The 51295-nt window shown below is 71.4% G+C and carries 37 protein-coding genes and 1 pseudogene; 30 read left to right on the top strand and 8 right to left on the bottom strand.

Going from position 1 to position 51295, the window contains the following annotated elements:
• From O145_RS10280 to O145_RS10210, 15 genes are all read left to right on the top strand, one after another.
• A partial coding sequence (locus tag O145_RS10280; RefSeq protein WP_043562690.1) for a response regulator occupies positions 1-758 on the top strand: 758 nt, incomplete at its 5' end.
• Positions 759-1255: 497 nt separating this feature from the next.
• The gene (locus tag O145_RS10275; protein ID WP_043562675.1) at positions 1256-3817 is read left to right on the top strand and encodes an ATP-dependent Clp protease ATP-binding subunit; all 2562 of its coding nucleotides are present in this window, start codon (positions 1256-1258) and stop codon (positions 3815-3817) included.
• A 575-nt stretch (positions 3818-4392) separates the two neighbouring features.
• On the top strand, positions 4393-6090 hold the full coding sequence (locus O145_RS10270; RefSeq protein WP_084682534.1) for an AMP-binding protein: 1698 nt from the start codon (positions 4393-4395) through the stop codon (positions 6088-6090).
• Positions 6062-6760, top strand: coding sequence for an ABC transporter ATP-binding protein (locus tag O145_RS10265; RefSeq protein ID WP_043562671.1), 699 nt, complete (start codon positions 6062-6064; stop codon positions 6758-6760). Before O145_RS10270 ends, O145_RS10265 begins: the two co-directional genes overlap by 29 nt.
• The gene (locus O145_RS10260; RefSeq protein ID WP_169740342.1) at positions 6757-9024 is read left to right on the top strand and encodes an ABC transporter permease; all 2268 of its coding nucleotides are present in this window, start codon (positions 6757-6759) and stop codon (positions 9022-9024) included. The genes O145_RS10265 and O145_RS10260 overlap by 4 nt, the downstream gene beginning before the upstream one ends.
• Before the next feature lie 631 nt (positions 9025-9655).
• Positions 9656-11068, top strand: a complete 1413-nt coding sequence (locus tag O145_RS10255; protein ID WP_043562669.1) for an MFS transporter — start codon at positions 9656-9658, stop codon at positions 11066-11068.
• Between the two features lie 28 nt (positions 11069-11096).
• Positions 11097-11552 (top strand): universal stress protein, encoded by a 456-nt coding sequence (locus O145_RS10250; protein ID WP_043562667.1) that lies wholly within the window; start codon positions 11097-11099, stop codon positions 11550-11552.
• 306 nt (positions 11553-11858) lie between these two features.
• Positions 11859-13724: an MFS transporter gene (locus tag O145_RS10245; protein WP_229118493.1), complete on the top strand. Its 1866-nt coding sequence runs from the start codon at positions 11859-11861 to the stop codon at positions 13722-13724.
• A gap of 206 nt (positions 13725-13930) precedes the next feature.
• Positions 13931-16636: a pyruvate, phosphate dikinase gene (gene ppdK, locus O145_RS10240; protein ID WP_043562666.1), complete on the top strand. Its 2706-nt coding sequence runs from the start codon at positions 13931-13933 to the stop codon at positions 16634-16636.
• A 210-nt stretch (positions 16637-16846) separates the two neighbouring features.
• Positions 16847-17815, top strand: a complete 969-nt coding sequence (locus O145_RS10235; RefSeq protein WP_043562664.1) for an AAA family ATPase — start codon at positions 16847-16849, stop codon at positions 17813-17815.
• A 4-nt stretch (positions 17816-17819) separates the two neighbouring features.
• On the top strand, positions 17820-19097 hold the full coding sequence (locus O145_RS16560; RefSeq protein WP_156966713.1) for a DUF58 domain-containing protein: 1278 nt from the start codon (positions 17820-17822) through the stop codon (positions 19095-19097).
• Positions 19094-21589, top strand: coding sequence for a transglutaminase-like domain-containing protein (locus O145_RS10225; RefSeq protein ID WP_043562662.1), 2496 nt, complete (start codon positions 19094-19096; stop codon positions 21587-21589). Before O145_RS16560 ends, O145_RS10225 begins: the two co-directional genes overlap by 4 nt.
• Positions 21590-21662: 73 nt before the next feature.
• Entirely contained in the window at positions 21663-22940 is a 1278-nt protein-coding gene (locus O145_RS10220) for a restriction system modified-DNA reader domain-containing protein (protein WP_043562661.1), read from the top strand.
• Positions 22941-23045: 105 nt separating this feature from the next.
• A complete protein-coding gene (locus O145_RS10215; RefSeq protein ID WP_043562659.1) occupies positions 23046-25562 on the top strand; it encodes a bifunctional lysylphosphatidylglycerol flippase/synthetase MprF in 2517 nt (838 codons plus the stop codon).
• Positions 25555-26940 (top strand): alpha/beta hydrolase, encoded by a 1386-nt coding sequence (locus O145_RS10210; protein ID WP_043562658.1) that lies wholly within the window; start codon positions 25555-25557, stop codon positions 26938-26940. The genes O145_RS10215 and O145_RS10210 overlap by 8 nt, the downstream gene beginning before the upstream one ends.
• A gap of 56 nt (positions 26941-26996) precedes the next feature.
• Here the strand turns inward: O145_RS10210 and O145_RS10205 are convergent, their stop codons facing one another.
• From O145_RS10205 to O145_RS18190, 3 genes are all read right to left on the bottom strand, one after another.
• Positions 26997-28055 (bottom strand): alpha/beta hydrolase, encoded by a 1059-nt coding sequence (locus O145_RS10205; RefSeq protein WP_043562656.1) that lies wholly within the window; start codon positions 28053-28055, stop codon positions 26997-26999.
• Positions 28052-29248: a homoserine O-acetyltransferase MetX gene (metX, locus tag O145_RS10200; protein ID WP_411265957.1), complete on the bottom strand. Its 1197-nt coding sequence runs from the start codon at positions 29246-29248 to the stop codon at positions 28052-28054. The genes O145_RS10205 and metX overlap by 4 nt, the downstream gene beginning before the upstream one ends.
• Before the next feature lie 1254 nt (positions 29249-30502).
• On the bottom strand, positions 30503-30652 hold the full coding sequence (locus O145_RS18190; protein WP_156966712.1) for a hypothetical protein: 150 nt from the start codon (positions 30650-30652) through the stop codon (positions 30503-30505).
• 658 nt (positions 30653-31310) lie between these two features.
• Here O145_RS18190 and O145_RS10185 point away from each other — a divergent pair.
• A complete protein-coding gene (locus O145_RS10185; protein ID WP_169740341.1) occupies positions 31311-31664 on the top strand; it encodes a magnetosome magnetite crystal formation protein family in 354 nt (117 codons plus the stop codon).
• Positions 31665-31774: 110 nt separating this feature from the next.
• On the opposite strand, the gene O145_RS10180 is transcribed toward O145_RS10185, so the two are convergent.
• Positions 31775-33121, bottom strand: coding sequence for an O-acetylhomoserine aminocarboxypropyltransferase/cysteine synthase family protein (locus O145_RS10180; protein WP_043562647.1), 1347 nt, complete (start codon positions 33119-33121; stop codon positions 31775-31777).
• 267 nt (positions 33122-33388) lie between these two features.
• Here O145_RS10180 and O145_RS10175 point away from each other — a divergent pair, with 267 nt between their 5' ends.
• A complete protein-coding gene (locus O145_RS10175) occupies positions 33389-34963 on the top strand; it encodes a C40 family peptidase (RefSeq protein ID WP_043562645.1) in 1575 nt (524 codons plus the stop codon).
• A 90-nt stretch (positions 34964-35053) separates the two neighbouring features.
• Here O145_RS10175 and O145_RS10170 read toward each other — a convergent pair whose 3' ends face one another.
• Positions 35054-35554, bottom strand: a complete 501-nt coding sequence (locus O145_RS10170) for an inorganic diphosphatase (protein WP_043562643.1) — start codon at positions 35552-35554, stop codon at positions 35054-35056.
• A 185-nt stretch (positions 35555-35739) separates the two neighbouring features.
• On the opposite strand from O145_RS10170, the gene dacB reads away from it, so the two are divergent.
• The 4 genes from dacB (at position 35740) to O145_RS10145 (ending at position 41236) form a co-directional block, all read left to right on the top strand.
• A complete protein-coding gene (gene dacB, locus O145_RS10165) occupies positions 35740-37137 on the top strand; it encodes a D-alanyl-D-alanine carboxypeptidase/D-alanyl-D-alanine endopeptidase (protein WP_043562641.1) in 1398 nt (465 codons plus the stop codon).
• A gap of 46 nt (positions 37138-37183) precedes the next feature.
• Positions 37184-38386 (top strand): zinc-dependent metalloprotease, encoded by a 1203-nt coding sequence (locus O145_RS10160; protein WP_043562639.1) that lies wholly within the window; start codon positions 37184-37186, stop codon positions 38384-38386.
• An 82-nt stretch (positions 38387-38468) separates the two neighbouring features.
• Complete coding sequence (gene hpt, locus O145_RS10155; protein WP_043562637.1) at positions 38469-39023, top strand: hypoxanthine phosphoribosyltransferase; 555 nt, start codon at positions 38469-38471, stop codon at positions 39021-39023.
• A 1544-nt stretch (positions 39024-40567) separates the two neighbouring features.
• Positions 40568-41236, top strand: a complete 669-nt coding sequence (locus O145_RS10145; protein WP_043562633.1) for an AIM24 family protein — start codon at positions 40568-40570, stop codon at positions 41234-41236.
• A gap of 26 nt (positions 41237-41262) precedes the next feature.
• Here O145_RS10145 and cas6 read toward each other — a convergent pair whose 3' ends face one another.
• Positions 41263-41565 (bottom strand): CRISPR system precrRNA processing endoribonuclease RAMP protein Cas6, encoded by a 303-nt coding sequence (gene cas6, locus O145_RS10140; RefSeq protein WP_052374975.1) that lies wholly within the window; start codon positions 41563-41565, stop codon positions 41263-41265.
• Positions 41508-41879, bottom strand: coding sequence for a hypothetical protein (locus O145_RS19750; RefSeq protein ID WP_411265956.1), 372 nt, complete (start codon positions 41877-41879; stop codon positions 41508-41510). The genes cas6 and O145_RS19750 overlap by 58 nt, the downstream gene beginning before the upstream one ends.
• Before the next feature lie 601 nt (positions 41880-42480).
• Here O145_RS19750 and O145_RS10135 point away from each other — a divergent pair.
• From O145_RS10135 to O145_RS17370, 9 genes are all read left to right on the top strand, one after another.
• Positions 42481-43233: a hypothetical protein gene (locus tag O145_RS10135; RefSeq protein ID WP_043562631.1), complete on the top strand. Its 753-nt coding sequence runs from the start codon at positions 42481-42483 to the stop codon at positions 43231-43233.
• A gap of 158 nt (positions 43234-43391) precedes the next feature.
• Positions 43392-44657, top strand: a complete 1266-nt coding sequence (locus O145_RS10130; RefSeq protein WP_043562629.1) for a C40 family peptidase — start codon at positions 43392-43394, stop codon at positions 44655-44657.
• Between the two features lie 111 nt (positions 44658-44768).
• Positions 44769-47066 carry an ATP-dependent zinc metalloprotease FtsH gene (gene ftsH / locus O145_RS10125; protein WP_043562628.1) on the top strand — a complete coding sequence of 766 codons (2298 nt, stop codon included), beginning with the start codon at positions 44769-44771 and terminating at the stop codon, positions 47064-47066.
• Positions 47063-47635: a GTP cyclohydrolase I FolE gene (gene folE / locus O145_RS10120; RefSeq protein WP_043562626.1), complete on the top strand. Its 573-nt coding sequence runs from the start codon at positions 47063-47065 to the stop codon at positions 47633-47635. The genes ftsH and folE overlap by 4 nt, the downstream gene beginning before the upstream one ends.
• Positions 47636-47646: 11 nt before the next feature.
• A complete protein-coding gene (locus O145_RS10115; RefSeq protein WP_043562679.1) occupies positions 47647-48057 on the top strand; it encodes a DUF5360 family protein in 411 nt (136 codons plus the stop codon).
• A 188-nt stretch (positions 48058-48245) separates the two neighbouring features.
• Positions 48246-48560 carry a DMT family transporter gene (locus O145_RS10110; protein WP_411265955.1) on the top strand — a complete coding sequence of 105 codons (315 nt, stop codon included), beginning with the start codon at positions 48246-48248 and terminating at the stop codon, positions 48558-48560.
• Entirely contained in the window at positions 48557-48880 is a 324-nt protein-coding gene (locus tag O145_RS10105; RefSeq protein WP_043562620.1) for a DMT family transporter, read from the top strand. The genes O145_RS10110 and O145_RS10105 overlap by 4 nt, the downstream gene beginning before the upstream one ends.
• Before the next feature lie 155 nt (positions 48881-49035).
• A complete protein-coding gene (locus O145_RS10100) occupies positions 49036-49863 on the top strand; it encodes a hypothetical protein (protein ID WP_043562619.1) in 828 nt (275 codons plus the stop codon).
• A complete protein-coding gene (locus O145_RS17370; protein ID WP_156966710.1) occupies positions 49856-50350 on the top strand; it encodes a type II toxin-antitoxin system VapC family toxin in 495 nt (164 codons plus the stop codon). Before O145_RS10100 ends, O145_RS17370 begins: the two co-directional genes overlap by 8 nt.
• 117 nt (positions 50351-50467) lie before the next feature.
• Here the strand turns inward: O145_RS17370 and O145_RS18640 are convergent.
• Positions 50468-51295: pseudogene (locus O145_RS18640) on the bottom strand (ATP-binding protein); the annotation flags it as partial.

Here is a 51295-nt window from a genome sequence, read left to right as displayed (position 1 = left end):
AGGCGGACCTCGTGGTGGTGGGGGAGGCCGCCGACGGGGAGCAGGCCGTCGCGCTCGTCGCCGAACTCGCCCCCGACGTCGTCCTCATGGACCTACGCATGTCCGGCGTCGACGGTGTGGAGGCCGCGCGCCGGATCGCCTCTGGGGCGGGCACGGCGCACGGCGGGGCTGGGGCGGGCACGGCGCACGGCGGGGCTGGGGCGGGCACGGCGCACAGCGGGGCTGGGGCGGGCACGGCGCACAGCGGGGCTGGGGCGGGCACGGCGCACAGCGGGGCTGGGGCGGGCACGGCGCACAGCACCGCCGCCACTGCCAGCCCCCGGGTGGTGGTCCTCACCACCTATGACACCGACGGCGACATTCTGCGCGCCGTCGAGGCCGGCGCCATCGGCTACCTGCTGAAGGACTTGGCGCGCGAGGACATCCTTGCGGCCGTGCGTGCCGCCGCCGTGGGGCGCAGCGCGATGAGCCCGACCGTGGCGACGCGCCTTCTGGGGGCCGCGCGCGGCGCGGGTCGCAGCGGCGCGGGAGGGCCGGGGTCCCCGGCGCTGGTGACCCTGTCGCCGCGCGAGTGCCAGGTGCTGGCGGCGGTGTCGCGGGGCCTGTCCAACAGCCGGATCGGGGTCGAGCTGTACATCACCGAGGCGACCGTCAAGACGCACCTGCTGCGCGCCTACGCCAAACTCGGCGTCGACTCGCGCGCGGCGGTCGTCACCGAGGCGCTGCGCCGCGGCCTGCTGGTGCTGGACCCGGGCTGAGAGCCGGCTGTGGCCCCTTCGTCGAGATCGGTGCTGAGTGCCGGGTATCTCGTGTGCCCCTTCGGCCACGGCGCCACGCGTCGCGGGGCGCGGGCCCCGGCGCGCTGCGGCGGTGCGCGACCGACGCTCGGGATCGGGTGCCCGCCGGAATGACACAGAACCCCCCGGACACCGTCCCTCCCCCGGCCCGCCCTCGCAGGACGCAAGAAGAACCGTGCCATCCGAACGCCCTCCCGGCGAACGCCCGCGCTCCCACCACCAGAGCCCCGGCGAACCGATCTCGAGCCGGAAGCGAACCGATCTCGGTGAAGGGGGGCGGGGGGCCCTGAGCGGGCGGCCCTGAGCGGGCTGGGCTCAACCCTGCTCACGCCCTCTGCGAACAGGGGCATGGACGGCGCGCCCGCCCCGTTAGCCTTGTCAGCACGTGCCAGCGCCCCAATGCGCCATCCCCGGGCGGGCGCACCACCGATTCGCACGTGCCGAGGAGAAAACCAGCGATGTTCGAACGCTTTACCGACCGCGCCCGCCGCGTCGTCGTCCTGGCCCAGGACGAGGCGCGGGCGCTCAACCACAACTACATCGGCACCGAGCACCTCCTCCTCGGCCTCATCCACGAGGGCGAGGGGGTCGCCGCCAAGGCCCTGGAGTCGATGGACGTCTCCCTGGACGCCGTGCGCGCCCAGGTCGTGGAGATCATTGGCGAGGGCCAGTCCGCTCCCAGCGGCCACATCCCCTTCACCCCCCGGGCCAAGAAGGTCCTCGAGCTCTCGTTGCGCGAGGCCCTCCAGCTCGGTCACAACTACATCGGCACCGAGCACATTCTGCTCGGCCTGCTGCGCGAGGGCGAGGGCGTGGCCGCCCAGGTCCTGACCAAGCTGGGCGCGGACCTGTCTACGGTGCGTCAGACCGTCATGCAGATGCTCTCCGGCTACGAGGGCAAGGAGACCGTTACTGCCGGCGGCTCGTCCAAGGAGGGTGTCCCCTCCGGCTCGGCGATCCTCGACCAGTTCGGCCGCAACCTGACCGCCGCGGCCCGCGAGGGCAAGCTCGACCCGGTGATCGGGCGCCACAAGGAGATGGAGAGGGTCATGCAGATCCTCTCGCGGCGCACCAAGAACAACCCCGTCCTTATCGGGGAGCCGGGCGTGGGCAAGACCGCCGTTGTGGAGGGCCTGAGCCAGGCCATCGTCCACGGCGACGTGCCCGAGACCCTGCGCGACAAGCAGCTCTACTCCCTGGACATGGGCTCGCTGGTGGCCGGCTCGCGCTATCGCGGCGACTTCGAGGAGCGCCTCAAGAAGGTCCTCAAGGAGGTGCGCACCCGCGGCGACATCATCCTGTTCATCGACGAGATCCACACCCTGGTGGGGGCGGGCGCCGCGGAGGGGGCCGTGGACGCCGCCAGTATCCTCAAGCCCATGCTGGCGCGCGGCGAGCTCCAGACCATCGGGGCCACCACCCTGGAGGAGTACCGCAAGATCGAGAAGGACGCCGCCCTGGAGCGCCGCTTCCAGCCGGTCACGGTGGACCAGCCCTCCATCGAGGAGACCATCGGCATCCTCACCGGGCTGCGCGACCGCTACGAGGCCTTCCACCGGGTCGTCATCACCGACGACGCCATCCAGGCGGCCGCCAAGCTCGCCGACCGCTACATTAATGACCGCTTCCTGCCCGACAAGGCCATCGACCTCATTGACGAGGCGGGCGCGCGCCTGCGCATCCGCCGCATGACGGCCCCGCCGGAGCTGCGCGAGATCGACGACCGCATTGCGGAGGTCAAGCGCGAGAAGGAGTCGGCGATCGACGACCAGGACTTCGAGCGCGCCGCCGCCCTGCGCGACGACGAGCGCCGTCTGGTTGAGCAGCGCGAGACCAAGGAAAAGGCCTGGCGCTCCGGCGACCTCGACCAGGTCGCCGAGGTCGACGAGGGCCTGGTCGCCGAGGTCCTGGCCATGTCCACCGGCATCCCGGTGGTCAAGCTGACCGAGGCCGAGTCCGCCAAGCTGCTGGGCATGGAGACCGAGCTCCACAAGCGCATTATCGGCCAGGACAAGGCCATCGAGGCCCTGTCGAAGTCCATCCGGCGCACCCGGGCGGGCCTGAAGGACCCCAAGCGCCCCGGCGGCTCGTTCATCTTCGCCGGCCCCACCGGCGTCGGCAAGACCGAGCTGGCCAAGGCCCTGGCCGAGTTCCTCTTCGACGACGAGGACGCCCTCATCCAGCTCGACATGTCCGAGTTCGCCGAGAAGCACACGGTCTCGCGGCTGTTCGGCGCGCCCCCCGGCTACGTCGGCTACGACGAGGGCGGCCAGCTCACCGAGAAGGTGCGCCGTCGGCCCTTCTCCGTGGTCCTGTTCGACGAGGTCGAGAAGGCCCACCCGGACATCTTCAACTCGCTGCTCCAGATCCTGGAGGACGGGCACCTGTCCGACGCTCAGGGCCGCGAGGTGGACTTCAAGAACACCGTCATCATTATGACCACCAACCTCGGCAGCAAGGACATCGGCAAGTCCGTGGCCACGGGCTTCCAGTCCTCCGAGGGCGGCACCATGGACTACGAGGAGATGAAGGCCCACGTCAACCGCGAGCTCAAGCAGCAGTTCCGGCCCGAGTTCCTCAACCGCGTGGACGACCTCATCGTCTTCCCGCAGCTGACCCGGGCGGAGGTCCGCAAGATCGTGGACCTCATGATCGCCCGCCTGGCGGGGCGCCTGGTGGAGCAGGAGATGACGATCGAGCTCACCGAGGCCGCCAAGGAGCTGCTGGCCGAGCGCGGCTTCGACCCGGTGCTCGGCGCGCGCCCGCTGCGCCGCGCCATCCAGCGCGACATCGAGGACGCCCTGAGCGAGAAGATCCTCTTCGGGGAGATCGAGCGCGGCCAGAAGGTCATCGTCGACGCCGAGGGAGAGGGGATCCTGGGCGAGTTCACCTTCCGCGGCGAGCCCTGGGACCCCAAGATCGCCTCCGACCCGCTCAGCGCCGAGGTCGCCGCCCAGGAGGAGGCCAAGGCCATTGTCGACGCCGTGGGGGCGGACTCCCGCGGCGGCGCGGGGGAGTGACCCGCCGCGCGAGCCGCGGGGCGGGGAGCCGTCTGCGGCTGCGTGTGAGCGCTGCGCCGCGCCGGGGGTGCGACGCCGGTGCGCGCGGCGCGGTGCCGGGGCTCCCGCCTTCTCGGCACGACGCAGTTTCTTGGGGTGCCGCGTCCCGCTGGGGGCGCGGCACCCCCGTGTCTGCGGGCCCGGGCCGGCGCCGGGGCCGGATCGGGGCACCAGTGCGGGGATCTGGCTGGCCGGCTCCTTCTGCGCCAAGCTGACCGTACCGGGGCGCGAGGTGCGAGCCTGCCCAGTGGGTGGTCGGCGGATCCGCTCCTACGGGGCGCCGGGCGCCGCTCCGACCGTGCTCGCGGAGGCCCGGCACCGAGGAGACATGCCAGTGACAAATATTACATTTTCGAGGGAAGGTTGAGGTTGCTTGTGGTTAAGGTTAGCCTTACCAACAGCGATTAGCCGGTTGAGAGTTGTGGCCGGGAGAGTTGCGTTTCTCTGAACTCTAGATTTTCTTGACGTCCTTGATGTATCGAGACCTCTTCCTTGTGTGTGGAGTTGATGTGTGCGAGACGATTAGTGCCTGAATCATGGAGACTGTCTCGAGTGTTCCGCGGCGGACGGCGCTGCGATTTCTAGACTATTCCGATTCCCCGAGATCGGGAGAGTCTCGGCGGGTGCGGGAGTACACCTACCGTGAGCTGTGGGATCTCGTTGAGACAATATCCTGCGTATTGCCGGGGTCTCCCGGCGATCGGATCGCACTGGTGGTGCCCGGAGATGATCGTTTTATTTCCCTCTTCCTGGGCGCAATGCACAAGGGCCTCATTCCGGTACCCGTCCCGTTCCCATTGACGGGTATGTCGGCGATCGAGCGTTTCAAGACTATCGTGCGTGACGCCGGGCCTGCCGTCATTGTGGCCGCCCCTGCGATCCTTGACCGCTTGGCGGGCGAGATCCCAGCCCGCCCGGACGGTCCGGCTCCGCATCTGGTGAGTCGGGACAGCATCCTGTCCGCCTCCGCAGGCAGCGACGAGCCATGGCCGGCGCGTGGCGATGACCCGGCCTTCATCCAGTACACCTCCGGCTCCACGGGATCCCCCAAGGGCGTGCTCAATACCCACCGGGCGTTGCTGTACCAGAGCGAGTACATCTCCAAAGGCCTCGAGGTGGGACAGGTCCCGCAGATGGTGAGCTGGCTGCCGCTCAGCCACGATATGGGCCTCATCTACGGATGTCTGGATCCTCTTCTCACGCAGGGCACCACCACGCTCATGCTGCCATCTGCCTTTATCGCCGATCCGCTGCGCTGGATACTCGCGCTCAGCGACTTCCGGGCCACCTTCACCGCGTCGCCGGACTTCGGCTGTGCCTTGGCGGCCTCTGCCATTGTCAAGCGCCCGGGTCTGGAGGTGGATCTGTCCGCGCTGCACTGCGCCCTCAATGCCTCGGATCCGATCAGCCCGGACAGTCTAGCCTTCTTCCGTCGTGTGGCCGTCGGCCTTGGCATGGATGGGCGCGCCGTGACTCCCGCCTACGGGCTGGCAGAGGCCTCGCTCGCTGTCTGCGCCGCCCCAGGGCTCGGCCCTCAGGCGGCGGCGCAGCCCGTCACCCGCTTCGATTCCGCAGCCCTGGGGCGGAGCCGAGCGGTTGTCGTCGGGGCAGATGATGCGGGTCGCGAGCTTGTCGGACTGGGAGCATATCGACTCGACACGCGAGTCGGCATCGTTGATCCAGCCTCTCGGGAGCCCTTGGAGCAGGGACGCGTCGGCGAGGTCTGGCTTGCCGGACCGGGGCTTCCCCCCGGTTACTGGTACAATGACGGCGCCACCGAGGAGATCTTTCACGCTCGGCGTGCGGGCGATGATGATAGGACCGACTGGCTGCGCACCGGGGACCTCGGTTTCTTCCACGAGGGGAGCCTCTATCTCGCCGGCTGTCTTAAGGACCTCATCATCTGGCGCGGCGAGAACATCTACCCCCAGGATGTCGAGCGTACGCTGCGCGGTCTGAAGGAGACCCGCACGCGTAGGCTGTGCGTGGGTCAGCGTGAGCACGACGGCGCGCCGCGACGACGGGCCCTTTCCGCTCCATCGAGGTCCCCGGCGGTCATTTCCATGTGGTGGAGCATCCGGATGCGACGCTTGAGATCCTCACGAGGACTCTCATTTTGCGGGAGCCGGCGGGCGGGCCGGCGCCGGGCAGTCGCCGCGGATCAGGACAGGGTAATGAAGACAGAAGTGGGAAAGAAGGCTGGACATGACGATCGTCATCGACTCGGTCAGTAAGTCATTCGGTCGGGGAGAGGGAGCTGTCGAAGTCCTCAAGAATCTGTCCTGCTCGGTGCAGGATGCGGAGATCTGCTCCATTGTGGGGGCCAGTGGCTCGGGCAAGTCGACCCTGCTCAACTGTATGGGAGGACTGGACCGTCCCGACCGCGGCACCATTACCGTCAACGGCACGGAGATCACCTCGTTGAGGCCCAGGGCCCGCACCCGATTCAGGCGCAGGAGCGTCGGCTTCGTCTTCCAGTTCTACAATCTCGTGCCCAATCTGACAGTCACGGAGAACATCGAGGTCTGCGAGTATCTCACCGATGATCCGATGCCCCTGGAGGAGCTCCTGGACACGCTCGGGCTCAGTGAGCACCGCTTGAAGTTCCCCTCCCAGCTCTCGGGCGGCCAGCAGCAGCGCTGCGCCATTGCGCGCGCCCTCGTCAAGCAGCCCCAGGTCCTGTTGTGCGACGAGCCGACGGGAGCCCTCGATTACGGCACGTCCAAGGAGATGCTCGCGCTCCTGCAGCAGGTCAATGAGCGCCTGGGGACCACGATCGTCATCGTCACCCATAACGAAGCCATCTCCCGCATGACGCAGCGCACGATCATGGTGCGCGACGGCCGGGTGCAGAGCTCCTCGGTCAATGACGCTCCTGTACGGGCGGAGGACCTGTCGTGGTGAGGCTGCGGAGTCCCATCTCGGTCCTGCGCCGCCAGCTGCCGCGGGACTTGAGGGCTAAAAGAGGCCGGTACGCCCTCCTCGCCGCGCTCATCATCCTCGGTGTTCTCGCCTCCACGGGAACATCCACCGCCGGCCAGTCGGTTCTGAGCAGCATTAAGGACGGCCAGTCCGCCGCGAACGTCGAGGACGGCTACATCGCGACAAGTGGCGCGCTGGATGCCGCGCTGGTCTCCGCCATCGAGGACAAGGGCGTGACCCTCGAGGATGAGACCTACGCGGATGTCGAGGGGCCGGATGCATCGATTCTGCGCGTCTTCGCTGTGCGCTCGCGCATCGACCTGGTCAACCTGGACACCGGGGATCTGCCCCAGTCGGATGATGAGGCGGTCGTCGAGAAGCACTACGCGACGGCGCACGGCATCGGCGTCGGGGACTTCATTGAGGCTGGGGGCCGCCGGCTGCGCGTAATCGGGATCGGGAGCAGCCCGGACTACACCACTGTCGTGGCCCGCTCCACCGACACGGCCGCCGATCCCCGTGCCTTCGGGACCGCCTTCGTGACCTCCGGGGCGATGGAGGCATGGCCAGCGCCCGGCCCGACCAGGGTCCCCGGCTACGCGGTGGACCTGGGGGACTCCGGCATGAGCGTGGAGGAGGCCGCCGCCGCCATCGCCACTGCGGGGGAGCCGTCGTCCCTCGGCGTGCTGTCGGTCCTCGACGCAGCGGATAACTCGCGGATCATCGCGGGCGAGGACGATGTCACAGTGACCGCGCAGGCGTCCTATGTCGCCGGGGCGGTCGCGATCCTCCTCATCGCCTACCTCCTGGCGGTCGCGGTCGCCGAGGACATCAGGCAGGAGTCCCCGGTCATCGGTACTTTCTACGCCCTGGGCCTGACCCCCTGGGAGCTCATGAGGCACTATCTCGCGCTGCCCGTGGCCCTGACAGCGCTGTGTGCTGCTGTGGGCACGGGGGCGGGCATCGTCCTGTCGCCCTGTATGGATTCGAACTCCGGGTACTACTCGCTGCCGGAGGTCCACACCGAGGTGACGGGGGCCGCGGTCATCTTCGGTTTCGGCGTCCCGGTGCTCATTGTGAGTGCTGTCGGACTCCTCGTCCTGCAGCGCAGGCTCGCCAAGGAGCCGCTGCAGCTCCTGCGGCGCGATCTTGGCGTCGGGAGCCGGCCGGGGATGAGGCTGACCAGGTTCCCCTTCTCCGTACGCTACCGGATACGCCAGGGTCTGAGGGAGTGGAGGACCTGCGCGGTCATGCTCGCCGGGGTTGTGCTGTCGGTGCTGCCCATGGTGTTCAGCCTCGGCATGCGCGCCAGCGTGGACGCCTACGCCGAGCAGGTCCGTGAGAAGGTCCCATTCGGCTACCTCTACGTTCTCGCCGCTGGCGGTAAAGGGACTCAGCCCCCGCCCGTTCCCCAGGATGCCGAGAGGGCCTCGGTCCGATCCGTCACCCTGGAGCCGCCGGGCTCCGACACCGACGCGGACGCGATCCTTCTCGGGCTGGAGGACTCCGGGCGCTACTTCGCCCAGGACCTCGATCTCACGGAGGGCCGAGTCTACATCTCCTCCTCGACCGCTCTGCACGAAGGTCTCAAGGAGAACGACACCCTGACACTCCGGGGCGCGAGCGGTGAGGAGCACAGCGTCGTTGTGTCCGGGATTGTCGAGTACCCGCAGCCGGCGGTCCTGGCCCGCCTGGATACGGCCAACGGTCTCGTCGGCGAGGAGCCGACGGCGACGAACGCGGTCATGACGGACACGCAGAGCCCCGAGCTCGACGCTGCCTCCTCCCAGGTTGTGAGCCGAGCGGACATGATGACGAGCGTCAACACCCTCACCGATGCGATGACGACGACGATGACGATCCTGCTGACGGCGTCGATCTCCATGGCGGTCCTCGTCATCGTGCTGCTCATGCGGATGGTCGTGGACAAGGAGACCTACAGCATCTCGCTCATGAAGGCCTTGGGGTACACCGACCGAGAAGTCGGCGGGATGTATCTGAGCAGCTACGCCCTCGTCGTCGCAGCGGCGCTGATCGTGGGGATTCCGCTGTCCTTCCTCGTGATGCAGCCCGTGTGGCTCCGCATGATCTCCGGCCTGCCGACGGCCTTCGAGTTCACGCTGCCGAAGACGGCCGTCGTCATGATCGTCGGTGTAGTCCTGGGCTGCTACGTCGTCGCCCGTCTGCTGGGGGAGCGCCGGCTGCGAAGAGTGGATGTGACGGAGGTGCTCAAGGACCGCGAGTAGCGCAGGCGGCGGGCTTCCGAGCGTGCTGCCGCCCCGTGCGACGACGGCCGCCGCCCAGGAGGAGGCCAAGGCCATTGTCGACGCCGTGGGTGCGGACGCCCGCGGCGCGGGGGAGTGAGCCGCGCGAGCCGCGAGGCGGGTGCGGTGGCCTGCCGCCGCGCGTGAGCGCTGCTGCGCCGCGCTGAGGGCACGACGCCGGGGCCCGCGGCACGGCGGTGAGGGTTCGACGCCGGGGCCCGCCGCTCGACGCCGGGGCCCGCCGCTCGACGCCGGGGCCCGCCGCGCCCGGTGCAGCGCGATCCTCTCGGGGTGCCGCGTTCCGTCGGGGCGCGGCACCCCTGTGTCCTGCGGGCCCGCGGGAGCCGGGGCCCGCCGCACGACGACGGCTTTTCGGATTTGAAAGTGCTCCACGACACATACCGTGGAATAATCGGATCGTGCGCCTGAACCGAGCTCAGATCGACCCGACGTGGGACTAAAGGCATGTCAAACGTTAGCCATGTTGGGTAGATCATTGCCTTGCCACCCCCCGAGACTCCCCGCCGTCCCGCACAGCGCTCTCTCGGACGGGAGGCACGGCATCCGCTTCGGATGGCGCCGACAACCGCAGGGCCCAGGACAAGGACGACCTATGGCACAGACCTCCCAGAACGGCGCGGTGGATCTCGCGCACAAGCCCATGATGAGTACGGGCCAGATCCTGCTGATGAACGTCGGCTTCTTCGGCATCCAGTACTCCTTCGGCATGCAGCAGAACGCCATGTCTCCCATCTACCAGTTCCTCGGGGCCTCGGCCGACGAGCTGCCCATCCTCAACCTGGCCGGACCCGTCACCGGCCTGCTCATCCAGCCCCTCATCGGGGCGCTGTCGGACCGGACCTGGAGCGACAAGTGGGGCCGCCGTAAGCCCTTCTTCCTCATCGGCGCCGTCGGCTGCTCCATCTTCCTGTTCCTCATGCCCTTCGTGACCGCCGTGTGGATGGCGGTCCTGTGCCTGTGGCTGCTCGACGCCTCGAACAACACGGCCATGGAGCCCTACCGCGCCTTCATCGCCGACCGCCTGCCCTCCAAGCAGTTCGCCAAGGGCTTCCTCACCCAGGCCCTGTTCATCGGCGCCGGCTCGGCCCTGGCCGCCGGCACGCTGGCGGTTCTGGAGAAGATCGTCAGGGGCGCCACCGCCGCGGGCATCCCCTACTGGGTGTTCGGGGCCTTCATGGTGGGCTCGGTGTGCTCCATCGGCTCCGTGCTCATCTCGGTGCTCTCCACCAAGGAGCTGCCGCCCACGCCGGAGGACCGCGCCGAGCTCGAGCGCAAGAAGAGGGAGGAGGGCCCCTTCGGCTTCGTCAAGGACGTCGGCGTCGCCATTGTCGAGATGCCCCGCGGCCTGAAGAAGATGGCCCTCGTCTACCTCTTCCAGTGGTACGCCATGAACGTCTTCTGGCAGTACCTCGGGCTCATGTGCGCCATCGCCTACTTCGGCGTCAACCTGAGCGACCCGAACTACGCCAAGACCGATGCCTTCAGTGACGCCTCGGGCTTCGCCACCGGCCTCATGGTCGTCTACTACATCTCCTGCACGATCGTGGCGCTCTTCCTGGCGCGGCTGGCCAACAAGGTCGGGCCCAAGCACGTCCACACCGCGGCCCTCTTCCTGGCCGCCATCTGCCTCTACCTGCTGACCCACATCGGCAGCCCCGAGAACACGACGGTCCTCTACCTGCCCATGATCGGCATTGGTGTGGCCTGGGCCTCAATCGTGGGCATACCCTACGTTATGGCCACCGAGATGATCCGCAAGGAGCGCCGGGGCGTCTACATGGGCGTCATCAACATGATGATCGTCATCCCCCAGCTCCTTCAGACCCTCACCTTCGGCTTCATCTACAAGAACCTGCTCGGCAACCACCCTGTCAACGCCCTGCTCTTCGTCGCAGTCTTCCTCGTCATCGCCGGCCTGCTCATCGAGTGGATCGACACCGACAAGGACGCCGACCCGAGGGTGCGCGCCGCCGCTGTGGCTACCACCGAGACCGCCGTCGCCTGACCGGGCGCCACACGAAAGGATGACATCCGTGACCTATACCACTATCGTCGCCGGAGTCGGCAACCTTGAGGAGAGTACGCACGTCATCGACCGAGCCTGTGAGATGGCGCGCCTGTGCGATGCCACGCTCCTTCTCGTAGCCGGATTCGATCCCGTCTCGCCCCGGGACAAGGCCCGAGTCGCCGACACCGCGCAGGTCGCCGACGTGCGAGTGAACGAGGTCCAGCTGACCGAGGACGAGGCCTACGCCGTCGTCGAGAAGGCGCGCGACATCGCCGTCGAGCGCGGCGTCGGCCTCGCCCAGGGCGTCGTCGTCGAGGGGACGGCGGTCTCCGCCGTCACCCTGGTCACCCTGGAGGCCGAGGCGGATCTCGTCGTCGTCGGCTCCAAGGGCGTGGACTCCCTGCTGGGCCGCATCTTCGGCGCGGTCTCCGTCCAGGTGCTGCGCAAGTCCAGGTGCGACGTCCTCGTCGTCGTGCCCTGACCGCCACCGACCTGTCTCACCGGCGGGCGTCCTCCCTTTCGCGGGGCGGACGCCCGCTGCGGCATTTTGACCAGCTGTTGTACCCTCGTGTGATCTGGAGTCGTGCCGGATCTGCAGTGAGGCGGTGCGTGCCCGGTCTGCCGGGTGCGCGCCGGCCCGCTCCGGAAGGCGGCGCGCCGGACGTTCCCTGAGCCTCTCGGTCCCTGTCGCCCGTTGCGCTGCCCGGCTCCACGGCGTCGGCGGACGCCGAATCACGAGCGGTCCTGACCCGAGGGGCCGCGCAAGGATCGGATTGCCATGGACCATATGGCCACAACGCAGGATGAACATATCGACAAGCACCCCGCCGAGCTCGACATGGGGCTGGCGCGCGCAGAGCGCAAGGTGGAGAGGATCCGCCGGGAGCGGAGAAGACTGGCCTACATGCGGCGCCGCCGCCGGCTGCGCGCCGACGACGTCACCGTCATCGAGGAGTCGGCCCTCCGCAGGGCCATTATGGGCTCCGTCGTCGGCAACATCATGGAGTGGTACGACGTCGGCGTGTACGCCTACGTCGCCGTCCTGGTCGGCCGGGCCTTCCTGCCCGATGCGAGCCCTACGGCTCAGACCCTGTTCTCCCTGGGGGTCTTCGCCGTCACCTTCATCGCCCGCCCGCTGGGCGGGGTGATCCTGGGCCAGCTCGGCGACCGTCTCGGCCGCAAGGAGGTCCTCGCCTTCACCCTCATGATGATGGCGCTGGCGACCTTCGGCATCGGCGCGCTGCCGCCGGCCTCGGTGCTCGGCGTCTGGGCGCCCATCCTGCTGGTGTGCCTCAAGCTCCTCCAGGGCTTCTCCACCGGCGGCGAGTACGCGGGCGCCACCACCTTCGTCACCGAGTACGCCCCCGACAAGCGGCGCGGCTTCTACGCCGCCATGCTCGACTGGGGGTCCTACATGGGCAACGCCCTGGGCGCGGGCCTCGTCACGGCGCTCATGCTGACCCTTCCCGACGACATCATGGCGACCTGGGGCTGGCGCGTCCCCTTCCTCGTCGCCCTGCCCATGGGCGGCATCGCCCTCTACCTGCGGACCCGCATCGAGGACACCCCGGCCTTTCGCGACGCGCAGGCCGAGACCGACGACGAGGAGCCCGCCGACCTGGCCGCCGCCGAGACCGACATTATGCAGCCCGAGGAGGGGCCGCTGGGGGTCGTGGACATGGTGCGCACCTTCTGGCGCGAGCTCGCCACCGCCATTGTGCTGGTCGCCGGGGCCAACACCGTCGGATACACCCTGACCGCCTACATGCCGACCTACCTCACCGAGACCCTGGGCTACGACGCCGAGCACGGCCCGCTGCTGACCCTGCCGATCCTGGTGATCGTCGCCTTCCTCGTGCCGACCATGGGCTGGGTCTCCGACCACGTGGGGCGCAAGCCGGTCCTCTTCTCCGCGGCGCTGAGCACCGTCCTCCTGGCCGTCCCCTCCTTCCTGCTCCTGGAGCACAGGCAGCTGTGGTCGACCCTGCTGGGGCTGGTCCTGCTCGCCTACCCGACGGCCGCCTACGTCGGCAACCTGGCGTCCTCACTGCCGGCGCTGTTCCCGACGTCGTCGCGCTACGGCGGCATGGGCATCTCCTACAACGTCGCCGTGGCGCTCTTCGGCGGCACCGCGGCCTTCATTATGCAGGCGCTCGTCACCGCCACCGGGAGCAAGCTCGCCCCGGCCTTCTGGCTCATGGGGACCTCCGGCGCAGCCGTCATCGCGCTGTTCAACCTGCGCGAGACCGCGCGCCGCCCGCTGCCCGGCTCCATGCCGTCGGTCGCCTCCCGGGAGGAGGTCGTCGAGCTCGTCAAGACCCAGGAGGAGAACCCCGACCTGGACGTGAGCGAGATCTTCGCGGCCGCCCCGGCGCACCTGGTCGACACCGAGCCGACGGTGGCCGAGGCCCAGGCCGAGGTCAAGGTCGCCCTGGCCAACGAGGCGGAGGTGCGCGAGCAGCTGGCCCGGGCCGAGCGGGCCACGGCCGCGGCGCGGCAGGCGGTCGCGGCCGCCCGCGAGCGCGAGGACGTCGCCCGGGCCGGCCGGGCCGACGACGGCGACGGGTCCGGCCGGGCCGACGACGGCGTGCTGGCGGGCGCCGCGTCCGGCACCGGCGGTCCGGGCGGCGCAGCCGGCGCCGACGGCCTCTGAGCACTGCTGCCGCGCCGCGTGCGGCCCCCGGCGCGCACCGGGGACCGCACGTTCGTCATCGGGAGATGACGCGCTGACGCCTTGAGTTTGGTCTAGGACTGAAGTCACACTAGAGTGCCATGCGGAATGGCGCGCCGACGCGTGACGCCTGCATCAGGGCGACCCGAGACAGACCCGAGACAGATTCTGAACAGAAAGAGGCATCGATGCCCAAGTACGTGTACCGCTTCAGCGAGGGCGACAAGGACCAGAAGGACCTCCTGGGCGGCAAGGGGGCCAACCTCGCCGAGATGACCCGCCTCGGCCTGCCGGTCCCCCCCGGATTCACCATCACCACCGACGCCTGCCGCGCCTACCTGGCCGACGGGGCCGTCCCCGACGCTCTCGCCGTCCAGGTCACCACCGCGCTGCGCGAGGTCGAGGAGGAGCTGGGCCGCGAGCTCGGCGCCGCGAAGGACCCGCTGCTGGTCTCCGTCCGCTCCGGAGCGAAGTTCTCCATGCCGGGCATGATGGAGACCGTCCTCAACATCGGCCTCAATGACTCCTCCGTCGTCGGCCTGGCCGAGACCTCCGGCGACGAGCGCTTCGCCTGGGACTCCTACCGGCGCCTCATCCAGATGTTCGGCAAGACCGTCCTGGACATCGACGGCGACCACTTCTCCGCCGCCCTGGAGGCCAAGAAGGCGGACCGCGGCGTCGCGCTCGACTACGAGCTGGACGTGGACGCCCTGACCGAGCTCGTCGCCGAGTACAAGCGGATCGTGGCCGAGCACGCCGGCGTCGAGTTCCCCCAGGACCCGCGCGCCCAGCTCGACATGGCCACCGAGGCGGTCTTCCGCTCCTGGAACACCGAGCGCGCCCACATCTACCGGCGCCGCGAGAAGATCCCGCACGACCTGGGCACCGCCGTCAACGTGTGCACCATGGTCTTCGGCAACATGGGCCAGACCTCCGGCACCGGCGTGTGCTTCACCCGCGACCCCTCCAGCGGCCGCTCCGGCGTCTACGGCGACTACCTGGTCAACGCCCAGGGGGAGGACGTCGTCTCCGGCATCCGCAACACCCTGTCGCTGGCGGACCTGGAGCGCCTGGACAAGACCTCCTACGACGAGCTGCGCGCCGCCATGCGCAAGCTCGAGACCCACTACCGCGACCTGTGCGACATCGAGTTCACCATTGAGCGCGGCAAGCTGTGGCTCCTCCAGACCCGCGTCGGCAAGCGCACCGCCGCGGCAGCCTTCCGCGTGGCCACCCAGCTGGTCGACGAGAAGCTCATCACCACGAACGAGGCCCTCACCCGCGTCACCGGCGAGCAGCTCAACCAGCTCATGTTCCCGCAGTTCGCCTCCACCACCGACCGCGACCTGCTCACCCGCGCCATGCCGGCCTCCCCGGGCGCCGCCGTCGGCTACATCGCCTTCGACAACGACGAGGCCATCGAGCGCTCCGAGGCCGGCGAGTCCGTCATCCTCGTGCGCCGCGAGACCAACCCGGACGACCTGCCCGGCATGGTCGCCGCCACCGGCGTGCTCACCGCCCGCGGCGGCAAGACCAGCCACGCCGCCGTCGTCGCCCGCGGCATGGGCAAGACCTGCGTGTGCGGGGCTGACGCCCTCGACATCGACGCCGAGGCCAGGACCGTGCGCGTGGCCGGCCGCGAGGAGGTGCTCACCTCCGCCTCGACCATCGCCATCGACGGCCAGTCCGGCGAGGTCTTCCTCGGCGAGGTCCCCGTCGTCGACTCCCCGGTCATGACCTACCTGCGCCGCGGCCTGGAGACCGCCCTGGACTCCGCCGGCGACGTCGACACCCGCGAGCTCGTCACGAGCGTGGACCGCCTCATGCGCCACGCCGACGCGGTGCGCCGCCTGGAGGTGCGCGCCAACGCCGACACCCCCGCCGACGCCCGCCACGCCATCCACCGCGGCGCCCAGGGCGTGGGACTGTGCCGCACCGAGCACATGTTCCTGGGCGAGCGCAAGCAGCTCGTCCAGAACCTCATCCTCGCCGCCTCCGACGCCGAGCGCGAGAGCGCCCTGGCGGCCCTGCTGCCCCTGCAGAAGGGCGACTTCGTCCAGATGTTCGAGACGATGAACGGCAAGCCCATGACGGTGCGCCTCATCGACCCGCCGCTGCACGAGTTCCTCCCCGACCTGACCGAGCTGAGCGTCAAGGTGGCCGTCGACCGCGAGCGCGGCGCCCTGGACCCCGCCGACGAGGACCTCCTGGCCGTGGTGCGCAAGAGCCACGAGTTCAACCCGATGCTGGGGCTGCGCGGCGTGCGGCTCCTGCTGACCATGCCGGGTCTCATCGAGCTGCAGGTGCGCGCCATCGCGGAGGCCGCCGTCGAGCGGCTGCGCTCCGGGGGCGACCCGCACCCGGAGATCATGATCCCGCTGATCGGCTCCGTCCGGGAGATGCAGATCGCCCGCGATCGTGCCGAGAGGGTGCTCGCCACGGTGTCGGCCGAGTCCGGCTACGAGCTGGACTTCCCGATCGGCTGCATGATCGAGCTGCCCCGCGCCGCGGTGACGGCCGCGCACGTGGCCGAGGAGGCGGACTTCTTCTCCTTCGGCACCAACGACCTGACCCAGACGACGTGGGGCTTCTCCCGCGACGACGTCGAGACCTCCTTCGTGGGCCGCTACATCACCGAGGGCATCTTCGGCACCTCGCCCTTCGAGTCCATCGACTCCGACGGCGTGGGCGCCATGGTGCGCCTGGGCGTCGAGGGCGGGCGCGCGACCAGGCCGGAGATGAAGATGGGCGTGTGCGGAGAGCACGGCGGCGACCCGGACTCCATCCTCTTCTTCCACGAGACGGGGCTGGACTACGTGTCCTGCTCGCCGTTCCGCGTCCCGGTCGCCCGCCTGGAGGCGGGCCGCGCGGCGGTGCTCTCGCCGGTTGAGTGAGGCCGTGAGCCGCTGAGGCGGCGGGGCCGGGCGGGGCGCGGTCGTAGCGCCCCGCCCGGCCCCGCCTTCCCCTCCTCTTCGCCGAGATTCGCCGAGATTCGCCGAGATCGGTCGTATTCCGCGTCGAGATCGGTTCACCGGACCGATCTCGAGCCGGAGATGAACCGATCTCGGCGAGAGGCGGGCGGAGCCGTGCGGCAGGATGTGCCCATGAGTCCCGCCCCCTTCGGCCCAGACGCCCTGCGCTCACTCGTCGACGCCCTGCGCTCGCGCATTGAGACCGTGGTCGTCGGCAAGCCGGAGGCGGTCGGCACCGCCATCGCCACCTTCCTCGCCGGCGGCCACCTCCTGGTCGAGGATGTGCCCGGCGTCGGCAAGACGACCCTCGCGCTGAGCCTGGCCCGCTGCCTGGACCTGACCGCCTCCCGTATCCAGTTCACCGCCGACCTCATGCCCACCGACGTCACCGGCTTGTCCGTCTACGACCAGGCCGCCCGGGAGTTCCGCTTCCACCCCGGGCCGGTCTTCGCCGGCATCGTCGTCGCCGACGAGATCAACCGCGCCACCCCGCGCACCCAGTCCGCGCTCCTGGAGGCCATGGGGGAGGGGCGCGTCAGCGTGGAGGGGCGCACCCTCGACCTGCCCGACCCCTTCATGGTGGTCGCCACCCAGAACCCCCTGGACATGGAGGGCACCTTCCGCCTGCCCGAGGCCCAGCGCGACCGCTTCATGACCCGCCTGGCCATCGGCTACCCCGGCCCCGACGCGGAGTCCGCCATGCTCCTGGCGCGCGCAGGCACCGACCCGGCCGACGACCTCGCGCCGGTCGTCACCGCCGCCGACGCCGCCCGCGCGCGCCGGGCCGTGGCCGGCCTGCACGTCGCCCCCGCCGTCGCCGACTACGTCGTCGGCATCGTCGCCGCCACGCGCGCCGACCCCGACCTCGCCCTGGGGGCGAGCCCGCGCGCCGGCCTGCACCTGCTCGCCATGGCCCGGGCCGGTGCGGCCATGGAGGGCCGGTCCTACGTCTCGCCCGACGACGTCGCGCTGGCCGCTCCCGGCGTGCTCGCCCACCGCCTCGTGCCCGCGGGCCGCCAGGCCTCCGACGCCGAGGCCTCCGAGGCCGCGGCGAGCGCCCTGGCCCGCCACGTCGCCTCCGTCCCCGTGCCCAGGAGGTGACGGCGTGGGGGCCAGGACGACGACGGCCGCCCGCAGCCGCGCCCGGGGCGGCGCACCGCGGGCATGCAGAGCACCACGGGCGCATCGCCGGCCGTGGATCGCCCCGACCGCGCACGGGGCCTGGCTCCTCGTCGTCGCTGCGATGCTGACCGGCGCCGGCCACCGCTGGGGGGTGGGCCTGGTGCGCGGCGCCGGGCTCCTCCTGGCCTGCGTCGCGGCGGCCGCCCTGGCGGCGGCCTGCCTGACGGCGGCGGCCCGCACCGTCACGGTCGCCCGGCGGTGCCCGCGGCCGGCCGGACCCGCGCGCGTCCAGGCCGGAGAGCCGGCCCGCTGGGGCCTCGTGCTCGGCCGCACGGGTCGCAGCCATCCCGTCTGGGTTCTGTGGCGCGTCCCGGGGCATCGCGAGCTGCGGCCCCTCGTCGAGGGGCGCGGCGACCTGGTGCTCACGCTGCCTCGGCGCGGCCGGTGCCGCCTGGAGGCGCGCACCCTGGCCTTCACCGACCCGCTCGGTCTGTGGCGGGTCCGCCTGCCGCTCGGGGCGGCCCTGGATGTGCTCGTCCTCCCGCGGCCGCTGGCGGCGCCCGGCCTGCCGGTGAGTGGGGTCGTCCCCGCCGACCTCCTGCGCGCCGACCGGGGCGAGGACCTCACGGGCCTGCGCGACTACCGGCGCGGCGACCATCTGTCCTCGGTGCACTGGCGCCAGTCCGCCCGGCTCGACCGCCTCGTCGTCGTCGACGCCGAGCGCCGCACCCGCGCGCGGCTCACCGTGGCGCTCGACACCCGCGCAGGCTCCTACGGCGCGGACCGCCTCCAACGGCGGACCCGGCCCGGTGCGGAGGCGGACGCCTTCGAGACGGCCGTCAGCCTCGCCGCCGGGGTGCTGCGGGCCTGGGAGTCCACCGGCGCGGATGTGCGTCTGGTGCTCGGTCGGCGGCTCGTGGAGGCCGACGCCGGCGAGCGCGGCGGGATCGCGCCCCTGCTGGAGGCCCTCGCCCTGGCGGAGGCCGTGGCCGGGCCGCAGGAGCCCGGGGCCCGGGAGCCGGCGCCCCGGGAGCCCGGGGCGCAGGGGGACGGCGCGCCCGACGTCGTCATCACCGGGACGGCCGCGCTCGCCGACGTCGGGCGGGGGCTGGCCGCCCCGCGCGCGGCGGGCGAGCTCGTCCTGGTCGGGCCGGCCGCCGGGCCGGCTGGAGGATCGCCCGCGGAGTGGCGGGTGCGCACGGTCCCCGCGGGCGCCGAGCTCTCCGGGGACGCGGGTACGGCTCGGGGTGAGAATCGGTGACCCGCCCCGACCGCATCGGCGCCGCGCCCCCCGGCACCCCGCCCGCCGAGCCCGTCCGCTGGCAGCCGCTGCTGGCCGCCGTCCTCATCACCGCCTTGTGGGGCAACGGCCTGCGGGTTCTCGACGTGGTCCTCAGCCCCGGCCCCTGGATCGGCCAGAGTCTGCTCGTCGCCGCCCTGACCCTGGGGGCGGCCGGGGCCGCGCGCACCATCTGGCCCAACCGCGTCCTGGTCGCCGTCGTGCTCGGCCTCGTGGCCGGCGCCGTCCCGACCGTGCTGGCCATCAGGTCCGCGACGGGCCTGGCTCCCTGGCGCGCGGCCCCCTTCGAACGGCTCGGGGAGGCGGGCGCGGCCATCCGCCAGGGCGTGGCGCCGCTGGAGGCCACCCCGGCCGTGGCCTCCGTCGTCGTGCTCGTCAGCCTCCTGTTCGCCTGGGCCTGCGTGCTCATGAGCGCCGGCAGCGGGGACGCCGTCGGGGCCAGCGGGTTCATACCCGCCGGCACCCTGCTCGTCCCCGGCCTCGTGGTGGGGCAGGCCCCGCCCGCGCGGTCGGTCCTCGTGGCCGCCGTGTGCCTGGTCCTGCTCGTGGGCTCCGCCGCTCCTGCGGCGCCCCGGTACGCGGGCCTGCCGCCGAGGACCCGCGCGGGCCGAGCCCTCGTGCGCGCCGGCGGGCGCGCCTGCGTCCTGGCCGCCGCGCTCGGCCTGGCGGCGGGCGCCCTCCGCCTCGCCCCGGCCGTCCCCGACCAGCCCTGGCGCCACGCGCCGGACCAGCCCGCCACCGTCCCTGACACCAGCCTCACCCTGAACCAGGACCTTGTGCGCGGCTCGACGGCCACCGCTTTCGAGTACGGCGGCACCGGCTTCCCCGAGGGCGCGAGCCTGCGCTTCACCCTCGCCGTCGTCCGCGACCTCGACGGGCAGAGCTGGGACCCCCTGACCGAGACCGAGGGCGTCACCGCGCTCTCGCGCCTGACGACGCCGACCGGCGCGCACGCCCTGACGGCCGGCGGGGCGCTGGCGGCCGCTGGCGCCCCGGTCCCCTCCGACCAGCTGCCGCGGGTCCTCGTGCGCGTCCGGGGCCTGGCCGGCCGGCGCCTGCCGCTGCTGCAGTCCACCGCCCTGGTGGGGCCCGCGGGCGACGACGGCGCCTCGGCCGACCCGACCGCCGCGGCCGCCCCGACGCTGTCCCCGGAGGACTGGCAGTGGGTGGCCGGGACGAGCACGGCGATCTCGACCGGCGCCTCGGCCCGGCCGGGCACCGCCTACACCGCCTACGGGTGGTCCGCCGTCGCCGACGCGACCGGCCGCCCCCAGGCGGACCCGCCCGTGGGCCCCGCCGCCCCCGCCGCCGAGACGCTCGCCCCCTACACCGCGCTGCCCGGGGAGAGCCCGGCCGTCCGGGACGCCGCCGCGGAGGCGCTCGGCGCGGCGGGCGCGGACGGCGCCGACAACGCCACCAGGGCGGCCGCCCTGGCCGCGTGGTTTCACGGCAACGGCTTCGTCTACGACGAGTCAGCCCCGGGCGGCTTCGACGGCGGCGCGGGAGGGGCGACCGCGTCCGGCGCCTCGGTCGCCGCCGCCCCCGGGAGCCCGACGGCGACCGTGGAGGCCTTCCTGGCCGAGCGCCACGGCTACTGCATCCACTACAGCGCCGCCTTCACCCTCATGGCCCGCAGCCTCGGCATCCCCACGCGCATCGCCATCGGCTACGCCTCGCGCGCCGGCGGCGAGGGCGCTATGACGGCCGTCTCCGGACGGGACCTGCACGCCTGGCCCGAGGTGTGGATCGACGACGTCGGCTGGGTGGCCTTCGAGCCGACGCCCGGTGGTGCCGGGGCGCGGGCCGAGGCGCCCTCCGCCGACACGCCCCAGCCGGGGGCGACGACCGCGGCCCCTTCCGGCCCGACCGCGACGGCCTGGCCGGAGGGGGCCGGCCCTGCGGGCGCCGGCTCCGCGGAGGGCGGCGGTGCCCGCCCCCTCCTGCCGGCCGTCGTCCTGGCGGGCGCGCTCGCCGCGGCCGGCCCCGGCGCCCTGCGGTGGTGGCAGCGCCGGCGCCGTCGTCGGGAGGCGGCCTCGGGCGATGCGCCGGCCTGCGCGGCCTGGGAGGAGGTCCTGGCCACCGCCGTTGACCTGGGCCTGCTGGGGCGGCGCCCGGGCGAGCCGCCCGGCCAGGGGCCCCGGGCCCTGACGCCCGAGGCGATCGCCGAGTACCTGTCGGGGCTCATGCCGGGTCCCGAGTCGGGGCCCGCGGCGCGCGAGCTCGAGGAGCTCGCCGCGCGGGTTGTTGCCGAGAGATTCTCGCTCAGGGCAGAACTGCCGGGGCGGGTGGGGAGCGAGTGGCGCGTGAGACGGATGAAATCAAGGAATCGCAACGATTTGGTCACCGTTCTCAAACGGGTTCGTGTGGCGCTCGCCACCTGCGCGCCCCGCCGTCGTCGGCTCATAGCACTCATCGCCCCGAGATCCGTGATGCCACACCGGTGGTGGGCATGAGATGATGGCGGAGCGGACGGCGTCACCGCCGTGGAGCCGCCGTTAGGACCGAGATGATCCAGAAAGGCACGTCATGGCGCTGTTCGAGCTCACCGGTACCCGACTAGAGGCGACGGCCCTGGGGGAACCCGTCGAGGCTGCTCAGCGTCAGACCGTGCTCGGGGCCGTGCGCGGGCAGCTCGTCGATGTCCTGCGCCGCCCGGTCTTCCCCATCGTGTGGGAGCGCGAGGGCGACGCCGACGTGCTCACCGCCCTGGACGCTGCCAGCCAGGTGATGTGCGTCGAGCTGCTCGAGCGCCTCGACGCGGGCGCGCTCGTCGCGGCCATGGCGCGCACCGCCACGGCCGCGCAGAGCGGGTGGACGGACCTCGCCGCGCGCTACCCGGGCGGGAGCACGTCCTTCCGGGAGGACTGGGACGAGTTCCGCGAGACGGTGCCGATCAACGCCGGGCCGAGCCCGCGGCTGACCATGATCGCCATGGCGGTCAACGACGACGTGCGGACCGCCCTGGCGATGCTGCTGTGCTCGGGCATCGAGGTGCAGGAGGCGCAGGTCCGCACCGCCTCCGACGGGCGCGTGCTGGTCGGGCTGGAGCCCGTGCGCCACGACGTCCTGGGCGGCTCCGGCGCGGTCCTCGTGGCCAGGGCCTCGCGCATGGCCCTGGAGCGGCCGAAGGAGAACGAGGCCGCGACGACGGCCCCCACCATGCCGGTGCCGAGCATGAGACGGGGGACCCGGACCTCCCGCGCGGCCAAGAAGGACCGCCCGCCCATGGCGCCCGGCGGGCGCGTCGAGGCGGCGACCGGGCACGTCGAGGCGGCGCGCGTGCGGGCGGCGGGCGCACGCGGCGAGCGGTCCCGGGCCGCCCGCGCCAGGGCCGTCGGCCCGGCGGCCGCCGTCGCGACCACCCTCATCGAGCCGATGGAGCCCGTCGAGGCGGTCGAGGCGGTGACGGGCCCCAACGACGTGACCGTGCCCACAGTGCGCCTGGTGGAGTCGGCGTCGCCGGCCACGAGCCCCGGAGGCGTCGACCGCAACCACCGCGCCGCGGCCCCTGTCCTCGGGGCGCAGCCGACCGTGCCCTCCGGCGGGCAGTCGGCGGCCGCGCTCGCCTCCGTGGCCTCCCGGATCGATACGCCGGTGACGCTCGTGTGGCAGCGCATGCGGCGCGGCATCCACCATGAGGCGGTGCTCAGCGCCGACGGCGTGATCACCCTGTCCAACGGTATGCGCTTCCGCGACCCCTCAGCCGCCGCCAACGCCGCCCAGCACACGCAGGACATCGACGGGTGGCGCGTGTGGCGCGTCGGCGCCCAGGGGCCGGCCCTGCGCGACTTCATCAAGGACTGACTCCGCGCGGGCCGGCAGCCGGCGGCCGCCCTATGAGAATAAGCGCATGTGCCTCCTCCCCCAGGCGGAGGTTGGGAACTGGATTCATCCCCCATGATTGGATATATGTCGACCCGTTCCCGCACCTCCCGACTCGCGATGCACATATCGCCGCGCATGGCCGCCAGCGCCCGTACCGCTCTTGCCTGGCTGCGGAGCGGACGCGTCTGCTCCGTGCTCGCCGGGCTCCTCATGCTCAGCACGGCGGCGCTGGCCGCCGCTGGCCACGTCTCGCCGCTGCGCATCTCGGACAGCCCCCTCGCGGCCGACCTGTTCCCGGACGGCCCCCTGCGCCTGTGGAGCCTCCTGACCGCCTGGGCGGGCGCGACCCACCTCGGCCCCCTGACGGGCGTGGTCACCCTGCTCACCGTCGGCATCGCCCTCGAGCGCTTCATCGGTGCCCGTCGCCTTCTTCTGTCCGCCTTCCTCCCCCACGCCGTCGGCGTCGGCATCGCCCTGGTCGCCCACCCGCTCATCAGCGCCGTCGCCCCCACCTGGGGCCACCTGACGACCCGCTACCAGATCTCGGGGGTCCCGCTCCTCCTCCTGGGCCCCCTGCTCGCCTCGACGGCGCTGATGAACCACACCTGGAGCCGCCGCACCCGCCTGGCCACCCTGGTCTTCCTCCTGGTGGAGACCGCCGTCACCGGGACTCCGGCCTCCTTCGCCCGCCTGACCACCGCCGTGGCGGGCCTGCTCCTGGGGACGGTCGCCTGGCGAAGGTCCGCCTCCTCCATCCGGATGTCGCGCACCCGCCGCTCGTCCCGCAACCTCCTGGCGCTGCTCGTCGCCTGCTGGTCGCTCACGCTGACTCTGGCCACCGTCACGCGCTCGGACCTCGGCCCGCTCGCCAGCGCCCGCTACGGCGTCGTCCCCGAAGGCGGCGCCTCGCAGCCGGCCGCCGGCGCCCTCATCCTCAGCCTCATGCCGCTCCTGCTCCAGCTCGCCCTGGCCGACGGCCTGCGCCGGGGGCGCCGCATAGCCGCCCTGGGCACGATCGGCCTGCAGATCTTCCTGGCCCTGTGCTCGGTCCTGTCGATCAACACCTTGCGGATCGATGGCAGCTTCGTTCCGGAGGACGGCACCCCGGTGATCATCTCCGGCCCGGACAACGTCTGGGGCGGCCTGAACCACATCACCGTGCCCGTCATGCTCAACCTCGGCATTGTGCTGCTGGTCGTGTGGAACCGCGACCACCTGCGGCTGCACACCCGTGCCGGGGTCGTGCGCAAGGCGGTCGGGACCTGGGCGGTCGCCGCGCTCGTCTGCGCCGTGGCCAGCGTCGCCCTGGGCTCGCTCGTGGTGCAGGACTTCGTGCCCGACGCGACGCCCGTGGCCCTGCTGGTCGACTTCCTCGTGCGGCTCCTGCCGACCGCCGCCGAGGGCCTGCTCATACCCCCGCTGACCCCGGTCGGCCCCCTGGCGGGCCTCGCGGCCTGGTTCTTCCCCATCCTGGCCTGGACCGCCGCTGTCGCGTGCACCTGGGCGGCCATGACCAACCCTGCGATCACCCCCCGCGTCAACCAGGAGGACCTCATCGCCCTGGTGCGGGCGCGCGGCGCCGGCACGCTGGGCTGGATGCTCACCTGGCCCGGCAACGAGGCGTGGATCGCCGAGGACAGGCGCACCGGCTTCGCCTACCGGGCCGGCTCCGGCGTCGCCCTGACCCTGGGCGACCCGGCCGCCGCCGGCCCCGAGGACACCAGGGCCGCCGTCGAGGGCTTCACCGCATTCGCCGCCGAGGCCGGGCTGGTGCCCGCCCTGTACTCCGTGCACGAGCCCACTATGCTCGCCGCCCGCGACCGGGGGTGGACGGTCCTGCAGGTCGCCGAGGAGGCGGTCATCGACCTGCCCGATCTCGTCTTCAGGGGCAAGGCCTTTCAGGACGTGCGCACCGCCCTCAACCACTCGCGCCGCGAGGGCATTACGGCGGAGTGGACCACGTGGCGCACCGCCCCGGAGGGCCGCCGCGACCAGATCCGCGCGATCTCGCAGGGGTGGGTCGGGGAGAAGGCCCTGCCCGAGATGGGTTTCACGCTCGGCGGACTGAAGGAGATCGACGACGACGACACGCGCCTGCTGCTCGCCGTCGACGAGAGCGGCACCGTCCACGCGGTGACCTCCTGGATGCCCGTGCACCGGGGCGGCAAGGTGGTCGGCCTGACCCTGGACGTCATGAGGCGCCGCGAGGGCGGGTGGCGCCCGGCGATCGAGTTCCTCATCGCCCGCGCCGCGCAGGACGCCCAGGCCGAGGGCCTGGAGGTGCTGTCGCTGTCGGGGGCGCCGCTGGCCCGCTCCGGGACCTCCGGCGACCTGACCGGGGACGGGACCGACGACGTCGGCGCCTCGCGCTTCGACCCGCTGCTGGACCTGCTTGCCTCCCTGCTCGAGCCCGCCTACGGCTTCCGGTCCCTGCACGCCTTCAAGCGCAAGTTCCAGCCGCGCAAGGTCCCCATGTACCTGGCCGTTCCCGACGTCGTGGACCTCGCAGCGGTCGGCGTAGCCATCGGGCGCGCCTACGTCCCCGACCTGACGCCGGCCCAGACGGCGCGCTTCGCCCAGGTGCTCGTGACGCATGACTGAGGCGCTCGTCGGGCTGCTGGGCTCGGTGCGGCTGCGCCAGCCGTGGATGGGCGACGCCTGCCTGGCCGTGGTGGCGGTCCTGGTCACCTCCCTGTGGCTCGCGCGCACCCGCTACCTGCCCCGGCGCCGCCGGCTGGTGGCGCCGGTGGCGGGGCTGGTGCTGGGCCTGGCCGGCTGGTGCGCGGTGGACGTGGCCTGGCGCCCGGTGGCCGACGGCCTCGGCCCGGTGGTGTGGACGTGGGTGGGCCTGGCCGGCACCGTCGTCGTCCAGGCGCTGCTGGGAGGCGGCCCGCGGGAGGACGGCGACCGCGCGCACGACTGGAGGCAGCGGCTGGCGCACGCGGTCGGCTCGGGCGCCAGCATTGTGGTGGCGTTGACGGCGGGCCTGCTGGCCGTCAACGGCTTCTTCGCGGCCTTCCCCTCCCTGGCGGCGGTCCTCGGCGTGGACGTGTCGACGACGCCGCTGGCCGCGCTGCCCGCGGCGGCGGCCCACCCGAGCCCTCCGCAGCGCGGCGAGGGGGCGCTGTCCGAGACATGGAGCGCGCCCGAGGACATGCCGTCCCGCGGCGAGGTGGTCACGGCGGAGATCCCCGCGGGCGACCAGTCGGGGACGCGGGGCTTCAGGCCGCGGGAGGCCATGATCTACCTGCCGCCGGCCTACCTGACCGAGCAGCGGCCGGCCCTGCCGGTGGTCCTCGCGCTCACCGGGCAGCCGGGCAGCCCCTCGGACTGGTACGAGCTGGGCGCCCTGAAGGACACCATGGACGCCTACGCGGCGGCCCATGACGGCCTGGCGCCGGTGGTGGTGGTCGCCGACCTGCTCGGCAGCCCCTACCGCAACCCCCTGTGCTCGGACACCGAGCGGGGCGGGAAGGTGGCGACCTACCTGGAGCGCGACGTCCCGGACTGGATCCGGGAGAACCTGCAGGTGGACCACGACGCCTCGCACTGGGCGGTGGCGGGCCTGTCCAACGGCGGGACCTGCGCGCTGCAGGTGGCCAGCCGGTCCCCGCAGGTCTACCCGACCTTCCTGGCGCTGAGCGCGGAGGAGCACCCGAGCCTGGGCGGCGAGAAGCGGACGGTGAGGGTGGGATTCGGCGGCGACCGCGTCGCCTACGAGGCCAACGACCCGCTCGCGATCATGGCGGCCGCGCCGCCCGACCAGTACGCGGGCGTGGCGGGGATCGTGTCGGTGGGGCGCGACGACCGCCTCTACAGTCCCGTGGCGCCCGTGCTGGTGGACGCCACCACGCGGGCGGGCATGAGCGTGACGCAGCGCGACTACCCCGGCCGGCACACCTGGGCGCTGTGGTCGGTGGCGCTGGCCGACCAGATGGACTGGCTCGGCCAGCGCCTGGAGATCGCGCCCGCGCCCTGATCTCGGCGAAAGGGGGAGGCGGGCGGCGGCTGGAGCGGCTCGGCGCCGGACGCTGCTCAGCGCAGGACGTAGCCGCCCAGCCACCGGCGCATGGCCGAGAAGACCTGCTCGCGCACGGGCGGGGCCGACAGGACCAGGTCGTGCACGCCGTCGTCGAACCGGGCCACCGTGACGAGCTTGCCCAGCCCGATGGCGCGGCGGGCCGTCGCGTCGGCGTCGACGATCGTGTCGGTGCGCCGCGAGTCCTCCGTCCACGTCACCCCCAGGTGGCTGCGCGCCGACCCCATGGACAGCACCGGGCAGCGGATGTCGAGCCCGGCTGCCACGCGCGCCTGCCCGTCCAGGATGGCCAGCAGCCAGCCGGGCCGGATCGGCGCCGAGGGCAGGAACGACCAGCCGGGCTCGATGCGCCACCCGGTGACGTAGGGGTCGTCCGCCCAGGCGGGGTCCGGCAGCTCGCCGTCGCGCTCCAGCCACCCGTCGGTGACGCGGAAGAGGGTCTCGGGCGCGTAGGCGGGGGTGGGGATGGACATGCGCGGGTCGCGCAGGGCGAGCGTCCTGAGGACCGGCTCGCCGACCATGCGCACCAGCTCGGAGCCCTGGAGCTCCAGCCACGCCGAGTTCAGCACCAGCGCTGCCAGCGCCCCGGGGTGGCGGTCGGCCCACAGGCAGGAGGTGAGCCCGCCCGCGGAGTGCCCGCACAGGACGACGTCGGTCTCCCAGCCGCGCTCGGAGCGGATGGCCGCCAGGGCCAGGTTGATCTCCTCGTCGTAGTCGGTCAGCGAGGCGATCCACCCCAGCATCTGCCCCTCGCGCAGCGAGCGCCCGTAGCGGCGCAGGTCCAAGGCGTAGAAGGCCCCGCCCAGGCGCGAGATCTGCCGCGCCAGCTCGGTCTGGAAGAAGTAGTCGTTCCAGCCGTGGATGTACAGCAGGGCGAAGGTCGGGGTCGTCGGGGTGCTGGGCAGGGCGCCGGGGTCCGAGGCTGGCACGTGCCGCACCAGCGTGGCGACGGCGCCGTCGTCCTCCTCGTCGGGCAGCAGCTCGAGCGTGCGCGCCTCGAAGCCGGGCCCCAGCAGGTCGGGGCCCCAGGCGCCGGTCGGGGCGGGGGCGCTCATGGGCCGTCCTCCGCCCCGGCGAGGAAGCGGCGCAGCACCGCCTCCATCTGGTCGGCCTCGATGAGGAAGCCGTCGTGCCCGTGCATGGAGTGGATGGTCTCGCGGTGCGCCCCTGGGATGCCGGAGGCGAGCTCCTCGGCCTGGGCGGGCTGGAAGAGGCGGTCGGAGTCGACGTCGACGACGAGGGCGCGGGCGGTCACGGTGCCCAGCGCGGCGGGGATGCCGCCGCGCCCGGTGCCGACGTCGTGGACCATCATGGAGTGGGTGACGATGAGGTAGGTGTTGGCGTCGAAGCGGGCCAGCAGCTTGCCCGCGTGGTAGTCGAGGTAGGACTCGATCTGGTAGCGGCCGCCGACGGCGGGGTCCTCGTCGCCCTGGTGGGCCCGCCCGAAGCGGGTGTCGAGCTCGGCGGCGCTGCGGTAGGTCGTGTGCGCCAGCGCCCGGGCCAGGCCCAGGCCGCGCACGGGGCCGACGGCGTGGGAGTAGTAGTCGCCGTCGAAGAAGAAGGGGTCCGCCACGATGGCGAGCTCCTGGAGGTGGCACCAGGCGAGCTGGTCGGCGGTGGTCGAGGCGCCGGTGGCCACGAGCGCCAGGTTGCGCACCCGCTGCGGGTGGCTGACGGCCCACTCGACGGCGCGGTGCCCGCCCAGGGAGGCGCCGATGACCAGGTGGAAGGCGTCGATGCCCAGGGCGTCGGCCAGGCGCGTCTCGGCCTCGACGGCGTCGCGGGTGGTCAGCCACGGGAAGCGCGAGCCCCAGGGGCGGCCGTCGGGGGCGGTGGAGGAGGGGCCGGTCGAGCCCTGGCAGCCGCCCAGGATATTGGCGGCGACGACGTAGTAGCGGTCGGTGTCGATGGCGCGGCCGGGCCCGACCAGGGCGCCCCACCAGCCGGGCGTGGGGTGGCCGGGGCCCGCCTCGCCGGTGACGTGGGAGTCGCCGGTCAGCGCGTGCAGGACCAGAACGGCGTTGTCGCGCTCGGGGGTCGGCGTGCCCCAGGTCTCGAAGGCGAGGTGGGTGTCGGGCAGGACCTCGCCGGACTCCAGGGGCAGGTCGCCGATCTCCACGAAGCGGCGGTGGCCGGGCTCGTCGCCGGGCCGCCACGCGCCGGTGGGGGAGCCCGCCCTACGGTCCACGAGCTTGAGCGCCGCGGTGCCGACGCCGGAGCCGGAGGGGAGCGAGGTCATGGCGGCCATCGTATCGTGGCGGGGCGATGAGCCACGGGCCGGCGTCGGCCGGGCGTGCACGGATTGCGAGAAGGAGAGATGTGCACGCGGCCGGGACTGGCGCGAGCAGTGCTCAACGGCCTCGGACGCCCGAGGGGCTAACGCCGAGATCGGTCCAGTTCCGCGCCGAGATCGGTCCATGAACCGATCTCGATCCGGAATACGACCGATCTCGGCGTTAGGAGGGGCGGGCGGCGGGCGCCCCGGCCCGGTCGCTCAGCGCGCGACGGCGGCCAGCCGTCCCCCGCTCGCCCTGCTGGACGATGCGCTGCCGGCTCGGGGCGGGAGCCGCCTCGAGCCGCTGGAACGTCTTATGGATCCGTGGACCGCGTGGAGCCCGACTCAGGGTGGCTGCGAAGCGCGGAAACCTGTTAGACCCACTCTGCCAATCTATCTGCCGGTCGAATTTCTTCGCTCCCGTGATCTTGGTCGCTTCGCCTCCGTCGACCCCTACGGTATATAGTTCGTACATCTCGTCGCCATTCGCGTCCTTGGCCGGGAGCGCGATCTTCGTGCCATCCGGGCTGAATATCGGGGTCATGAGTTTTCGCGTGTTCGAGTCGGGGAGAAGGCTGCGTTGCTCGGGAGATGATTTCGTTGTGCTGGCGGACGACCTGAAACGTATAGGCGGAGATATCTGACCGGGAGCCTGCGGCCTCTGTGGGCATAGGGCTCAGGGCTGCGCTCTCCGCGGAAGCGCCTCCGTTCTTGGCATAAAAAACTGTTTTCAAATCATCGTCATTTTGGGGGCGTCGTGCGAAATGGAGGCTGTCGTCGGGGACGAGTTCTGGCACGTAGTCGGTGCCGGGCTCGAAGTCTCCCGGTGCCGGTGCCAAGGCTGTCGTGTCGTGAGACGTCCCGGATTCATCAATGTATCCTACTGTTTTGTCGAGGTTTCCCGAACCTCCCTCGCTCGACTTGCGGGCGGCAACCTTGTCGTAGTTGCGAGAAAATAGTCTGCGGATGCTGCGCAGTCCGTAGCCATTGCCTACAGCATACCAATTGTCAAGCTCGAAGGAATCGTCTGGCGGAGTGAAGCGGCGCGAGACTGTGACGGATCCACTGCCCGGATGTATTGCCTGGACGCTGAGGAAATTCGCATGAAGGCTGAGGGCCGGCACGGTCGCCACAATGATGCCGTGCAGGCCGGAGCCCGTCGGCGTCGCCTCGGGCGCGGACGCGGTGGCGGTCTCGGTGGCGCCGGAGCCTGTCGGCGAGCTCGCCTCACTCGCCGTCGTAGAGGTAGAGGATCCCGACGGCAACGTCGTGGAGGCTGCGGGAGAGCTGGCGGAGTCCCCTCCGCTCGCGCAGGCCGCGAGACCCGTCGCGCACCTCACCGCCGTCAGCGCCCCCATTGTGCGAGGCATCGACCACCGGCTCGTTCAGGCCACTGCTCGTGCGTTCATCGTGTCACTTTCTTGCGGATCGGACTCGTCTGCGGAGCCACCGTGATCCGCGAATAGTGCTGAAGCATACGGCACGACCGCCCGCCGTTGCACGACCGCATTCGCCATAAACGGCGTCGTTCGTGATCGAGGTGCGGGAGGCGAACCGGGACGAATCCATCCCGCTCCTCCGACGCGGACAACACTTCAGTTCTTTAGTATCATTTCTTGCACGCTAGAATCTGTGTATCGTGCAGCGGGAGGCGCGCTGGTGCCGGCGAGGCCGGCGAGGCGGGGCTCGGTGTCGGGGGCGCCGTGTCGCCGGCTCGTGACGGCCCGCGACGGCACGGCATGCTTGGAGAAGCGGGCGGGGTGCGGGCCCGGCCGGTGCGCCGGCGCACCGGCGCGACCGACAAGGGTGGACGCCTGCGGACCTCCTGATATATTTTTGAGACCTGATGTGCAGGTCCCAGCCTGTTGTCCCTGGCCGGCGACCGCCGGCATGTGAGAGGAGTCCTGTGCCCGACGACGAATCATTCCGAACCACCGACCCCCAGGCCGGGGGATACTGCTGTCCGGGACCTTCCGGGGCGCCTGTGGCACAGCCGCTTCCGCGGCCGATCCCCAACGGCTCGACGCCCTGGTACGTGGGACTGATCGCGCTGACCATGATTCCCGGTATTAGCGCCATCATCGCCTCGCTGGTCATGATTGGCATGGGCCTGTCGCAGCGGAAGGACGTGGAGCCGGCGCGCACCAATGCGCTCAAGGCCGTCAACTGGGGGCTGACCTACATGCTGGCCACCGTGGTCCTGCTGGCCATCCAATTCTATATCCTCTCCGGCATTCAGTACTCCACGGACCCGCTCATCGGCACCGCATTGTTCCTGTGGCTGCTGATCTCGCTCTTCCACGTCATCTACTGCCCTGTCGCCGGAAAACGCGCGGCCAAGGGGCGGCGGGTCGGATTCTGCGGTATTCCTTTCCTGCGGACTCGCTGAACCCGTCTTCGGGTCTTGCGCGAACCGATCTCGGCGCGGAGCTGGACCGATCTCGGCGAAGAGGAGGCGGGCGTCCGGGCCCGGCCAAGCGGGCGCGGACGCCCGGAGGCTCAGCGCGCGACGGCCGCCAGGCCCCGCTCGAGGTCGGCGAGAATGTCGTCGATGTGCTCGATGCCGATGCTCAGGCGCACCGTGCCGGCGCTGATGCCCGCCCTGGCCAGGCCGTCGTCGTCGAGCTGTGAGTGGGTCGTGGTGGCGGGGTGGACGCACAGCGAGCGGACGTCGCCGATGTTGGCGAGGTTCGAGAACAGGCTCAGGGCGTCGATGAAGGCCGCTCCCGCCTCGCGCCCGCCGGCCAGGTCGAAGGCGAAGACGCTGCCCGCCCCGCGCGGGCAGTAGGTGCGGTGCAGCTCGTAGTACGGGCTGGACTCCAGGCCGGAGTAGCGCACCTCGGCCACCTCGGGCCGCCCCTGGAGCCACCGGGCCGCTGCCAGGGCGTTGTCGACGTGGCGCTCCATGCGCAGCGACAGCGTCTCGATCCCCTGGGCGACCAGGAATGCGTTGAGCGGAGACGCGGCGAAGCCGAGGTCGCGCTGCCCTCTGGTGTGGGCCCTGAGGATGAAGGCCATGTTGGCCCCCATCGCCCCGCCCTCGCCCAGGTCGCGGGCGTAGACGATCCCGTTGTAGGAGGGGTCGGGGGTGTTGAAGTCGGGGAAGCGCTCGGGCTGGGCCGCGTAGTCGAAGTTTCCCGAGTCCACGACGACGCCGGCCACCGACGAGCCGTGCCCGCCCAGGAACTTCGTGGCCGACTCCACCACGATGTCGGCGCCCCACTCGATGGGCCGGGTCAGGTAGGGGGAGGCCATGGTATTGTCGACGACCAGCGGGACGCCCAGGGCGTGCGCGGCCGCGGCGATGGGCTCGATGTCGAGGATGTCGCCCTTGGGGTTGGGGATCGACTCGCCGAAGAAGCAGATGGTGGTCCCGTCGGCCGCCGCGGCCCACGCGGCCGGATCGGCCGGGTCGTCCACGAAGCGCGTAGTGATGCCGAGACCGGGCAGGGTGTGGGTCAGCAGGTTGATGGTGCCGCCGTACAGCGACGGCGAGGCGACGATGGAGCTGCCCGCGCCGCCGAGCGTGAGGAAGGTCAGGGTCTCCGCACTCATGCCGGAGGCGACCAGGTGCGCGCCCACTCCGCCCTCGAGCGCCGCGATGCGGGCGGCGACAATCTGGTTGGTGGGGTTGTCCAGGCGCGTGTAGATCGGGCCCAGCGAGCGCAGGGCGAAGCGGTCTGCTGCCTCGGCGGCGTCGGGGAAGACGAAGGAGGTCGACTGGTAGATCGGGATGGCCCGCGCCCCCGTGACGGCGTCGGGGGTGTGTCCGGCCTGGACCTGCTTGGTCTCGAAGCGCCAGCCGTCCGGGCTGGCGGCGGTGGGAGGGGTGGTGCCGGTGGGCATGTGACGCTCCTTCGCTTGGGCCGGGTGCGGGGTTCACGGTAGCGGGAGCGGCTGGCCTCAGCGCTCCGCCGTCCGCGCGCCGGATCCGTGTGGTGGATGTCACGACGACGGCGAGAGGGCGGCTGCGGGGCCGCGACGCCGGGACGAGGCTCATGTGACTACTGTGATTTGTGTTGTTCTTGTTTTGCATTGGGGCGTATGCGATTATTGTGTCCGTTGAGAGAGCGCGTCCGTCAGGAGGGCGTGCCGCGACATGACGGAGAACTTGTGAGCCTGACCCATCGCACGCGGCGGCCGCGCGGTGCCGTGCGCCTCACTGGGCTGACCGGTGAGCGCTTCGGCACGGCCCTGGCCGCCCTCACCCTCACCGTGGCGCTTATGCCGTCGGCGAGCCCCGCCGCGCTCGCCGACGGTGTGGCGCCCGCCGCCCAGTCCGAGCCGGCTGACGCCACCACGTCGGTCGCCGATATCGAGGCTCAGCTCAGCCAGCTCAACGTCGATCTTGAGACGGCTCGGCGGGACGCCCAGATCGCCACCGAGGACTACCTCGTCGCGGTCAACGACCTTCAGACCGCCACCTCGGACGCCGAGACGGCGCAGGCGAACGCCGATGCCGCCGCCGCGGACGTCGACGCAGCGCGTCTTGACCTGGGCGCCGTCGTCGCCGAGACCTACGAGCAGGGCAACACCGGCCCCCTCGACGCCCTGGCCCCGTTCCTGACGGGCCAGTCGCTGGGGGACGCCACAGACATCTCCATGGTCCTGGAGAGCATCGGGACCAGCACCGATGCCCGGGTGCGGCACGTCGAGGCCTGCCAGATCGAGGCGGACACCACGCAGGCCCTGGCCGAGCAGAGGGTCGCCGACAAGCAGACCGCGGCCACGAAGGCCGAGGACGCCAAGAACGACGCGACCACTGCTGCGACGAACGCCCAGACCGCGGTCACCGACACCGAGACCAGGCGGTCCGAGCTCATCACTGAGCTGGCGGAGCAGCGTCACACGAGCTATGAGGACGAGAACCAGCGCCAGGAGCAGGCCGAGGCCGATCGCAAGGCTCGTGAGGAGGCCGCCGCAAGGGCCGCGGTGGGAGCCCCGGCTGCGTCGTCGGCCCCCAAGGACCCTGATCCTGTGAGCCCGAAGCCGACGGAGACCCCCTCGCCGGCTCCGAGCGCCGAGCCCACCCCGACGGCGCCACCCACCCCGGAGCCGACTCCGAGTACCGAGCCCACCCCGGAGCCGACCGAGGCCGCCGAGCCCACGCCCGAGCCGACTCCGAGCGCCGAGCCCACCCCGGAGCCGACCGAGGCCGCCGAGCCCACGCCCGAGCCCACCCCGAGCGCCGAGCCCACCCCGGAGCCGACCGAGGCCGCCGAGCCCACCCCGGAGCCGACCGAGGCCGCCGAGCCCACCCCGGAGCCGACCGAGGAGCCGTCGCCGGAGCCCGAGCCGTCGCCGGAGCCCGAGCACGTCTACGGTGCGGGCGCCGAGACCGCCATCGCCACGGCCAAGGACTACCTCGGCGTGCCCTACGTGTGGGCCGGCGAGTCCTACGACGGCGTGGACTGCTCCGGCCTGACGATGCTCGCCTACCAGGCCGCGGGGATCTCCCTGACGCACTCCTCGCGCGTGCAGTACGGAGAAGGGCTGCAGGTCGACCTGGCCGACGCCCAGCCCGGCGACCTCGTCTTCTGGTCGGAGGACGGCACCCAGGAGGGCATCTACCACGTCGCCATCTACCTGGGCGACGACCAGATGATCGAGGCACCGACCTTCGGCGTTCCCGTCCGGATCACCGAGATGCGCTACTCCGAGATCATGCCCTACGCCGTGCGCCCCTGACGGGCCGCCGCGCGCCCACCGCCACCGCGGCGCCGTCGCCCCCTGGCCTCCGCCGAGGCAGGGGGCGACGGCGTCTCCGGTCAGCGGCTCTCAGCTGCTCTCGCGGGCGACCCGCTCGGCCTCGCGCTCGTAGGAGCGGCGGATCTCCTCCTCGGCCTCCTCGCGGCCGACCCAGTGGGCGCCCTCGACGCTCTTGCCGGGCTCGAGGTCCTTGTAGACCTCGAAGAAGTGCTGGATCTCCAGGCGGTGGAACTCAGAGACGTCCTCGATGTCGGTGCGCCAGGAGGCGCGCTGGTCGGCCGACGGCACGCACAGGACCTTGTCGTCGCCGCCCTTCTCGTCGCGCATGCGGAACATGCCCAGGGCGCGGCAGCGGATGAGGCAGCCGGGGAAGGTCGGCTCCTCCAGGAGCACGAGCGCGTCGAGCGGATCCCCGTCCTCACCCAGCGTGCCCTCGACGAAGCCGTAGTCGTCCGGGTAGCGCGTCGAGGTGAACAGCATGCGGTCCAGCATGATGCGGCCCGTGGCGTGATCCACCTCGTACTTGTTGCGGTTGCCCTTGGGGATCTCGATCGTGACGTCGAACTCCACGGGTCCCTCCTCTTACTGGTAATTGCCATCAGTTGTCCGTCATAGTCGGCTTCAGCCGTCCCAATGGCACTAGTGTGGCCTACGACGGCACTCCTGCGGGACATCCTACGGCCGGTTCCCCACGGCGGGGTCCCGACTGCTCCCGCTGGGCCGTCCAACCCGCGGGCCGACCCATTGGAGGAGATGTGCGCAAGGCTCAGATCGCGGCGCTCACTGTCGCCACACTCGCCGTCGCGAGCGCCTACTACGGGCTCGCCGACTCCCTCGACCTCGTCCCGGGTCCACTGAGCGCGGCCTCGACATCCTACCGCCCGGAGCCCTACCCGATGCTGTCGCCTCCGGACGAGGAGCCGGGTGCGCCGTCGGGACTCGACGCCGACGCGCCGGTGCCCGCGACCGCGGCCCTGAGCTCCATGGCCACCACCCTGGCCTCGGACCCCATGGTCGGCAAGGCCACCACCGCCGTCACCGTCATCGACGTCGCCACCGGCGAGACCCTGCTCGACGTCAACGGAGGCACCGGCATGACGCCGGCCTCCTCCAACAAGATCCTCACCGCCTGGGCGGCGCTGTCCTCGCTCGGGCCCGAGCACACCCTGACCACCAAGGCTGTCGTGTCGGGCAGCACCGTCACCCTGGTCGGCGGCGGGGACGTGCTGATGGCGGCCGACGCCGGGAACCCGGACGCCACCGTGGGGCGCGCGGGCCTGGGGGACCTCGCCCGCTCCGCCGCCGAGGTCCTGCAGGCCAAGGGTGTCACCAGCGTCAGCGTCGCCCTGGACGACACCCTGTTCGCCGGCCCCACCTGGAACAGCGGCTGGGAGGACGGCAACCAGGCGTGGGTCGCCCCGATCCAGCCGATCATGCTGGACGTGACCGCGCACTCCCACACCGGTGACTACCCGACCGACCCCGCCATGGAGGCCGCGAAGGCCTTCTCCGGCCAGCTGACTGCCGCAGGCATCACCGTGACGGGCGACGTCACGCGGGGCGCCGCCCCCTCCGACGCCACCGAGCTCGCTTCCGTCGAGTCCGCGCCCCTGGCCGATGTGCTGTCGGTGTCCCTGAAGGCCTCCGACAACACCATGACCGAGGTCGAGGGGCGCCTGGTCGCCGTCGGCGCGAAGCAGGAGGCCGGCTTCGAGGGCGCCACCGAGGCCGTGCTGTCCCAGCTGAGCGCCGACGGCTTCGACACCACGGGCGTCACCCTCGTCGACTGCTCGGGCCTGGCCCTGGGCGACAAGGTCCCCAGCCGGCTGCTCGCGCAGATCGTCGCCCGAGCCGCGGGCGACGACGGCGGCACCACCGGCCGGACGCTGCTCACCGACCTGCCCGTGGGCGCGTTGGACGGGACGCTGGAGGAGCGGTTCGTGGGCGTCGGAGGCGCGGGGACTGTGCGGGCCAAGACCGGTTCTCACAACACCGTCGCCTCTTTGACGGGCACGGTCGTGACCAGGGAGGGGCGGCAGCTGGCCTTCGCGGTCATCATCGACGGCTTCGAGGACGGCGGCCTGACCTCGGCGCGCACGGCCATCGACAACGACTTCGTGACTCCGCTGGCCGACTGCGGCTGCCACGGGTAGGGCGTGGCCGGCGCGGCTCGCGCGGCGGCCCGGGGACAATGGGGGCGTGAGTCCGAGCACCGTCTTCGCGCCGACCGCCGCCGACCTCGTCGACTGGGACGCCGCCGTGCGCCTGTCGCGCGTCGTCGTTCCCGCGGGCCCGCGCGTGCCGACCTCCACCCGCCGCGCGACCGTCGCCCTGCTGCGCCGCAGCATTGCGGGCGCCCTGCCCTGGGCCGGTCGCATTACCGGCATGACCGACGCCGCCCGGTGCGCGGCCGAGACCGCCGAGATCCTGGTGGTGGACCGCGCTGGCCTCATGACGGCGTCGGCGGCCTGGCTGCGCGGGCTCATGGGCGGGGTGCCTGCGCCCAACGCCGGCCGCGGCGCGCGCACGCTCGCCACCGCCGAGGTCGGCGCCGCCCTGGGCTGCCTGTCCACCCGGCTCCTCGGCCAGGTCCTGCCCCCGCTCGACAGGGGCGACGACGACGGGAGCTGCGCGGGCACTGGCGCCGCGGCCCGGCCCGGCGCCCGTCTGCGGGCCCGCACCGCCTCCGCCGTCGGCGCCCGCCGGCAGCCCGGCGCGCGCCTGCTCCTCGTGGCTCCCAATGTCCTGGAGATCCGGCAGCGCCTCGAGCTCGACGTCATCGACCTGCCCGCCTGGATCACCCTTCACGAGGCGACCCACCTGATCCAGCTGAGTACCGCGCCATGGCTGGCGAGCTACCTGGCGGATCAGCTGCGCGCCGTCGTCGGCGGGCTCGTTGCCGCCGTCCGCAGCGCGGGTGCCGGAGGCCCGGACCTGTACGCCCGGCTCGCCCAGGCCGTCGCGCTTGCGCGGAGCGCGGACGGGCGCTCGCCGGAGCCGGTCGCGCTCCTGCTCAACAGCCTTCTGAAAGCGCCCGAGCGGGAGAGCCTGGCGCGCCTGGCCGCGCTCCTGACGCTCCTGGAGGGGCACGCCGAGGCGGTTCTCGACGCCGTCGACCCCAACCGCATGCCATCGGTCCATCGGCTGCGCGCCGTGCTGGCCCGCAGGCGTCGCGCCACCGGCGGCGTCGGGCCTGGCCCGAGCTCGGGCTCGCTGCTGCACCACATGATCGGCGTGGAGGCCAAGGAGGCCCAGTACGCCGATGGCGCGGCGTTTGTGCGCGCGGTTGTCGCACGAGTGGGGCATGCTGGGCTCAACACGGTGTGGAATGCGCCGGATAACCTGCCGCTGCCCGATGAGATCGCTCGACCCGACCAGTGGATCGAGCGTTTCGGACTGTGACCCGACCGGGGCGGTGGGGCCTGTCGCTGTGGCAGGCTTGACCGTGCCGGCAAACGTTCGTGCACATATGAGAGGAGCGCACATGGACGCTGCGGACATGGGATCCGACCTCGCGCAGGTCCTTATTACCGAAGAGCAGATCGCCCAGCGCCTCGATGAGATGGCCGCGCAGATCGACGCCGATTACGAGGGGCGCGACCTGCTGCTGGTGGGCGTGCTCAAGGGGGCGGTCTACGTGATGGCGGATCTGTCGCGGCGGCTGCACCGCAGCGCGGCCATGGACTGGATGGCCGTGTCATCCTACGGGTCGGGGACCAAGTCCAGCGGCGTCGTGCGCATTCTGAAGGACCTCGGTACCGATTTGACCGGCCGCCACGTGCTCATTGTGGAGGACATTATTGACTCCGGGCTGACGCTGTCGTGGCTGGTGGGGAACCTGTCGAGCCGGGGGGCTGCCAGCGTCGAGATCGCGACGCTTCTGCGCAAGCCGGAGGCCGCCAAGGTCGAGGTGGACGTGAAGTACGTCGGCTTCGATATTCCCACCGAGTTCGTCGTGGGATACGGGCTGGATTATGACGAGCACTACCGCAACCTGTCCTTTATCGGGACGCTGCGCCCCGAGGTGTACGGGGGCTGAGGAGGCGCACGGGGCTGAGCAGGTCGCCGGCCGGTGCGCTGCCGCTGCGCCGCTCCTCTTTTCTCTCTCCGTCGAGATCGGTCGTATTCCGGCTCGAGATCGGTCCAGTTCCGCGTCGAGATCGGTTCGTGCGGAGGGGCGGGGCCGGGCGTACTGGTGGCTGTGGCCGCGGTCGGGGCCGACCGGGAGGGTGCGCGGGCGGGGTTGCACATGGGAGCGGGGGCCTTCGCGCAGCGGGTGCAGTGTTTCGCTGAGACTCTGCCGATCTTCGGGGATCGCCAAGATGAGTTGATGTGCTCCCATGTGCGCAGACCCCCTACGCGCACGTGGGAGCACGTCACCCAGTCTTGACAGACGCTCGAAAACCGCGGAATCATGAGGAGGACTCGCACTCGCCCCGGCAGTCTCCTCCTCTTCCACGTGCAGCCCCCTCCTCCGGCCGGACCGCCGCACACGCCGCCGGCACCGATCCCCGGCCCCAACGACTTCCACAACAGGGCCCAGGTCGATTCGTGTCGGAGCTGTCAGAGGCGAGCCATGGGAGATCCGCCGCGGCGGCGAGGTGAGGGCTGCGTGTTTGTTGGGGCGCGCGTTGAGTCTGGTCCTCGGTTCGGAGCTTCCGATGCGGACTGGATGTCCGTCAGAATGACATTGGACGTCCGCGATTCGGGTCGGGGCTTAGAGATCCGCAAGATTGTGCGGATCGTTTCGCGTCATGCGTCGCCCCGAGGCTCTAATGTCATTCTGACGGACAACCGGGGCTACTGCGCCGTGTGTCGGGCGGCAGCCGACATGGTCGAACGCGAACGGTGGGGGTGCAGGTCCTGTTCCGACTTCGCTTTTCGGCAAAAACGCCGTTGGAGGCTGTTTGCTGGAAGGGGAACGGGGCTGGTCGGCGGCACTCCGGGTCCCGGAACCGTCGGCATGGCCCCGGTTCCAGACTCAAGGGCTAGGAAATGCCGTGCACCTGTAGGTCTCTTAAGACATGCTGGGCTGTATCTGGCCCATCCGCATGTTGGGGTCTGGCAGTATTCTGCCTCTGAGCTTCCTTGAGGGCGCGGCCCGTTGGCGGGCGATCTGTGTCTGCGCCGCGAGAGGTCGATCGCCGGGTGCTTGGGCGCCTGTCTGCACCTGGAGGCGTGCGGCGTGTCGGACGCGAGCGTCACGGTTCGGGGCAAACGGGTCGGAGCCGCACTTAGGACCTTGGGGCGATCCTTGGAGTCACGCGGTCTCGCTCCGGGGCGCCGGCGCGCCGAGACGCGTTTGCCCCGGATTGTGACAGGTCGGCCCGCATCCGGCCCGTTTGGCAGCCGCCCGGTCGTCTTCGGGCCGGCGACGGACAGTGCGAACTCGCCGGAACCGATCTCGACGCGGAACTCGACCGATCTCGGCGACCTGGGGGCCGTGCAGCGCCGGCCGGGCCCCGCTGCGACAGGCCCGGCCGCGACGGGCTCTGGTGGGAACTACTCCCCGAGACACGTCCGCCCTCAGCCCGATAGCCTGGGGCGCGGCAGACCTACACCGCTTTTGAACTGGAGAGTCCCATGCGCAGCCCCATATTCGACCAGACCCACCGCGAGCAGGAGACCAACCAGCGCTGGACGCTCCAGTCCAACAAGATGCTCCGCGTCGTCCTCGGCCCGGAGGTCCTCGCCGCCCAGGGCTCCATGGTCGCCTACCAGGGCACCATGGACTTCTCCTACCAGGGGTCGAAGAACCTGAGCGGTATGCTCAAGAAGGCCGTGACCGGGGAGGGAGGCAACCTCATGCGCGTGACAGGCCAGGGCGAGGTCTTCTTCGCCCGCGCCGCGCAGAACGTCTTCCTCCTCCAGCTCGAGGGCGACGCCATCACCATCAACACGCGCTCCCTGCTCGCCTTCGACGCGAACCTCGGCTACGACATCCGCATGATCGGCAACGCCGGCCTGCTCGCGGGCGGCCTGTTCAACCTCCTCGTCCAGGGGCAGGGCATGGTGGCCATCTCCTCCGACGGCCCGCCGATGCTCCTCGACTGCTCCCAGCAGCCCACCTTCGTCGACCCGCAGGCCGCGATCTGCTGGTCCGCGAACCTCCAGCCGCAGGTCAAGAGCACCTTCAAGATGGGCTCCCTCATCGGCCGCGGCTCGGGGGAGTCCTTCCAGCTGGGCTTCCACGGCCCGGGCTTCGTCGTCGTCCAGCCGAGCGAGGGCCAGCCGGCCGTCGCCGGCTCCTGAGCCCGCGGGACGCGCCGGCGGGGCCGCTACGCGCCGTCGTCGGGCACGACGTCGATCACGCCCATGCCGAAGGCGGCGTGCGAGCCGACATTGGCGTAGTGGGCCAGCGCCATGAGGCGGGAGAAGACGGCGGTTGCGGCGCTGCCGGTCGCCCCGGACGCGCGCGGCTCGCCGGTGCGGGCCATGATGCGGCGGCCCGACAGCCGGCCGTGGCCGTCGCGGCGGGGCGTGCCGAGCGCGACCGGCTCGCAGCGGGTGTCGTCCCGGGTGATCAGGACCTTGTCGAGGCGCTCGCGCTCGGGCGGCCTGCAGGGTCTGGAGACGGACAAGTCGTGCGGCGGGCGGGGTTAAAGGCCTTCGGGGAGGTCGAGGACCCGCTGAGGGCGCCGATGGGGCAGGGACTCGGATGGTTTGGAACGCCGGGATCATCTGCGGGAGCTCGCCTCTGAACGGGGAGGGCAGGAAGGCCCCAGGCCGTCTCTGAACCTCGTGGAGGAGCCCCGGCCCTTGCTCGTGGGCCGCATTGTCGTGGTCCTGCTCCGCTCCTGGCGCCTGCGGCCCGAGCGCGCCGCCTTGGTCGCCTCGATGCCGCCAGGTCCTCGGTGGCCTCGGTGAGGCGCTCCAGGTCCTCGACGCCGATCACAGCGGCTACGCGCAGACCGCGTCGGGTCAGGAATACGGGGGCGGGGCCATTTGCGTGGCAAGAGATCCCGCCGCGGAGGACCCATCGGCCCCCGGGCTCTGTCGCCTGCCGCGACCCCGGGTGCCGTCGAGCATGCTCTCAACCACCCATGGGGTGTCACCGTGGCCCGGCCGCACGCGGCGTCGGCACCGACCGATGCTCACACGACTTTCGTAACAGGACGGGCCGGGACGGACACCCGGTTCCGGGGCTGGGCTGCGATCGGCCACAGTGTGCTGAGACGGCCCGTACTCCGTGACGGGGCTGGTGCGACTAAAGGGGCCTATGAGATTCCTGATGTTTAGAACCGATCTCGACGCGGAATACGACCGATCTCGGCGAAAGGAGGCGGTGGAGGGGCAAGCCGCCTGCCCCGGCGCCCGTCCGGCCGGCACATCCTGAGGTCAACTGCACTGTGATCTTCTCGCAACGTCAGGTAGGGTAGTTATGGCATGTGGCTCCCGTACGGCGCCCTCCGGGTGTGGTATAGGGCTGCCGCGCTCCCGCCCCCAGACCTTCCCGCCACTGTCTGGAACAACCGCGACCGCAAAGGAGAGGCCTTATGATTCGTCATTACGCTTCCCTCGCTGCGGTGCTTGTTGCCCTCGCGCTCGTGGCCGCACCCGCGCGAGTCGTCGCCGCAGAAGATGTCCGCACCGCCGAGCCCGCCGGGACCACCTCAGAGCCGGCGCGGGCCGCCGGCTCCGCACGAACCGCCGTCGGGAACGACCCGGCGATCTCCACCTCCTGCTTCGTGGCCGAGATCGCCCCGTCGAACGCGGACGGCGGCTCGAACTCCGACAGCTCGACGCTTCCCCAGGAGCCGCCGAGCCCCGACGTCCCGGATGAGCCCGAGCCTCCGGCGTCGCCCCAGCCCGAGCCGACGCCGACGGCGGAGCTGCCGTCGGACGAGGTTCCGGCAACGCCCTCAGTTGAGCCGTCACCTCCGGGGCAGACCCCCGCGCCGACCTCGGCAGGATCGGTCGCCCCCGAGTCGCCCTCCCCCATGCCTCTCAGCCCGACGCCGTCGTTCAGCGGCACATCCTCCGCCTCCGGCGGGACCTTCGACTCCTACCCGGATGACCCCGATGAGCCCTATGCGGAGGGCGATGATGTTGAACACACGGCGTCGGCTACCTCCGACGTCGTCGCCGCCAAGGACTCGCCCACCCGCACCATCGGCGGCCTGCTGGCCTTCACCGGTGCGGGTGCGGCCCTCATCCTGGCGGCGCTCACCCTCCTGGCCCTCGGCCTGCTCATGCTGTGGCGCAGCCGGGTCGAGGAGCAGTCGCTCTTCCGAGCACCCGATTACTGAAGCCCCCCAAGAGAGCGCCGGGCCCGATCTGCCCAGTTCGCGCGTTATCGTTTCGTGATCTGCGGTAGACTAGCCTTGCGTGCAGACCCCCCACGTCCCGCACGTGCGGCAGGCGCCGGTCCTGGTGCCCGTCGTCCTTGTGTCAAAGAGAAGAAGCTGTGATCACTCGTCATGTTCCCGTCGCCGCTGGGCTGACAGCCCTGGCTCTGGTGCTGACGCTCGGCGCTCCGGCCGCGGCTCAGGAGGTCGACGTCGCCGTGGTGCAGCCAGTGGTCGCCAGCCCCACCGGCGCTTCTGAGGTCGCCACCGTCCGTGATCTCATGGCCGCCTCCGGGCTCGCGCAGACGGTGACCACGGACGGCCACCTCGACCCCGACGACGGGGCCGGGATGACCTACTCCGTGCGGGACTCCAACGTCTCCGGCATCCTCGGCAACATCGCGGTGCCCACCGCCGACGGCCAGTGGGCCGTCCCGAGCGGTTTCCCCGAGCACCCCTCCACGCAGCCCGACGCGGCCTCCGTCGAGGACGAGATCGCCCGGGCGCAGAGCTTTGCCGATGCGGGCACCAGCCTCGTGCGGGACGACGCGCGCCCCTCCCCGCTGACCAGCAGCGGGGTCGTCCACGCCGGCCAGAGCGCCCCCTACCCGATCTCGGACGCCTCCTTCGTGGGCATGACCCTCATGGGCTGGGACTACTCGCACACCACCTACGTCGCCGAGGAGAACACGCGCGTGGGCACCTGGGTGGACTTCGGCCAGACCTCCGGCTCCGACCTCGCCAAGGCCAACGAGCTCGCGCGCTGGTTCTACGTCAACGGCGACCTGTGGCTCAACACGGCCGACGACTACCAGCGCGGCGACATCCTCTTCTTCTCCAGGCAGTCCCCGGGCGGCGCGGGAACCACCGGCGACTACTTCGCGAACGTCTACCACACCGCGATCTACCTGGGCGACGGCATGATCGCCCACTCCTGGGGGGACTCCGGGGCCGGCGTCGTCGTCGAGGCGCTGCCGGACTCTCTCAAGCAGGACCTCTCGCTGGTCGCTCGCCCCGCCCTGCAGGGCGCACCGGCGCCGAGCCAGTCCGCGACGCCCTCCACCGGGGCGGCCGAGCCCAGCATCCCCCAGGCGTCCGAGCCGGCCGTCGCGGACCCGACCCCCCAGGCCGCGGCCCCCGCCACGCCCGAGTCGGCCCCGAGCCCGAAGGACGCGACCATCGCGGTGGAGGACGCCGTTCCGGGGGAGACCCCGTCCACCGAGCCGAAGGACGACATTATCGTGGCGGACCCGCCGCGCCGCCGCGACGGCCTGCTGGCCTCCACCGGAGCCGGGGGGATGGTCGTCCTGGTCGCGGCCGCCCTGCTGGGGGCCGGGGTGCTGCTGAGGCTGCGCCGTCGCCCCGGCGAGCACTTCGACATCTGACCCGGATCCCGCACCTGCACGCCGGTCGCGAACGGTGACCATCCTCGCGGCAGGGGGCCGCCCATGTCGGCTAACGTCGGGGGGTCAGACGCGCGAAAGGGACCAACGTCGATGAAAGTACCCGGTCAGGCCGGAAAGATCCGCCCGAGCAGCCGGCCCGAGAAGAAGAAGGCCGACAAGGGCGGCTCCAAGCAGGGGGACAAGAAGCGTCGTAGCACGCTCGGCAACCCCCTGCTGTGGGTGGCCCCCGTCATCCTGATCGCGCTGCTGATCTGGGCGCTGCTGTCGGGGCTGGGCGGCTACCGTGCCATCGACACCTCCGAGGGGCTGGCGATCCTCAGGGACAACCCGACCACCGTCAAGTCCGTCACGGTGGTCGACGGCAACCAGCGCGTCGAGCTCGACCTGACCGAGGGCTACACCACGGTCCCCTCCGAGCCCGGCGAGACCGGCAAGCCTGTGGGCAAGAAGGTGCAGTTCAACTACACCGAGGCCCAGGCCACGCAGGTCGATGAGCTGGTCCAGGCGGCCGCCCCCTCCGGCGGCTTCAACTCCGTGGTCCCGACGGCGAGCTGGTGGTCCTCCATGCTCCAGCTCATGCTTCCCATGGCGCTCTTCCTGGGCGTCATGTGGTGGCTGGTCGGCCGCATGAGCGGCGGTCGCGGCGGGGCCATGGGCTTCGGGCGCTCCAAGGCGAAGGTCGGGCAGAAGGAGATGCCCGACGTCACCTTCGACGACGTCGCCGGCGAGGACGAGGCCGTCGAGGAGCTCGAGGAGATCCGCGAGTTCCTCTCCGAGCCGGAGAAGTTCCAGGCCGTGGGCGCCAAGATCCCCAAGGGTGTCCTGCTCTACGGCCCTCCCGGAACCGGCAAGACCCTGCTGGCCCGGGCCGTGGCCGGCGAGGCGGGCGTGCCCTTCTTCTCCATGTCCGGCTCGGAGTTCGTCGAGATGTTCGTGGGCGTGGGCGCCTCGCGCGTACGCGACCTGTTCGAGCAGGCCAAGGAGAACGCTCCCGCCATCATCTTCGTCGATGAGATCGACGCCGTCGGCCGCCACCGCGGCTCCGGCATGGGCGGGGGCCACGACGAGCGCGAGCAGACCCTCAACCAGCTGCTGGTCGAGATGGACGGCTTCGACGCGACGACGAACGTTATTCTCATCGCCGCCACCAACCGCCCCGACGTCCTGGACCCCGCCCTGCTGCGCCCCGGCCGCTTCGACCGGCAGGTCAGCGTGGAGGCCCCCGACATGGCCGGCCGCGCCGCCATCCTGCGCGTGCACGCCAAGGGCAAGCCCATGACCCGCGACGTCGACCTCGACCAGGTCGCCAAGCGCACCCCCGGCTTCACCGGGGCGGACCTGGCCAACGTCCTCAACGAGGCGGCCCTGCTCACCGCCCGCTCCAACGCCCAGCTCATCGACAACCGCGCCCTGGACGAGGCCATCGACCGCGTCATTGCCGGACCCCAGAAGCGCACCCGCGTCATGAACGACCACGAGAAGGCCGTCACCGCCTACCACGAGGCCGGCCACGCCCTGTGCGCGGCGGCCGGCGCCTACTCGGACCCGGTCACCAAGGTCACCATTCTGCCGCGCGGCAAGGCCCTGGGCTACACCATGGTCATGCCCAGCGACGACAAGTACTCCACGACCCGCAACGAGCTGCTCGACCAGCTCGTCTACGCCATGGGCGGGCGGGCCGCCGAGGAGCTCGTCTTCCGCGACCCCACCACCGGCGCCTCCAACGACATCGAGAAGGCCACCGGCACCGCCCGAAAGATGGTCACCGACTACGGCATGACCCGCACGGTCGGCGCCGTCAAGCTCGGCACCACCGAGAACGAGACGGTCCTGGGGCTGTCCGCCACCAACCGCGACTTCTCCGAGGACGTCGCCGCGACCGTCGACGCGGAGGTGCGCGCCCTCATGGACGCCGCCCACCGCGAGGCCTGGCAGATCCTGTCCCGCAACCGCTCCGTCCTGGAGGACCTCGCCAGCCAGCTGCTGGAGAAGGAGACTCTCCTGGAGAAGGACCTGGAGCGCATCTTCGCCTCGGTCATCAAGCAGCCCGAGCGCCCGCTGTGGCGGGCCGACGACACCCTCGTGGTGGAGGAGTCCGTCTCCGCCGCCGACTTCCCCGCGGCCGCCGAGTCCTTCTCCCGGCGCGGCAGGAAGGGCGAGGGCACGGGTTCCGACGACGGCGCGGACGGCAGGGACGACGGGACCCGGAGCCTCGACCGCGAGGACCCGGCCTCTGCCGAGGGGGACGCTGCGGAGAGCCGGGAGCCCGCCGACGACGATGAGGCGGACAAGGCCGCCGACGCCGAGGCCGCCGAGGGCCGGGGCTCTGACGGCGAGGGCGGCGATGACTTCGAGGACCCCGAGGACTCCGAGGACCCTGCGTCGTGACCTACGACGCCGACGCCGTGCGCCGGGCCGTGCGCGACCTGCTGGTCGCGGTGGGGGAGGACCCGGACCGCGAGGGCCTGCGCGAGACGCCGGAGCGGATGGCCCGGGCCTACGCCGAGATGTTCGCCGGTCTCGACGAGGACCCCGGGGCGCACGTCGAGCGGGCCTTCGACGTCGGGCACTCCGAGATGGTGCTCGTGCGGGACATCCCCCTGTACTCCGTGTGCGAGCACCACCTGCTGCCCTTCCACGGGGCCGCGCACGTGGCCTACATCCCCGGCGAGGACGGGCGGGTGACGGGCCTGAGCAAGGTGGCGCGCCTCGTGGACGGCTACGGCCGGCGCCCGCAGGTCCAGGAGCGGCTGACGGCGCAGGTGGCCGACGCCATGGTCGCGCGCCTGGGCTGCCGGGGCGTGCTCGTCGTCGTCGAGGCCGAGCACCTGTGCATGTCCATGCGCGGGGTGCACAAGCCCGGTGCGAACACCGTCACGAGCGCGGTGCGCGGCATTATGCGCAACGCCGCCACCCGCAGCGAGGCCATGAGCCTCATCCTGGGCCGGCGGTCCTGAGAGAGCGGATGATGAATCGTACGTTCAAGATGATGCTTGTGCTCGTCGACGCGGGGCTCCTGCTCTACTGGGGAGCCGTGCTGCTCGGTCTTATTCCTGAGGAGATGCGGTTCAAGGATTACGACGATCCGGTCGTTGAGGCGTGGAACTGGTCGTTCTTCCCGTTGGACATCAGCGCCGCCGTCACCGTTTTCCTGGGAGCTCATTTGACGCGCAGGGGCAGCAGGGTCGGTGACCTGGTGCTGACCGTTGGGCTCATGCTGACCTTCTGCGCCGGATTCATGGCGATCTCCTTCTGGTCGTTCTACTGCGACTTCGATCCTCTCTGGTGGGGCCCCAACGTCCTGCTCATGCTCATTCCCGCTCTTGCGTTCGGCTCCATGGTCTGCGGACGCCTCTCGGGGGCGGAGAGCCGTCCATGACGGCGAGAGGCGTACGGGCCGTACTGCGCCGGCCCTGCCGGAGCGGCGAGCGCGGCGGGAGTCCGCTCCGGCGCGCAGATCCGGTGGGCGGACGCCGGGCGGGTTGTCCGCGCTCCGCATCTGTCTTGGCTCAGCGGGCCCGGGGCGCGTGCGCGTGGCTCGCGCTCGCCAGCGCGGTTGCGGCAGAGGTGTCCGCGACCCTGTCCCTGAGGGCGGCGCTCACTCATCCGGGACTCTACGTCATTGTCGGTGCCGGTTACGCCGTGGCCTTCATACTCCTGTCGCTGGCGCTCAGATCGGGTATGCCGCTCGGCGTCGCCTACGGGATCTGGGGAGCCCTCGGCGTGGCGCTGACGTCCGTGCTGTCGGCTCTCATCTTCGGCGAGTCGATGACCGTCCTGACCGGTCTGGGCATCGTGCTCATCATGGCCGGGGTTCTTCTGGCGGAGGCCGGGGCGCAGAGTGCCGCTCCGCGGCGAGAGCGGGATGAGGAGGCGCCGTGAGCTGGATCTATCTTGCGGGCGCCATAGCGTCGGAGGTCACCGGGACCTTGTCCCTCAAGTTCGCCTCCGGCCCCAAGGGGCTGCGATGGTACGGCGTTGTGGCGACGGGCTATCTCATGGCCTTCGTGATGCTGACCCTGACTCTTCGAGAGGGCTTTCCGCTCGGCGTCGCCTACGGGATCTGGTCCGCCGGGGGAGTGGCGGTCACGGCGATCGCCTCACGCATCCTCTTCGGTGAACCGCTGACTCGGACCATGGCGGCGGGGATCGTGCTCATCATGGCCGGAGTGCTCCTCGTCGAGACCGGCGGCGCCCACTGAGCCCCGTCCGAGGGCGCGGGCTCGCGTCCGCGGGCGGCGCCGAGATAGACATTTTCGTACGAGATCGGCGGTGACACCGTCTACCTCATCCGAAAATGTCTATCTCGACGGGGTGGCGGAGCCCGCCTGCTAGCGGATCGTGTACTGGACAGGGCATGATGGACTCGGTCGGCAGCGTGGTTCGGCCTGGCGGTCCGGAGGAGGTGTCGCTCATGGCAGAGCGTGAGATCACGTTCATCGTCGAAGGCATCCCCGGCCAGATCCCGCTCGATGTCGCAGCCGAGGCGATGAGTGCCTTCACGTCCTTCCTTCAGGGAACCGGGGACACCACCTGGGCTCTCGGCACCCTCGCGGTCGGCAGCGCTTGCTTCGGTGCTACAGCGGTTGGCCTGTCCCGGGAGGAGACGGAGGCCCGCTTCCGCGAGATCATTACGGGTATGGAGTCGGTCGACGCCGGTGCGGGGGCGCCCGAGACCTGGTCGCCGAGTGCTTTGAGCGGCCTGGTGGCAATGGCGAGGGTTGCGGATCGCTCCGGAACGACGGGGGCGCGTATCGTCTCGGGGGAAGCCGAGGTCCGCATGACTCGCCATCTCGCGGAGGAGGCGCGCCGCAGCCGGGGAGCCCCTTCGCCCAGAGTCGCTTTCGGCTCCGTGACGGGCAGGGTGGACCGGTTCATGGCGCGGGACAGGCGGGAGCTCGGTCTGATCGATGAGGCAACGGGCCGCCCCATGACAATCCGGTTCTCGGAGGACGCCCTCCCCCAGGTGGTCGGCATGGTTGACCGGCGAGTCACCGTCTGGGGGCCGCTGAGCCGTGGAACCGATGGGCGCAAGGACGTCCTTACGATGGAGGGCTTCGAAGTCCGCCGGTCGCCAGGGGCCGATGAGCGCCTCGCCGTTGATGATGTGGCCGGCTCTCTCGGCAGTGACTGGACCGAGGGGCTGAGCTCAGTCGACTGGGTCAGAGAGATGCGCCGTGGCTGACTCCGATCGATATGTCATCGACACCAACGTTATTGTCAATATGCTCACGGGCGGCGGTGCTGACTGCCCCGCCTGGTTCGAGCGCAGTGTCGCGCTATGGCGCGCCGCCGAGGCCGGGGAGTTTCAGGCGTGCCTGTCCGTGGTGACTGTGGCTGAGGTGCTGGCCTCTCCGCAGGTTCGGGGTCGGCACCTGGATCGCCGGCTTCGCCGCCAACGCAGCCGAGAGGCCCGAGAGTGGCTCAGCACCGCGCCATATATGCCCATTGAGGCCGACGATGTCCTGGCACGGAAGGCCGGAGCGCTTGCACAGAAGTTCCAGCTCAAAGGGGCCGACGCCCTGATCCTCGCCTCCGCCGTACGCGTGCGAGCGCCGTTCCTCTTCACCTGGGACGATGGCCTTCTAAAGGTAGGAGCACAGGTTGGCGGATTGATCGTTTGCTCGCCCGACTCCGCCGCCTACGAGCACCAACCCTCCTTGAACGTCTGAGGTTGGGCCGCTCTCCGGTGTCGAGATAGACATTTTCGTACGAGATCGGCGGTGACACCGTCTACCTCGTACGAAAATGTCTATCTCGACACCGGGGAGGGGGAGGGGCGGAAGAGCTCACCTGCTCAGGGGCACGGACAGGATCACGGTGAAGCGCTCGGCGGTGCGTGTCGCGTCGAAGACGCCGCCGAGCGACTCCACCCGCCGTCGTGCCCCCGCCAGACCGAGCCCGGAGGACACGGCAGGCATAGAGGACGCCGCGGCGTCGGCCCCGTTCTGCGGCGGGGCGGCGTTGGCGGCCATGGCCTCCAGGCTGCGCCCGTCGCTGTCGACAATGATCCGCGCGCTGCCGGAGGCCGCGTACTTGGCCATATTGCTCACTAGCTCGCCGAGGACGCGCACGAGCTGGCGGCGCACGCCGGGCGGCACGGCGTCGGCCTCCAGCAGCTCCAGGCCCTCGGTCTCCAGGGCGATCCCGCGCCCCGCCAGGACGGCGCGCGCCTCGGCGACGACCTCGGCGAGCGGGCGCGGGGCGGAGAAGGCGAGCACATCGAGCCCGGCCACGTCGCCGGCCGCGCTGTCCCTTCCGGCCGCGCCGGCTACGGCGCCGGCCGCGCTGTCCCTTCCAGCCGCGCCGGCTACGGCGCCGGCCGCGCTGTCCCTTCCAGCCGCGCCGGCTATGACGCCGGCCGCGCTGTCCCTTCCAGCCGCGCCGGCTATGACGCCGGCCGCACCGCTGATGGCCCGCAGGTTGGCCCTCAGCTGCTCGACGACGGTGCGCACCGAGCCCGCCATGGCCGCGAGCTCGGGGCCGAGCGGCGCGTCCGGCGGCTGGGCGAGCCGGGCCCGGTCGGCGAGCATGACCGCCCGGGTCAGGTCGCGCACCACCGTGTCGTGCAGCTCGAAGACCACCAGCAGGCGCTGACGCTCCAGGTCCTCCTGGTA

The organism is Actinomyces israelii DSM 43320 (assembly GCF_000711965.1).
In the GTDB taxonomy this organism is placed as follows: Bacteria; Actinomycetota; Actinomycetes; order Actinomycetales; family Actinomycetaceae; genus Actinomyces; species Actinomyces israelii.
Note: the sequence above shows the minus strand (reverse complement) of the source record. Positions and strands in the feature narration are given on the sequence as shown.

Bases quoted from the DNA above. Each gene is read 5' to 3' on its own strand.
- O145_RS10275 (WP_043562675.1), top strand. From the start codon at position 1,256: ATGTTCGAACGCTTTACCGACCGCGCCCGCCGCGTCGTCGTCCTGGCC.
- O145_RS10270 (WP_084682534.1), top strand. From the start codon at position 4,393: ATGGAGACTGTCTCGAGTGTTCCGCGGCGGACGGCGCTGCGATTTCTA.
- O145_RS10265 (WP_043562671.1), top strand. From the start codon at position 6,062: ATGACGATCGTCATCGACTCGGTCAGTAAGTCATTCGGTCGGGGAGAG.
- O145_RS10255 (WP_043562669.1), top strand. From the start codon at position 9,656: ATGGCACAGACCTCCCAGAACGGCGCGGTGGATCTCGCGCACAAGCCC.
- O145_RS10245 (WP_229118493.1), top strand. From the start codon at position 11,859: ATGGCCACAACGCAGGATGAACATATCGACAAGCACCCCGCCGAGCTC.
- ppdK (WP_043562666.1), top strand. From the start codon at position 13,931: ATGCCCAAGTACGTGTACCGCTTCAGCGAGGGCGACAAGGACCAGAAG.
- O145_RS10235 (WP_043562664.1), top strand. From the start codon at position 16,847: ATGAGTCCCGCCCCCTTCGGCCCAGACGCCCTGCGCTCACTCGTCGAC.
- O145_RS10220 (WP_043562661.1), top strand. From the start codon at position 21,663: ATGGCGCTGTTCGAGCTCACCGGTACCCGACTAGAGGCGACGGCCCTG.
- O145_RS10215 (WP_043562659.1), top strand. From the start codon at position 23,046: ATGTCGACCCGTTCCCGCACCTCCCGACTCGCGATGCACATATCGCCG.
- O145_RS10210 (WP_043562658.1), top strand. From the start codon at position 25,555: ATGACTGAGGCGCTCGTCGGGCTGCTGGGCTCGGTGCGGCTGCGCCAG.
- O145_RS10205 (WP_043562656.1), bottom strand. From the start codon at position 28,055: ATGAGCGCCCCCGCCCCGACCGGCGCCTGGGGCCCCGACCTGCTGGGG.
- metX (WP_411265957.1), bottom strand. From the start codon at position 29,248: ATGGCCGCCATGACCTCGCTCCCCTCCGGCTCCGGCGTCGGCACCGCG.
- O145_RS10180 (WP_043562647.1), bottom strand. From the start codon at position 33,121: ATGCCCACCGGCACCACCCCTCCCACCGCCGCCAGCCCGGACGGCTGG.
- hpt (WP_043562637.1), top strand. From the start codon at position 38,469: ATGGACGCTGCGGACATGGGATCCGACCTCGCGCAGGTCCTTATTACC.
- O145_RS10145 (WP_043562633.1), top strand. From the start codon at position 40,568: ATGCGCAGCCCCATATTCGACCAGACCCACCGCGAGCAGGAGACCAAC.
- O145_RS10135 (WP_043562631.1), top strand. From the start codon at position 42,481: ATGATTCGTCATTACGCTTCCCTCGCTGCGGTGCTTGTTGCCCTCGCG.
- ftsH (WP_043562628.1), top strand. From the start codon at position 44,769: ATGAAAGTACCCGGTCAGGCCGGAAAGATCCGCCCGAGCAGCCGGCCC.
- O145_RS10115 (WP_043562679.1), top strand. From the start codon at position 47,647: ATGAATCGTACGTTCAAGATGATGCTTGTGCTCGTCGACGCGGGGCTC.
- O145_RS10100 (WP_043562619.1), top strand. From the start codon at position 49,036: ATGATGGACTCGGTCGGCAGCGTGGTTCGGCCTGGCGGTCCGGAGGAG.